Annotated in this window: 52 protein-coding genes and 5 tRNA genes (2 of these 57 only partly in view); 29 read left to right on the top strand and 28 right to left on the bottom strand. The window is 55.2% G+C overall.

Translation table 11 applies throughout. From position 1 onward, the window contains the following. From rplC to ACYQ15_RS20100, 26 genes are all read right to left on the bottom strand, one after another. On the bottom strand, nt 1–45 hold the beginning of the coding sequence (rplC, locus tag ACYQ15_RS20225; protein WP_459939280.1) for a 50S ribosomal protein L3. Its footprint begins 591 nt before the window's first position; the window shows 45 of its 636 coding nt (coding positions 1–45); its start codon is at nt 43–45; the stop codon falls past the left edge of the window. Between the two features lie 12 nt (nt 46–57). Next, nucleotides 58–372, bottom strand: a complete 315-nt coding sequence (gene rpsJ / locus ACYQ15_RS20220; RefSeq protein WP_092118160.1) for a 30S ribosomal protein S10 — start codon at nt 370–372, stop codon at nt 58–60. Between the two features lie 5 nt (nt 373–377). Further along, on the bottom strand, nt 378–1,571 hold the full coding sequence (gene tuf / locus ACYQ15_RS20215; protein WP_459939270.1) for an elongation factor Tu: 1,194 nt from the start codon (nt 1,569–1,571) through the stop codon (nt 378–380). A 9-nt stretch (nt 1,572–1,580) separates the two neighbouring features. Beyond that, the gene (gene fusA, locus ACYQ15_RS20210) at nt 1,581–3,659 is read right to left on the bottom strand and encodes an elongation factor G (RefSeq protein ID WP_459939279.1); all 2,079 of its coding nucleotides are present in this window, start codon (nt 3,657–3,659) and stop codon (nt 1,581–1,583) included. Between the two features lie 13 nt (nt 3,660–3,672). Beyond that, entirely contained in the window at nt 3,673–4,143 is a 471-nt protein-coding gene (gene rpsG / locus ACYQ15_RS20205; protein ID WP_092118153.1) for a 30S ribosomal protein S7, read from the bottom strand. Between the two features lie 15 nt (nt 4,144–4,158). Continuing rightward, a complete protein-coding gene (rpsL, locus tag ACYQ15_RS20200) occupies nt 4,159–4,530 on the bottom strand; it encodes a 30S ribosomal protein S12 (protein ID WP_092118150.1) in 372 nt (123 codons plus the stop codon). Between the two features lie 460 nt (nt 4,531–4,990). Then, the gene (gene rpoC, locus ACYQ15_RS20195) at nt 4,991–9,148 is read right to left on the bottom strand and encodes a DNA-directed RNA polymerase subunit beta' (protein ID WP_459939278.1); all 4,158 of its coding nucleotides are present in this window, start codon (nt 9,146–9,148) and stop codon (nt 4,991–4,993) included. Nucleotides 9,149–9,225: 77 nt separating this feature from the next. Further along, nucleotides 9,226–13,329: a DNA-directed RNA polymerase subunit beta gene (rpoB, locus tag ACYQ15_RS20190; protein WP_459939277.1), complete on the bottom strand. Its 4,104-nt coding sequence runs from the start codon at nt 13,327–13,329 to the stop codon at nt 9,226–9,228. Nucleotides 13,330–14,022: 693 nt separating this feature from the next. Next, complete coding sequence (gene rplL, locus ACYQ15_RS20185; protein WP_092118141.1) at nt 14,023–14,403, bottom strand: 50S ribosomal protein L7/L12; 381 nt, start codon at nt 14,401–14,403, stop codon at nt 14,023–14,025. Nucleotides 14,404–14,442: 39 nt separating this feature from the next. Further along, the gene (gene rplJ, locus ACYQ15_RS20180) at nt 14,443–14,973 is read right to left on the bottom strand and encodes a 50S ribosomal protein L10 (RefSeq protein WP_459939276.1); all 531 of its coding nucleotides are present in this window, start codon (nt 14,971–14,973) and stop codon (nt 14,443–14,445) included. A gap of 178 nt (nt 14,974–15,151) precedes the next feature. Next, on the bottom strand, nt 15,152–15,850 hold the full coding sequence (gene rplA, locus ACYQ15_RS20175; protein WP_459939275.1) for a 50S ribosomal protein L1: 699 nt from the start codon (nt 15,848–15,850) through the stop codon (nt 15,152–15,154). A gap of 17 nt (nt 15,851–15,867) precedes the next feature. Next, nucleotides 15,868–16,293, bottom strand: a complete 426-nt coding sequence (gene rplK, locus ACYQ15_RS20170) for a 50S ribosomal protein L11 (protein ID WP_459939274.1) — start codon at nt 16,291–16,293, stop codon at nt 15,868–15,870. Between the two features lie 32 nt (nt 16,294–16,325). Beyond that, nucleotides 16,326–16,871 carry a transcription termination/antitermination protein NusG gene (nusG, locus tag ACYQ15_RS20165; protein ID WP_459939273.1) on the bottom strand — a complete coding sequence of 182 codons (546 nt, stop codon included), beginning with the start codon at nt 16,869–16,871 and terminating at the stop codon, nt 16,326–16,328. A gap of 46 nt (nt 16,872–16,917) precedes the next feature. Beyond that, on the bottom strand, nt 16,918–17,166 hold the full coding sequence (secE, locus tag ACYQ15_RS20160; RefSeq protein WP_459939272.1) for a preprotein translocase subunit SecE: 249 nt from the start codon (nt 17,164–17,166) through the stop codon (nt 16,918–16,920). 21 nt (nt 17,167–17,187) lie between these two features. After that, nucleotides 17,188–17,264, bottom strand: a tRNA-Trp gene (locus tag ACYQ15_RS20155). 21 nt (nt 17,265–17,285) lie between these two features. After that, nucleotides 17,286–17,435: a 50S ribosomal protein L33 gene (gene rpmG, locus ACYQ15_RS20150; protein ID WP_459939271.1), complete on the bottom strand. Its 150-nt coding sequence runs from the start codon at nt 17,433–17,435 to the stop codon at nt 17,286–17,288. A gap of 19 nt (nt 17,436–17,454) precedes the next feature. Next, entirely contained in the window at nt 17,455–18,648 is a 1,194-nt protein-coding gene (tuf, locus tag ACYQ15_RS20145; protein ID WP_459939270.1) for an elongation factor Tu, read from the bottom strand. Between the two features lie 100 nt (nt 18,649–18,748). Continuing rightward, nucleotides 18,749–18,824, bottom strand: a tRNA-Thr gene (locus tag ACYQ15_RS20140). 33 nt (nt 18,825–18,857) lie between these two features. Beyond that, a tRNA-Gly gene (locus tag ACYQ15_RS20135) sits at nt 18,858–18,934 on the bottom strand. Between the two features lie 76 nt (nt 18,935–19,010). Further along, nucleotides 19,011–19,096, bottom strand: a tRNA-Tyr gene (locus tag ACYQ15_RS20130). A gap of 10 nt (nt 19,097–19,106) precedes the next feature. Continuing rightward, nucleotides 19,107–19,181, bottom strand: a tRNA-Thr gene (locus tag ACYQ15_RS20125). A gap of 669 nt (nt 19,182–19,850) precedes the next feature. After that, nucleotides 19,851–21,083, bottom strand: coding sequence for a menaquinone reductase integral membrane subunit QrcD (qrcD, locus tag ACYQ15_RS20120; RefSeq protein ID WP_459939269.1), 1,233 nt, complete (start codon nt 21,081–21,083; stop codon nt 19,851–19,853). Between the two features lie 2 nt (nt 21,084–21,085). Further along, entirely contained in the window at nt 21,086–21,859 is a 774-nt protein-coding gene (qrcC, locus tag ACYQ15_RS20115; protein WP_459939268.1) for a menaquinone reductase iron-sulfur cluster-binding subunit QrcC, read from the bottom strand. Between the two features lie 18 nt (nt 21,860–21,877). Beyond that, nucleotides 21,878–24,034, bottom strand: a complete 2,157-nt coding sequence (gene qrcB / locus ACYQ15_RS20110; RefSeq protein WP_459939267.1) for a menaquinone reductase molybdopterin-binding-like subunit QrcB — start codon at nt 24,032–24,034, stop codon at nt 21,878–21,880. 15 nt (nt 24,035–24,049) lie between these two features. Beyond that, a complete protein-coding gene (gene qrcA, locus ACYQ15_RS20105; RefSeq protein ID WP_459939626.1) occupies nt 24,050–24,631 on the bottom strand; it encodes a menaquinone reductase multiheme cytochrome c subunit QrcA in 582 nt (193 codons plus the stop codon). 315 nt (nt 24,632–24,946) lie between these two features. After that, nucleotides 24,947–26,395 carry a mannose-1-phosphate guanylyltransferase/mannose-6-phosphate isomerase gene (locus ACYQ15_RS20100; protein WP_459939266.1) on the bottom strand — a complete coding sequence of 483 codons (1,449 nt, stop codon included), beginning with the start codon at nt 26,393–26,395 and terminating at the stop codon, nt 24,947–24,949. Between the two features lie 493 nt (nt 26,396–26,888). Here ACYQ15_RS20100 and ACYQ15_RS20095 point away from each other — a divergent pair, with 493 nt between their 5' ends. From ACYQ15_RS20095 to rsmA, 25 genes are all read left to right on the top strand, one after another. Further along, complete coding sequence (locus ACYQ15_RS20095; protein ID WP_459939265.1) at nt 26,889–27,404, top strand: ferritin; 516 nt, start codon at nt 26,889–26,891, stop codon at nt 27,402–27,404. Between the two features lie 190 nt (nt 27,405–27,594). Next, nucleotides 27,595–29,310 (top strand): 2-oxoacid:acceptor oxidoreductase subunit alpha, encoded by a 1,716-nt coding sequence (locus ACYQ15_RS20090; RefSeq protein ID WP_459939264.1) that lies wholly within the window; start codon nt 27,595–27,597, stop codon nt 29,308–29,310. A gap of 270 nt (nt 29,311–29,580) precedes the next feature. Then, on the top strand, nt 29,581–30,435 hold the full coding sequence (locus ACYQ15_RS20085) for a thiamine pyrophosphate-dependent enzyme (RefSeq protein ID WP_459939263.1): 855 nt from the start codon (nt 29,581–29,583) through the stop codon (nt 30,433–30,435). A 565-nt stretch (nt 30,436–31,000) separates the two neighbouring features. Further along, nucleotides 31,001–31,573: a peroxiredoxin family protein gene (locus ACYQ15_RS20080; protein ID WP_459939262.1), complete on the top strand. Its 573-nt coding sequence runs from the start codon at nt 31,001–31,003 to the stop codon at nt 31,571–31,573. Between the two features lie 9 nt (nt 31,574–31,582). Continuing rightward, nucleotides 31,583–32,221, top strand: coding sequence for a peroxiredoxin (locus tag ACYQ15_RS20075; protein WP_459939261.1), 639 nt, complete (start codon nt 31,583–31,585; stop codon nt 32,219–32,221). A gap of 435 nt (nt 32,222–32,656) precedes the next feature. Continuing rightward, the gene (locus ACYQ15_RS20070; protein ID WP_459939260.1) at nt 32,657–33,301 is read left to right on the top strand and encodes a protein-L-isoaspartate(D-aspartate) O-methyltransferase; all 645 of its coding nucleotides are present in this window, start codon (nt 32,657–32,659) and stop codon (nt 33,299–33,301) included. Between the two features lie 318 nt (nt 33,302–33,619). Beyond that, the gene (locus ACYQ15_RS20065; protein WP_459939259.1) at nt 33,620–34,543 is read left to right on the top strand and encodes a P-loop NTPase; all 924 of its coding nucleotides are present in this window, start codon (nt 33,620–33,622) and stop codon (nt 34,541–34,543) included. Nucleotides 34,544–34,648: 105 nt separating this feature from the next. Beyond that, nucleotides 34,649–35,251, top strand: coding sequence for a transglycosylase SLT domain-containing protein (locus ACYQ15_RS20060; protein WP_459939258.1), 603 nt, complete (start codon nt 34,649–34,651; stop codon nt 35,249–35,251). A 2-nt stretch (nt 35,252–35,253) separates the two neighbouring features. Then, nucleotides 35,254–35,796: a CDP-diacylglycerol--glycerol-3-phosphate 3-phosphatidyltransferase gene (gene pgsA / locus ACYQ15_RS20055; protein WP_459939257.1), complete on the top strand. Its 543-nt coding sequence runs from the start codon at nt 35,254–35,256 to the stop codon at nt 35,794–35,796. A 46-nt stretch (nt 35,797–35,842) separates the two neighbouring features. Beyond that, nucleotides 35,843–36,925, top strand: a complete 1,083-nt coding sequence (locus ACYQ15_RS20050) for a type IV pilus twitching motility protein PilT (protein WP_459939256.1) — start codon at nt 35,843–35,845, stop codon at nt 36,923–36,925. A 2-nt stretch (nt 36,926–36,927) separates the two neighbouring features. Continuing rightward, nucleotides 36,928–38,109, top strand: coding sequence for a type IV pilus twitching motility protein PilT (locus tag ACYQ15_RS20045; protein WP_459939255.1), 1,182 nt, complete (start codon nt 36,928–36,930; stop codon nt 38,107–38,109). A 49-nt stretch (nt 38,110–38,158) separates the two neighbouring features. After that, complete coding sequence (locus ACYQ15_RS20040; RefSeq protein ID WP_459939254.1) at nt 38,159–38,788, top strand: zinc-ribbon domain-containing protein; 630 nt, start codon at nt 38,159–38,161, stop codon at nt 38,786–38,788. Between the two features lie 10 nt (nt 38,789–38,798). Further along, nucleotides 38,799–39,071, top strand: coding sequence for a hypothetical protein (locus ACYQ15_RS20035; RefSeq protein ID WP_459939253.1), 273 nt, complete (start codon nt 38,799–38,801; stop codon nt 39,069–39,071). 545 nt (nt 39,072–39,616) lie between these two features. After that, nucleotides 39,617–39,916 (top strand): FtsB family cell division protein, encoded by a 300-nt coding sequence (locus tag ACYQ15_RS20030; protein WP_459939252.1) that lies wholly within the window; start codon nt 39,617–39,619, stop codon nt 39,914–39,916. Further along, nucleotides 39,913–41,157, top strand: coding sequence for a tetratricopeptide repeat protein (locus ACYQ15_RS20025; protein ID WP_459939251.1), 1,245 nt, complete (start codon nt 39,913–39,915; stop codon nt 41,155–41,157). The genes ACYQ15_RS20030 and ACYQ15_RS20025 overlap by 4 nt, the downstream gene beginning before the upstream one ends. Nucleotides 41,158–41,226: 69 nt before the next feature. Then, nucleotides 41,227–42,003, top strand: a complete 777-nt coding sequence (locus ACYQ15_RS20020; RefSeq protein WP_459939250.1) for a hypothetical protein — start codon at nt 41,227–41,229, stop codon at nt 42,001–42,003. Between the two features lie 30 nt (nt 42,004–42,033). Beyond that, nucleotides 42,034–43,056: a class 1 fructose-bisphosphatase gene (gene fbp / locus ACYQ15_RS20015; protein WP_459939249.1), complete on the top strand. Its 1,023-nt coding sequence runs from the start codon at nt 42,034–42,036 to the stop codon at nt 43,054–43,056. A gap of 14 nt (nt 43,057–43,070) precedes the next feature. Next, nucleotides 43,071–44,171 carry a tRNA (adenosine(37)-N6)-threonylcarbamoyltransferase complex transferase subunit TsaD gene (gene tsaD / locus ACYQ15_RS20010; RefSeq protein WP_459939248.1) on the top strand — a complete coding sequence of 367 codons (1,101 nt, stop codon included), beginning with the start codon at nt 43,071–43,073 and terminating at the stop codon, nt 44,169–44,171. Between the two features lie 99 nt (nt 44,172–44,270). After that, nucleotides 44,271–44,591, top strand: a complete 321-nt coding sequence (gene trxA / locus ACYQ15_RS20005) for a thioredoxin (RefSeq protein WP_459939247.1) — start codon at nt 44,271–44,273, stop codon at nt 44,589–44,591. A 4-nt stretch (nt 44,592–44,595) separates the two neighbouring features. Further along, nucleotides 44,596–45,516 (top strand): thioredoxin-disulfide reductase, encoded by a 921-nt coding sequence (gene trxB, locus ACYQ15_RS20000; RefSeq protein ID WP_459939246.1) that lies wholly within the window; start codon nt 44,596–44,598, stop codon nt 45,514–45,516. Next, nucleotides 45,513–46,247 carry an outer membrane protein assembly factor BamD gene (locus ACYQ15_RS19995; RefSeq protein ID WP_459939245.1) on the top strand — a complete coding sequence of 245 codons (735 nt, stop codon included), beginning with the start codon at nt 45,513–45,515 and terminating at the stop codon, nt 46,245–46,247. The genes trxB and ACYQ15_RS19995 overlap by 4 nt, the downstream gene beginning before the upstream one ends. A 75-nt stretch (nt 46,248–46,322) precedes the next feature. Continuing rightward, nucleotides 46,323–47,243 (top strand): hypothetical protein, encoded by a 921-nt coding sequence (locus ACYQ15_RS19990; RefSeq protein ID WP_459939244.1) that lies wholly within the window; start codon nt 46,323–46,325, stop codon nt 47,241–47,243. Nucleotides 47,244–47,300: 57 nt separating this feature from the next. Then, nucleotides 47,301–49,349: an elongation factor G gene (fusA, locus tag ACYQ15_RS19985; RefSeq protein WP_459939243.1), complete on the top strand. Its 2,049-nt coding sequence runs from the start codon at nt 47,301–47,303 to the stop codon at nt 49,347–49,349. An 8-nt stretch (nt 49,350–49,357) separates the two neighbouring features. Next, nucleotides 49,358–49,993, top strand: a complete 636-nt coding sequence (locus ACYQ15_RS19980) for a DUF2062 domain-containing protein (RefSeq protein ID WP_459939242.1) — start codon at nt 49,358–49,360, stop codon at nt 49,991–49,993. Then, entirely contained in the window at nt 49,990–50,793 is an 804-nt protein-coding gene (gene rsmA, locus ACYQ15_RS19975) for a 16S rRNA (adenine(1518)-N(6)/adenine(1519)-N(6))-dimethyltransferase RsmA (RefSeq protein WP_459939241.1), read from the top strand. The genes ACYQ15_RS19980 and rsmA overlap by 4 nt, the downstream gene beginning before the upstream one ends. Nucleotides 50,794–50,873: 80 nt before the next feature. Here rsmA and ACYQ15_RS19970 read toward each other — a convergent pair whose 3' ends face one another. Then, nucleotides 50,874–53,057: a glutamine synthetase III family protein gene (locus tag ACYQ15_RS19970; RefSeq protein WP_459939240.1), complete on the bottom strand. Its 2,184-nt coding sequence runs from the start codon at nt 53,055–53,057 to the stop codon at nt 50,874–50,876. Nucleotides 53,058–53,397: 340 nt separating this feature from the next. Here ACYQ15_RS19970 and ilvN point away from each other — a divergent pair, with 340 nt between their 5' ends. The 4 genes from ilvN (at nt 53,398) to ACYQ15_RS19950 (ending at nt 57,217) form a co-directional block, all read left to right on the top strand. Next, on the top strand, nt 53,398–53,877 hold the full coding sequence (gene ilvN, locus ACYQ15_RS19965; RefSeq protein WP_459939239.1) for an acetolactate synthase small subunit: 480 nt from the start codon (nt 53,398–53,400) through the stop codon (nt 53,875–53,877). 22 nt (nt 53,878–53,899) lie between these two features. Continuing rightward, the gene (locus ACYQ15_RS19960; RefSeq protein ID WP_459939238.1) at nt 53,900–54,820 is read left to right on the top strand and encodes a phosphate acyltransferase; all 921 of its coding nucleotides are present in this window, start codon (nt 53,900–53,902) and stop codon (nt 54,818–54,820) included. Between the two features lie 48 nt (nt 54,821–54,868). Beyond that, complete coding sequence (buk, locus tag ACYQ15_RS19955) at nt 54,869–55,957, top strand: butyrate kinase (RefSeq protein WP_459939237.1); 1,089 nt, start codon at nt 54,869–54,871, stop codon at nt 55,955–55,957. Nucleotides 55,958–56,248: 291 nt separating this feature from the next. Next, nucleotides 56,249–57,217, top strand: coding sequence for a helix-turn-helix domain-containing protein (locus ACYQ15_RS19950; protein WP_459939236.1), 969 nt, complete (start codon nt 56,249–56,251; stop codon nt 57,215–57,217). A 206-nt stretch (nt 57,218–57,423) separates the two neighbouring features. On the opposite strand, the gene ACYQ15_RS19945 is transcribed toward ACYQ15_RS19950, so the two are convergent. Continuing rightward, nucleotides 57,424–57,671 carry the final stretch of a pseudouridine synthase gene (locus ACYQ15_RS19945; protein WP_459939235.1) on the bottom strand. The gene runs 649 nt beyond the window's last position, so 248 of the gene's 897 nt are visible here — the last part of the coding sequence; its start codon lies beyond the right edge, outside the window — the gene reads right to left on this strand; it ends in the stop codon at nt 57,424–57,426.

The following is a 57,671-nucleotide window of genomic DNA, read 5'->3' as shown; positions in this document are numbered from 1 at the left end:
GGTCATCCCGATTTTACGGCCAAGTATTCCTAGAGTATTCGACATGACCGATCCTCGTTATAACTTGATTTCGACATCAACACCGGCGGGAAGATTCAGCTTCCCCAAGGCGTCGACTGTCTGTTGGGTAGGCTCCAGAATGTCCAGGAGCCGTTTATGGACACGAACCTCAAACTGTTCGCGGGATTTTTTGTCGACGTGCACCGACCTGTTGACGGTAACCTTGTTAATATTGGTCGGAATCGGAATCGGACCGGCCAGTCCGGCGCCGGTGTTTCGTGCCGTATCAACTATCTCTGCTACAGCCTTGTCCAGGATTCGATAATCAAAAGCCTTCAGCTTTATCCTAATACGGTCGCTATTCATGATCATATGCCTTATTCAATAATTTCGGAGATGACGCCGGCGCCCACGGTGCGGCCGCCTTCACGGATGGCGAAACGGACGCCGAGTTCCATGGCAATGGGAGCGATCAATTCAACGTTGAACGTCGCATTGTCCCCGGGCATGACCATTTCAACTCCTTCCGCCAAGGTCACCACGCCGGTGATGTCCGTGGTCCGGAAGTAAAACTGGGGACGATATCCGCTGAAAAAGGGAGTATGGCGCCCGCCTTCTTCCTTGGACAAAACGTACACCTCAGCCACGAAACGACGGTGGGGCGTAATGGATTTGGGAGCGGCAAGCACCTGGCCCCGTTCCACGTCCTCGCGCTTCACGCCGCGCAAAAGAGCGCCGATGTTGTCGCCGGCCTGGCCCTGGTCCAGCAGCTTGCGAAACATTTCAACGCCGGTGCAGACGGTCTTGCGGGTTTCGTTGATGCCGACGATCTCAACTTCCTCGCCGACCTTGATCACGCCGCGCTCCACGCGTCCGGTGACCACGGTACCGCGACCGGAAATGCTGAACACGTCTTCAATGGGCATCAGGAAAGGCTTGTCGATATCGCGAACCGGCTCAGGGACGTAGCTGTCCAGGGCGGCCATCAAATCAAAGATGCACTTGGCTTCGTCGCTGTCCGGACTGTCGGATTCCAGGGCCTTCAGAGCACTGCCCTGAATCACGGGCACATCGTCGCCGGGGAAACCGTACTTGGAGAGAAGCTCACGCACTTCCAGCTCGACCAGTTCCAAAAGTTCCGGATCGTCCACAAGATCAACCTTGTTCATGAACACCACAAGACACGGTACGCCGACCTGGCGGGCCAGGAGAATGTGTTCCCGGGTCTGGGGCATGGGACCATCCGTGGCGGCGACAACAAGAATTGCGCCGTCCATCTGCGCCGCGCCGGTGATCATATTCTTGATGTAGTCGGCGTGACCGGGGCAGTCCACGTGGGCATAGTGCCGGTTGGCGGTCTCGTACTCAACGTGAGCCGTGGCAATGGTGATGCCGCGTTCCTTTTCCTCAGGAGCCTTGTCGATCTGATCGAAAGGAACATAACTCGCTCCACCCTTGATGCTGAGCATCTTGGTGATCGAGGCGGTCAACGTGGTTTTACCGTGGTCAATGTGGCCGATGGTGCCGACATTTACGTGCGGCTTGTTCCGCTCAAACTTTGCCTTGCCCATATGTTCCCCCTACTTCCGCTTGGAAATGATTTCTTCGGCGAGTTGCGCAGGTACTCGCTCATAATGATCAAATTGCATGCTGTAACTGGCTCTCCCCTGACTCATGGAGCGCAATTGCGTCGCATATCCGAACATGGAACTCAATGGAACATGCGCACGGACGATTTGTGTTCCGTGCCTTGACTCCAAATTGGTGATCTTTCCACGTCGTCCATTGAGATCGCCCATGACATCGCCAAGGTAATCCTCAGGTGAGAGGACCTCGACGGACATCACAGGTTCGAGAAGAACGGGCTTCCCCTTGCGGCAGGCTTCCTTGAAGCACATGGAGCCGGCAATGAAGAACGCCTGCTCCGAAGAATCGACTTCATGGAATGATCCAAAGACCAGATTGGCTCGAATGTCCACGACGGGAAATCCGGCCAGGACTCCGGAGCTCATGGCATCCTTGATGCCTTTTTCAACCGCGGGAATATATTCCTTGGGAATCACGCCGCCAACGATGGAGTTGGAAAACTCAAATCCGCCGCCAGGTTCCTGTGGTTCGAGTTCAAGAACCGTATGCGCATATTGACCACGGCCGCCGCTCTGTTTGACGTACCGAGTCTCCTGCTTGACCGGTGCCGTTATCGTTTCGCGGTATGCCACCTGAGGCTGGCCGACATTTGCATTGACGCCGAACTCGCGAGTCAGTCGATCGACAATGATCTCAAGATGCAGTTCGCCCATCCCGGCGATCAGAGTTTGATTCGTCTCTTCATTGCTCTTGACCCGGAAAGAAGGATCTTCCTTGGCCAGTTTGGCAAGCGATTGGCTCAGGGCATCGCGATCGGCCTTGGTCTTCGGTTCGATGGCCACCTCGATGACCGGTTCGGGGAAGTCCATGGATTCGAGCATCACGATGCGATCCGTGGCGCACAAGGTGTCACCCGTGGAGGCATGCTTCAAACCAACAGCGGCGACGATATCGCCGGCATAGGCTTCCTTGATGTCCTCACGCTTGTTGGCGTGCATTTTCAACAGCCGGCCGATCCGTTCCTTCTTGCCGTTGGTCGCGTTGATAACGGTCATTCCGCTTTCGATCCGGCCGGAATAGATGCGCAGGAAAGCCAAATGGCCTACATACGGATCATTAGCCAGCTTGAAGGTCAGGGCACTCAAGGGAAGGTCGTCATCGCACGGGCTCGTGATTTCTTCACCTGTATGCGGATCAACGCCTTTCATGACCGCGACGTCCACCGGGCTGGGAAAGTAGGAGACGATGGAATCCAGAAGGGGCTGTACGCCCTTGTTCTTGAACGCGGAACCGCATTGCACCGGACAAATCTTCATGCTGATCGTCGCCAGACGAACTGCATTGCTGATGGCCTCCGGATCCAGTTCCTCGCCGCCAAGATACTTTTCCAGCAGTTCCTCGTCTTCTTCCGCTACGGCTTCCAGCATTACCTGGCGCCAGGTATCGTACTCGTCTTTATATTCATCAGGGATATCAACATAGGCATATTCCTTCGCCACGATGGTGCCGTCGTCAAAGAACAGCGCCTTGCCCTGAATAAGATCAATGATTCCTGCAAAATTTTCTTCCGAACCAATGGGAATCTGGAGGGGAACCGGTTTGGCTTTCAATCGTTCCTTGATCATTTCCAGGACCCGAAAGAAGTCCGCGCCGGTACGATCCATCTTGTTGATAAAAGCCAGCCGCGGAACTTTATATCGGTCAGCCTGCCGCCAAACTGTCTCGGATTGCGGTTCAACGCCGGCCACGGCACAGAAAACGGCAACAGCGCCATCCAGCACGCGCAAGGAACGTTCAACCTCAACGGTAAAATCGACGTGTCCAGGCGTATCGATAATATTGATGCGATGGTCTTTCCAGGTGCAGGTTGTCGCCGCCGAAGTGATGGTAATCCCGCGTTCCTGCTCTTGGACCATCCAGTCCATCACTGCCTGGCCGTCATGGACTTCGCCGATTTTGTGCGAAACACCGGTGTAGAACAAGATCCGTTCAGTTGTTGTCGTTTTTCCGGCGTCAATATGGGCCATGATGCCAATATTGCGCTGGCGACTAATGGGTACGGTTCTAGACACAATTTATCCTTACTTACCAGCGGTAATGCGCGAAGGCCTTGTTGGCATCGGCCATCTTGTGCGTATCTTCACGCTTTTTTACGGCACCGCCGCGATTGTTATACGCATCCAGCAACTCCGCGCCCAAACGCTGTACCATGCCCTTTTCTCCGCGATTGCGCGAATAGTTGATCAGCCAGCGAATGGCCAGGGACGTCTGCCTGCTGGAAGACACCTCAATGGGCACCTGGTATGTGGCCCCACCGACCCTTCGCGATTTCACCTCGACCTGCGGGCGGACATTGTCCACTGCCTGCTCGAATGATTTCAATGGCGGTTCTTGCGTCTTTTCAGCCAAAAAATTCAAGGCATTAAAAAATATGCCCTCGGCAACGCTTTTCTTTCCACCGTACATCAAACGATTGATGAACCTGGTGACCAACTGACTGCCATATACTGGATCAGGCAGTATCACCCGCTTTGGAATTGGTCCTTTTCTTGGCATGATTCTGATCCTTTATTATTTAGGACGTTTGGCGCCGTATTTGGAACGCCCCTTGCGCCTGTCCTGCACTCCGGAAGTGTCCAGACTGCCACGCACGATATGATAACGAACCCCAGGCAGATCCTTGACACGACCACCGCGGATCATGACAACGGAGTGCTCCTGAAGATTATGTCCTTCACCAGGAATATACGATGTCACCTCAATCCCGTTGGTCAGACGAACCCTGGCAACCTTGCGCAATGCTGAGTTGGGCTTTTTCGGCGTGGTCGTATAGACCCTGACGCAAACGCCCCTCCGCTGCGGACAACTTTGCAGGGCCGGGGTTTTTTTTCGTTTCTCAATTTTTTTTCGCTCATTGCGAATCAACTGACTTATCGTGGGCATTTCTTTCGTCTCCAGATTGAACGTCAAAAGAGGGGATGTTTATTATCTTGCCTGAAGGATGTCAACCCTTTCACTGTACTCTGTCAAAGCGCATGTGGTCTCCAACGCAAAAACAACTGGAGACATGACCATTTTTTATCAATATTACAAAGAGTTACTCAAGCAGCCTCAAAAAAAATCCAAACGTATAAGAATATTTTTTCTGCAGCGTAGATTTCCATGAACCTGGAATGGTTCCTTCGCACCCAGACGAAGCAGCTTTGCCCTGACCGGTCACTTCGGAAAAGGCGCTGATTGCCGCGTCATCATCAAATTTGCAAGGCGTAAACCATGGCAAACTTGAACTCGGATGAGAATGGCACTCGTCACAAAAACGGATGAAGGACAAAGTCCTTCATCCGTTGATCGAACCAGATCAAGTCGGATACGACCTGATCTTTCCCGCTGTCGAAACAGGCAATCAATAATCGCCAACCAGCAAATGATTGTCTTCCAGTTCCTCAAGAAAGGAATCTTCACGTTCGGGCTGGTCCGGAACCTGGATTTCGCAATCCGTATATTTTCGGTATCCGGTTCCGGCAGGAACAAGACGGCCGACGATAACGTTTTCCTTGAGTCCCATCAGGTAGTCTTCCTTGCCCCGCAATGAGGCTTCGGTCAGGACCTTGGTGGTTTCCTGGAAGGATGCGGCGGATATGAAGGAGTCGGTATTCAACGAGGCCTGGGTAATTCCAAGCACCAACGGTTCCGCCACGGCAGGCTGCAGTTCGCTTTCAACGCAGCGAAGGTTTTCCTTCATGAAACGATGCTTGTCCACCTGTTCGCCAAGGAGGAAAGGCGTTTCACCCGGATCAATAACCTGCACTTTCTTCAACATCTGGCGGACGATGACCTCAATATGCTTGTCGTTGATCTGTACGCCCTGGTGACGATAGACCTCCTGAACTTCCTCGACAAGGTACTTGGCAAGCTGTTTCTCGCCCTTGATTTTCAAGATGTCGTGCAGCTCCGGATAGCCTTCGGTTAAAAGTTCCCCAGCCTCGACCAGGTCGCCTTCCTGCACGGTAATGTGCTTGCCTTTGGGCACCAGATATTCCTTGGGCTCTCCAGTGTCCGGCGTGACGATGAGTTTGCGTTTGCCTTTGGCATCCGGGCCAAAAGAAACAATACCGTCAATTTCAGATACGACACCGAGTTCCTTGGGCTTGCGCACTTCGAACAGCTCCGCGACCCGGGGCAGACCGCCGACGATATCGCGGGTCTTGGACGTCTCTCGAGGCTTTCGAGCGATAATGTCGCCGGGTCGAACCTGATCGCCGTCCTGGACCATGAGTACGGCGCCCACGGGCAACTGGAACATGGCCGGAGAAGACGTGCCCGGACGCGTTACCTGGTTGCCCTGGGCGTCGTGGATGGCAATGGCGGGCCGGAAGTTGGTCGTACGGTACTCAATGATGGTCTTGGTGGTTCTGAGCGTGGTCTCGTCCATCTTGTCCTGAAACGTTCTTCCTTCGATGATGTCGGAAAAGCGCACCATGCCCTCGACGTCGACCACAAATGGTTCGTTGAAGGGATCCCATTCCACCAAGAGCTTCCCTTTTTCAACTTCTTGTTGATCCTGGACGAACAGTTTGGCGCCCAAGGGCAGCGTGTATTTCTCACGCTCGCGGCCCTGGTCGTCCACAATGCTCAACTGTCCGCTTTTATTGATGATCAGGGCATGACCCTCGGCGTTTTCCACCGTTTTCACCCGTGAAAGAATGACCCGGCCAACAAAGTGGGAAGTGATCGATGACTGTTCGATCTCCTTGGATGCAGTACCGCCGATGTGGAACGTGCGCATGGTCAACTGCGTTCCCGGTTCGCCAATGGACTGGGCCGCGATGATCCCCACCGCCTCGCCGACGTTGACGACTCTTCCGGTCGCCAGATCCTGGCCGTAGCAGGATGCGCAGACGCCATGCGGACTCTTGCAGGTAACCACGGATCGCACGGTCATGGTGTTCAAGCCGGAGGTTTCCACTTTCTGGGCGTACTGTTCATCAATCAGGGTATTGGCGGGGATCATGACGTCGTCGGTGACCGGATCAAAGACGTCGAACATGGTCAGCCGACCCGCGACGCGCTGGCTCAGCCGTTCCTTGATTTCACCAGCCTTGATCATGTGCCCGATTTCCAGGCCGTCCACGGTGCCGCAGTCTTTTTCATAAATCTGCACATCCTGGACGACGTCCACCAGACGTCTGGTCAGATATCCGGAGTTGGCGGTCTTGAGCGCCGTATCCGCAAGGCCTTTCCGAGCGCCGTGGGTTGAAATGAAGTACTGCAGCACGGTCAGCCCTTCACGAAAGGACGCAGTGATGGGCGTTTCAATGATTTCGCCGGAAGGCTTGGCCATCAAGCCGCGCATCCCCGCCAGCTGGCGCATCTGGTCGGGGTTGCCCCGCGCCCCGGAGGTGGCCATCATGAAGATGGGATTGAAGCTGACGTTTTCCTCGACGCGCCCACTCTTCTCGTCGGTCAAGGTCTCATGCGACATCTTGCGCATCATTTCCTTGGCGACATCATTGGTGGCCTTGGTCCAGACGTCGACGACCTTGTTGTATTTCTCCGTGCGGGTGATGATTCCGTCCCGGTACTGGGATTCGATATGCTTCACCTCATCAAAGGAATTCGTCAGGATGACGTCCTTTTGCTCGGGAATTATCAAATCCATGAGACCAACGGAAAGCCCTGCCCTGGTTGAAAACTCGTACCCCATGTCCTTGAGCTTGTCGCAAAGGATGACCGTGGCCTTGATGCCCGCGCGCCGATAGGCTTCGCCGACCAAGCGGGCAATGCTTTTCTTGTTCAGCAACTGATTGACGAGTTCAAACGGGACGCCTTTCGGCAGCACTTCACCCACCAGAATTCGGCCAGGCGTGGTTTCCACAAGACGGCCGTCCATGCGGACCTTGATCCTGGCATGGAGATCCAGCGTGCCGGAGTCATAGGCCAGGGCGACTTCCGCGGGATTCGAGAAAACCTTGCCCTCGCCGCGGCTGAAGGACCGGTCCACGGTCAGGTAGAACAGACCGAGAACGATGTCCTGACTGGGAACAATGATCGGTACGCCGTTGGCGGGGGAGAGGATGTTGTTGGTGGACATCATCAGCACCCGGCATTCAATCTGGGCTTCGATGGACAGGGGAATGTGGACGGCCATCTGATCGCCGTCAAAGTCCGCGTTGAACGCGGTGCAGACCAGCGGGTGCAACTGGATGGCCTTTCCTTCCACCAGCAGCGGTTCAAAGGCCTGGATGCCGAGCCTGTGCAACGTGGGAGCTCTGTTCAACATGATCGGGTATTCCCGAACCACGTCTTCCAGAATGTCCCAGACCACCACGTCCTCGCGTTCAACCATCTTTTTCGCGCCCTTGATGGACGTGGTCAGACCGCGCTTTTCCAGCTGGGCGTAAATGAACGGCTTGAAAAGTTCCAGGGCCATTTTCTTGGGCAGGCCGCACTGGTGCAATTTCAGCTTCGGCCCGACCACGATCACTGATCGCCCAGAATAATCCACCCGCTTGCCCAACAGGTTCTGACGGAAACGACCCTGCTTACCCTTGATCATGTCGCTCAGGGACTTCAGGGGCCGCCCGTTGGTCCCGGAGATGGGCCGCCCACGCCGTCCATTGTCGAAAAGAGCGTCAACGGACTCCTGGAGCATCCGCTTCTCGTTGCGGATGATGATGTCCGGTGCGCCGAGTTCCATCAGGCGCTTGAGGCGGTTGTTCCGGTTGATGACCCGGCGGTACAGGTCGTTGAGGTCCGAGGTGGCGAAACGTCCGCCGTCCAGCGGCACCAGCGGCCGCAATTCCGGAGGAATAATCGGAATGACCTCCATGATCATCCATTCCGGCTTGTTACCGGATTCCAGAAAGGCCTCGATGATCTTCAACCGCTTGGCAACCTTCTTTTTCTTTGTCTGAGATTTGGTTTTGGCGCCCTCTTCACGCAATTCCGAGCGCAGTGCAGCCAGATCCAATTCCTCGATCAGCTTGCGAATGGATTCCGCCCCCATGCCCACGCTGACCGCATCCTCGCCGAAATGCTCGATGACCTGATAGTACTGCTCTTCAGAGATAACTTGATATTTCAAGAGATTGGTTTGTCCCGGGTCCAGAACGATGAACGAATCAAAATACAGGACTTTCTCCAGATCAGCCATGGTCATGTCCAAAAGGGTTCCAATCTTTGAAGGCAGACTTTTCAGGAACCAGATATGGGCCACGGGGGATGCGAGTTCAATATGCCCCATTCTCTCGCGGCGAACCTTGGATGCGATCACCTCCACGCCGCATTTCTCACACACGATTCCGCGGTGCTTCATCCGTTTGTATTTGCCGCAATTGCACTCATAGTCCTTCACTGGACCGAAAATCTTGGCGCAGAACAGTCCGTCGCGCTCCGGCTTGAAGGTACGGTAGTTGATGGTTTCAGGCTTCTTGACCTCGCCGAAGGACCATTCACGAATGATTTCCGGCGCGGCGATGGATATTTTGATGCCTTTGAGGCTCTTGCTGTTGGGCGTTGTCGAAGAACTTCCCCGCATGGAAAAGAGTTCGTCTAATGTCATAATATCGTCCCCTTGGGTACTCGAATCGCTATATGTGGAAACCGCGGACGTCAGAATTTGCCTAGGCTGATGTGTCGCTACGAGGCTGGTCCGCGGCGTTTCTTTTTCTCTTCCTGGAGCAGCGTGACGTCGAGTCCCAGCGACATCAGCTCTTTAATGAGAACGTTGAAGGATTCAGGCAAACCGGCTTCCAAGAAGTTGTCGCCTTTGACAATCTTCTCGTACATGTTCACGCGACCGGTCACATCGTCGGATTTGACCGTCAAAAACTCCTGCAGCACGTGGGCGGCGCCGTATGCCTCCATGGCCCAGACTTCCATTTCGCCCAGTCGCTGTCCGCCGAATTGGGCCTTGCCCCCCAAAGGCTGCTGGGTAACCAGGGAGTAAGGGCCGGTGGAGCGGGCATGGATCTTCTCGTCCACCAGGTGGTGCAATTTGAGAATGTACATGCTGCCCACGGTAACCCGGTTATGGAATAGTTCCCCGGTGCGGCCGTCGTAGAGGGCGCTCTTGCCGTCTTCAGGCAACCCGGCTTTTTTCAACCACTTCCAGATCTCATCCTCATGCGCGCCGTCAAAGACAGGACTCTTGGTAATGATGCCCCTGCGCAGTTCCCGGACCGCGGAGACAAAGCCCTGATCATCCAGTTCATCCACCAGGGCGGAAATGCTGTCCGAGTCGAAAATATCCTTGATCTCCCGGCGCAAGTCCGCCACGTCGTCGCCACGCTCGATCATCCGGGCCAACTGCTTGCCCAGTTCAAACGCGCCCCATCCCAGATGGGTTTCCATGATCTGCCCGATATTCATCCGCGAAGGCACGCCCAGGGGATTCAAGACAATGTCCACAGGGGTTCCATCGGCAAAAAAAGGCATGTCTTCTTCAGGCAGGATGCAGGAGACGACGCCCTTGTTTCCATGACGTCCGGCCATCTTGTCGCCCACGGACAACTTGCGTTTGACCGCGACATAGACCTTGACCATCTTGATCACGCCAGGCGGCAAATCGTCGCCCTCGGTAATCCTCTCGCTCTTGATCTTGTATGCTTCCTGGACAAAGGCGATCTGGCGATCATAGTCCTCGATCATTTCCTGCAACTGCTCGTTCACTTCCTTGACCACGAACAATCCGGGGAGCTTCTTGACCGCGACCTGGTCCAGCACTTCCCTGCTCATGAACATATTGGCTTCAACGAGAACTTCGCCCTTGCGCTTGCCCATCAATGTCTGGGCAAGTCGTTTGCCATCAACTATCTTCCAGATCTTTTCACGCATGACATCGGTCAGACCGGCGATGATTTGGCGTTCCTTGGCCTCCAGACGGGTCAGCTTATGCTTTTCAATGACCTTGGAACGATCGTCCTTATCGCCCATGCGCCGATTGAACACCCGCACGTCGATGACCGTGCCCTCGATACCTGGCGGCACTTTGAGCGAAGAATTCTTCACATCCCTGGCCTTGTCTCCGAAAATGGCGCGCAACAGCTTCTCTTCCGGGGTGAGCTGGGTCTCGCCCTTGGGCGTGATCTTTCCAACGAGGATATCATCGGGCTGGACAGGAGCACCGATCCGGATGATGCCGCTCTCGTCCAGATTGCGCAGCATTTCTTCCCCGACATTGGGAATGTCCTTGGTGACCTCCTCAGGTCCAAGCTTGGTGTCCCGGGCGACCAGTTCAAACTCCTCGATATGCATCGAGGTGAAAACATCTTCCTTGACCACGCGTTCGGAGATCAGGATCGAGTCTTCAAAGTTGTACCCGCACCAGGGCATGAAGGCCACGAGCAGGTTCTTGCCCAAGGCCAGTTCCCCCTGCTGGATTCCCGGCCCATCGGCCAGGACCTGACCCTTGCGGACCGTCTGGCCCTCAACCACAAGAGGCTTCTGGCCGAAACACGTATTTTGGTTGGATTTGTGAAACTTCAACAGATCATAAACCTTCAATCCGCCGGTTTCAGGAAACAGATCGCCCTCATAGCTGACCACGATTTGCTCCGCGTCAGCATACCGTACCATGCCGTCCCCGGCCGACAAGATGCAGCTGCCGGAATCCTGGGCCACGATGCTTTCCATGCCGGTGCCGACAATGGGCCGCTCACAGCGCAAAAGAGGCACGGCCTGACGTTGCATGTTCGATCCCATGAGAGCGCGGTTGGCGTCATCGTGCTCCAGAAACGGAATCAAGGAAGCAGACACGGAAACGATCTGGCTGGGAGAAATGTCCATCAAGGTCACTTCATCCTTGTTCACCAGCGCGAAATCGCCTTTGAGACGCGCAGTGACGATATCGGTCACGAACCGGCCTTCGCTGTCCAGTTCGGCGTTGGCCTGAGCGATGATCTCCGGCCCCTCCTTGGATGCGTCCATGAACAGGACATCCTGCGTTGCTTGCCCGTTCTTCACGATCCGGTACGGGCTTTCGATAAACCCGAAAGCATTGACCTGGGCAAACGTGGTCATGGAAACGATCAGTCCGATGTTCGGCCCTTCCGGAGTTTCAATGGGACATATTCGGCCGTAATGGCTGGTGTGGACGTCACGAACTTCAAATCCAGCCCGGTCCCTGGTCAAACCGCCTGGTCCGAGAGCGGAGAGGCGTCGTTTGTGGGTCACTTCGGAGAGCGGATTTGTCTGGTCCATGAACTGTGACAGCTGAGACGTTCCGAAAAACTCCTTGATCGCGGCCACCACGGGCTTTGGGTTGATGAGATCATGGGGCATCAACGTGGCCACATCCTGGAGGCTCATTCTTTCCTTGATGGCCCGCTCCATCCTCACAAGCCCGATTCGGTATTGATTCTCGACCAGCTCACCCACCGGTCGAACCCGTCGATTCCCAAGGTGGTCGATGTCGTCGGAAGGCCCATGGGAATCCTTGAGTTCAACAAGATGCTTCAACGCCTTCAGGATATCGTCATTGGTCAAGGTACGTTGATCCAGGGGAACGTCAAGACCGAGCCGGGAATTCAATTTGTAGCGACCAACGGGTGAGAGGTCATAATAGTCCGGGTTGCGGAAAAGATTGTCGAAAAAGGTTGTCGCCACCTCCGGCGTTGGCGGCGAACTGGGCCGCAAACGACGAAAAATTTCGACCTGGGCGGTTTCAACATCCGTGGTCTTGTCCAGTGACAGCGTTTCCAGGATCGTGGCGGAAACTTCCACGCCGGTAACGTACAGTATCGGCAAACGATGAATGGAAGCCTCGCGACATTGTTCAAGAAAAGGCTCCGTGATTTCATCGCCCACGAGAGCCAGAACCTCACCTGTTTCCGGATGGACGATATCCTGCGCCAGGTACTGCCCAAGGATGGATTCCGGGTCGATTTCAATGCGCTGGATCCCGGATTTAAGAATCTTTTTCCAGGTCCGTGGCTTCATCATCGAGCCCGCGGTTGCCAGTACCTCTCCTGTTTCGGTAGTGACATCAGCAAAAAGCTGTTCCTTGCGGACGAGTTTTTCCTGGACTTCCCTGAAAACCCGATCTCCTTCAATTTCATAATGCTCCGTCTGATAGAAATAACTCAGGATATCGGCATTGGTCATGCCCATGGCTTTGAGTAGAATCGTCACCGGCATTTTCCGGCGACGATCGATCCGGACATAGAAAATGTCCTTGTGGTCGAACTCGAAATCCAGCCAGGAGCCGCGCATGGGAATGATCCGGGATGAATACAACACCTTGCGGCTGGTATGCGTTTTCCCGAAATCATGCTCGAAAATGATTCCAGGGGATCGTTGCAGCTGATTGACGATTACACGTTCAGTACCGTTAATGATGAAGGTGCCCTTTTCAGTCATTAACGGTATGGTACCGAAATAGATGTCCTGCTCCTTGATGTCGCGAATGGAGCGGTTCCCTGTTTCTTCATCAACGTCGAAAACCACCAGGCGAACACGGATCCGGACCGGTGCCTCATAATGCAGGCCCTTGGCCAGACACTCCGGGACATCGAACTTGGGTTGGCCTATTTCATAGCTGACAAATTCAAGTGTTGCCGTCTTGTTGAAGTCATGGATGGGGAAAACCGAACGGAACACCCCTTCAAGTCCAACGTCTGCCCTCGCGGCCGGCGATATATCCTTCTGCAAAAAATGGTGATAGGATTGCGTCTGCAGCTCGAGGAGATGGGGAATATTGAGAACACTTTGGATTTTGCCAAACTTTTTCACAAGTTGTGTCATCGTCACCCTCAACGTAGTGCTATTAAAAAGTTATATAAAGAAGCGCGTGGGACGCGCCGGAAAGGTTGTCGGAGAGTATGCGTCAAAAACTGACGCAATGCGGCTTCAGTTCAAAAGAACGTTGTACGAGATATTGATTCATTCGCGAAAATCATTTAAGAAGTAAAAAAATAGAAACGATGATGATTGAACGCCAATGAATAGTTTATGTGCTGTTCAGTCGTTTATCCAGATCGATATTTTATTAGGTTGAAAAGCAAAAAGGCGTGTATCTGTTGGTAGTGATAAGACGTCATGATCACGTATCAAAAGTGTACATGAAATGCCCTTTTACTGGAAAGATTCAACAGTTCAGCACGTTCTGTCCGTCATCCAGGTTCAGGTTCGGGCTCGCCTTATGTGGAGTACCATCTATGTTTGAATGTTCCGGTGTTCCGGGTATTGCTTTATTTCCATCGCCTTTATGCCTGTGAACCCTTTTCAGCGCAAAGTGTGAGGCAAGACAGCCCATGCTTGCGAAGCCGATATCAAAGCAAAACCGTACTTTCTATGAATGCTGAATAATTTAGGAAAGAATTGTTGCGGGTGTACATCATGGATTATCAGTCTGTCGGAAAAACTGCCCTGACTCACCAAACGGAAACAGGAAGTGTGGAATAACCACACTTCCTGAAAAGAAATTCAAGGCAAATATTACTTCAGCTCGACTGTCGCGCCGGCTTCTTCCAGCTGTTTCTTGGCATCTTCCGCGTCGGCCTTGGCGGCTGCTTCCTTGATCACGGAAGGAGCTTCATCAACCTTGGCCTTGGCTTCCTTCAATCCCAGACCTGTCAACGCGCGGACGACCTTGATCACATTGATCTTGTTTCCACCGGCACTGGTCAAGACGACGTCAAATTCCGTCTTTTCTTCGGCAGCAGGTGCATCGGCGGCTGCGGGAGCAGCGGCAACAGCGGCCACGGGAGCTGCAGCTGAAACACCAAACTTCTCTTCGAGTTCCTTGATGAACTCGGAGAGTTCAAGGACAGTCATATTGGCAATAAAATCGACAACCTGCTCTTTGGTGACACTCATGATATACATTCCTCCTGGTATCTACTTTGGCTCTTGAGATTAAACGGACTCGGGTTGTTCCTTTTGTTCCTTGATTGCATTCAAGGCATACAGGAAATTCCGCAAAATATTGGCGAATAAACCAACAAAATTGGTCGGAACGGCATTCATCGTTCCCAGGGTCATGGCCAGCAGTACTTCCTTGCTCGGCAACTTGGCCAAATCTTCTATCTGGGTTTTGGTGAGAAACTTGCCTTCGAGGCTGGCAAAGCGGGTATTGAAATTTTTGGAGCCCTTGTCAAATTCAACAATGATTTTGGCGGCGGCTACAGGATCTCCCGTTGTAAAAGCGATTGCGCAACAATCTTTCAGGGAATCCTTCAGAATTTCATGCTGAGACCCATCCAGGGCAATGCGAGCCAGAGTGTTTTTGACAACATGATAGTCTACTCCGGATTCTCGCAGTTTGACTCTCAGCGGAGTGACTTCCTCCACCTTGAGACCCTTGAAGTCTGTAACGATGGCAATATTCGCATTAGCTGCCTTGCCTCTCAGTTTCTCAATAACTTCGCCTTTTTGCGTTCTGTTCACGTGATCTCACCTCCTTTGCGGCGTAGTACGGCAAAGAAGAGCCAAAGTGGTGTCTCGGCAGGACATTAAGGAATTGCTCCACCTGCTGTCTTTGACTCCCGAATGCCATCAAAAAATTTACAATCTGAAAAAAGGGCTTGATCGAAAGGATGATGCTGTAGAGAAGAATCTGTCGAATCTAGTCTCGCGGCATGGTTTGAATGTCGATCTTGATGCCGGGCCCCATGGTTGTCGAAATCGCCATGGCTCGCAGGTAAGTGCCCTTGGCTGAGGAAGGCTTCAGGCGTACAAGGGTGTCAATGACGGTACGCAGATTATCCACAAGCTTGTCCGCACCAAAGGAAACTTTTCCCAGCGGCGAATGGATGACCCCGGCTTTGTCCACCTTGAACTCGACTCGACCGGCTTTCATCTCTTTGACTGCCTTTCCGATATCGAAGGTTACGGTTCCAGTCTTTGCATTCGGCATCAACCCGCGTGGTCCGAGTATTCGCCCGATTTTACCGATCTGCGCCATCATATCCGGGGTAGCCACAGCCTGATCAAATTCAAGCCAGCCGCCCTTGATTCTTTCAATCAAATCATCGTTGCCGACAATATCAGCGCCGGCTTCCTTGGCTTCGGCTTCCTTGTCGCCTTTGCAAAAAGCGGCAACACGGACAACCTTGCCAAGACCGTGCGGCAGCGTTACCGCGCCCCTGACCATTTGATCGGAGTATTTGGGGTCAACGCCAAGACACACTGCGACATCGACGGTTTCGTCAAATTTAGCATAGGCAAGGCGTAAAGCGAGATCCAAGCCGTCCTTGACCGGGAACTTGTTTTTCAGGTCCAGATCCTGGACAGAATTGCGATATTTTTTTCCGTGTGTGGGCATGATCTTTATCCTATTGCCTAGTTTTCGACTTCAATCCCCATGCTTCGAGCAGTTCCCATGATGCTCAGCATGGCGGCGTCAAGGCTCATCGCGGTCAAATCCGGCATTTTCAATTTGGCGATTTCTTCAACTTGGGACTTGGACACCTTGCCGACCTTGTTTTTGTTCGGTTCGCCTGAACCCTTGTCAAGTTTTGCGGCTTTCAACAGCAAAACCGATGCAGGAGGCGTTTTCGTGACAAATGTAAAGGTCCTGTCGGCATATACCGTGATTATCACAGGCGTGATCATGCCCTTTTGGTCCTGGGTCTTGGCATTGAAGCTCTTGCAGAACTCCATGATGTTCACGCCATGCTGGCCCAGGGCGGGGCCTACGGGAGGAGACGGGTTGGCAGCTCCGGCGGGAACCTGAAGCTTGATTTTTGCTTTGATCTTTTTAGCCATAAATTACCTACCAAATTCCCACATGCGCAGGATTATGTTTTACTTACCTGAACGAATTCCAGTTCCACCGGAGTCTGTCTGCCAAAAATGGAAACGGTGACTTTCAGCTTTCCCTTGTCGTAGTTGACTTCTTCCACAACGGCGTTGAAGTTCGCGAACGGTCCATCAATGACACGCACTTCATCACCCCGCTCGAATGAAAACTTCGGACGCGGCTGTTCTTGGCGGGTTTCCATCATGCTGAGGATCTTCAATGCCTCTCTTTCCGGCATGGGCAATGGTCTGTTCTTTCCGCCCAAAAAACCCGTTACCCGAGGCAACGATTGAACAAGGTGCCAAGATTCATCAGTCAAAACCATCTTGACCATGATGTATCCGGGGTAAAATTTCCGTGTGGAAGTTTTCTTCTCCCCCTTGACGAGTTCTACGACCTTCTCAGTTGGTACGACGATTTCCTCGATCAGTCCAAGAGCTCTGTTGGTGCGGATCATTTCCCGGAGAGTCCGCTCCACACGCTGTTCAAAGCCCGTGTGGGTGTGAACTATATACCATTCCGGCTTCGGTGCATTCAATTCCATAAGATGATTCCGGGCTGACTGATTCAACGCGCTGATTCGTCGAGAACTAGTAAAGAACTACTTCAACAATTTTTGACAATCCAAGATCAACGACACCAAGAAAAAGCGACATCAGCACTACCAACACGACAACAGCCAGACATGTGGAGGTTGTTTCCTTGCGGGTCGGCCATGTGACCTTCTTCAGCTCCAGCTTGGATTTCTCGAAGAAATCTTTCAATTGGAGCGCTTTTTCCTTGATCTCAAAGCGTCCAGAAGGAGCTTTCTTGTCATCACTTGATTGTAATTTCGCCATATTTAAACCCATAAAAAAAATTGGCAGGCCAGGAGGGATTCGAACCCCCATCCCCCGGATTTGGAGTCCGGTGCTCTAACCGTTAGAGCTACTGGCCTGCGGATCAGAGAAGGCAATGATTACTTGGTTTCCCGGTGCACCCGGTGCCCGCCACAAAAAGGACAAAACTTCTTCATTTCAATCCGTCCCGTGGTGTTTTTCTTGTTCTTCTCTGTTGCATAATTGCGTCGCTTGCAGTCAAGGCAAGCCAGCAAAATATTGATGCGCATGGTAAGTCCTTCGGCTGAACTATTCGATGATTTCGGAGATGACGCCGGCGCCCACGGTGCGGCCGCCTTCACGGATGGCGAAACGGACGCCGAGTTCCATGGCAATGGGAGCGATCAATTCAACGTTGAACGTCGCATTGTCCCCGGGCATGACCATTTCAACTCCTTCCGCCAAGGTCACCACGCCGGTGATGTCCGTGGTCCGGAAGTAAAACTGGGGACGATATCCGCTGAAAAAGGGAGTATGGCGCCCGCCTTCTTCCTTGGACAAAACGTACACCTCAGCCACGAAACGACGGTGGGGCGTAATGGATTTGGGAGCGGCAAGCACCTGGCCCCGTTCCACGTCCTCGCGCTTCACGCCGCGCAAAAGAGCGCCGATGTTGTCGCCGGCCTGGCCCTGGTCCAGCAGCTTGCGAAACATTTCAACGCCGGTGCAGACGGTCTTGCGGGTTTCGTTGATGCCGACGATCTCAACTTCCTCGCCGACCTTGATCACGCCGCGCTCCACGCGTCCGGTGACCACGGTACCGCGACCGGAAATGCTGAACACGTCTTCAATGGGCATCAGGAAAGGCTTGTCGATATCGCGAACCGGCTCAGGGACGTAGCTGTCCAGGGCGGCCATCAAATCAAAGATGCACTTGGCTTCGTCGCTGTCCGGACTGTCGGATTCCAGGGCCTTCAGAGCACTGCCCTGAATCACGGGCACATCGTCGCCGGGGAAACCGTACTTGGAGAGAAGCTCACGCACTTCCAGCTCGACCAGTTCCAAAAGTTCCGGATCGTCCACAAGATCAACCTTGTTCATGAACACCACAAGACACGGTACGCCGACCTGGCGGGCCAGGAGAATGTGTTCCCGGGTCTGGGGCATGGGACCATCCGTGGCGGCGACAACAAGAATTGCGCCGTCCATCTGCGCCGCGCCGGTGATCATATTCTTGATGTAGTCGGCGTGACCGGGGCAGTCCACGTGGGCATAGTGCCGGTTGGCGGTCTCGTACTCAACGTGAGCCGTGGCAATGGTGATGCCGCGTTCCTTTTCCTCAGGAGCCTTGTCGATCTGATCGAAAGGAACATAACTCGCTCCACCCTTGATGCTGAGCATCTTGGTGATCGACGCCGTCAAGGTGGTTTTACCGTGGTCGATGTGACCGATGGTGCCAACATTTACGTGCGGTTTGTTCCGCTCAAACTTTGCCTTGCCCATACGATCCCCCTACAAGATTTTTAAATGAAATTTATGCCTATGGTGGCGAAAATGCGACACGAGTCTAGTATTTGAATTGATTTTTTGAGACAAAGAAACATGGAGCCCACAACCGGACTTGAACCGGTGACCTCTTCCTTACCAAGGAAGTGCTCTACCGACTGAGCTATGTGGGCCAACCTTGCTGCTTGGAGCGAGAGGGGGCCATTTGGAGCGGGAAACGGGACTTGAACCCGCAACCCTCAGCTTGGAAGGCTGATGCTCTAGCCAATTGAGCTATTCCCGCACAGGCGCTGACTATGAGGTGTAGTCCAGCAACAGGCCCTGATCGTCCTGTCTCCTACAGCTTTGTCAAAAAAAAATGGTGGAGGGGGGAGGATTTGAACCTCCGAAAGCTTACGCTGACAGATTTACAGTCTGTTCCCTTTGGCCACTCGGGAACCCCTCCACTCTGTTCGTGGAGCTGGCGATGGGATTTGAACCCGCAACCTGCTGATTACAAGTCAGCTGCTCTACCGTTGAGCTACGCCAGCCACAAAGAGGAGACTTCTACATGCCCTTGCTCCAAAAGGCAAGGGGTCTGATGGATTTTTTTTTATTCTCATCTCTTCCTGAAAAATTCACGGCAACTATTCAGCTTCGTTCCGGCTTGTCTCGATTTTTCAGCATCGCAACTCCTTTGCCGGATTCGTAATATCGAATCATTGCTCGAATAAATGTAACTACTCAGCAAACTAATGCTGTTGCCGGGTAACTACTCAGCAGACACTGATGAATGACAGGAACTGGTCCGGTTTGCCTTGATTTTGCGGTATCGCATGTCTGACTGAACCAGGATTCGTTCATCGAACCATTGCCGGACGCTTGGAGCACCAAGTGTTGTTTTTTCACGCAATGGTTCGATGTTACGAAGCCGGCGAAGGAGTTTGCGAGGCCGCAAAATCAAGGCAAGCCGGACCTCAAGCTGAGTACTTACTTGTCGGGTTTGGCTCGGAATCGGGGTCGGTATCGGTATCGGGATCGAAGCGAATTCATGTGAAAGGGTATTTCATGGTTTTCGAAACCGATTCTGAGTCCGACCCCGATTCCGATTTCCGAATAAAGTATATGTGCTGAATAGTAACATATATTCTTGGAAACTCGAAAAAAAAACGCTCCATCCCAGAGGATGGAGCGTTTTGAGGCCGAAAATTCGGACTGGATTACGGATTCAATTTCCGCTCCTGGGGGAACACGGGCAGGTAGCGGTAGGACAGGCTGAGGATCAGCGCGCCGTAGGCAATGATTGCCAGGGAGGGCGCCCACTCGGCCCAGGTTGGTACGTACACGTACCAGCGATCAAAGGGCATGACCGGGTGAGCCAGCGTCTGTGCCGTCTGAACGTAGCGATTGATGATGACGCCGATACAGGCGAGAATGGCGGCACTGTACAGAATCCAGGGAGTGTTGCGGGTTTTGGAGTACAACAGCAGAAATGCAGGGAAAACGCCGCAAATTATCAGTTCCGAGAACAAGAGCCACTTGCCGTAGGCCAGCCCGTAAAACATTTCGTCAAACGACAATCCGGACCGTGGCAGAATACCGGCATACCAACCCCAAGTATCCAGCAGCTTGAAGAACATGTAAATGGCCAGCATGGTCCCGGCGATTTTGCCCATCAAGGCCTTGACGCTGAAATCCACCAGCCTGCGCCCGGTCATTTTCTCCATCAGCGTGGCGACGAGCATGGTAAAACCAGGTCCGGAGGCAACAGCGGACAGGATGAAGAGAAAGAAGGTCCAAGGCCAGATAAAGAAGCCTTCACGAAATGCGTACGGCCGGGAAAAGAGCACGCCGTACATGCCGCCCAGGGAGCCCTGGTGAAAGAAGGACAGGAATGCACCGACACCGGCGAACAACGGCATGATGACATGGAAGTTGTGCGCCACGTGATGCAGGAACTTGATCTTGTTCAACTTACGGTTTTCCAGGATCAAGGGAATGAATTCAATGGTCAGCACCAGCATGTACACGGTGATGCAAAAGATTACTTCCGTGAGCATGGAGTGAACGTTGGGGTGCCAGAATCCAAACCAGGCCCGTAAGGGCTGACCGACTTCCAATGTCAGGATCAACAATGCACCTGAATAGCAAATAAATCCAATGATGACAGCCAGGTTGATGATGTTCTTCAACCCTTCAACACGAACAAGATAGTACAGCAGTCCGCTGAAAAACGCGCCTGCACCGAGGGCGATGACTCCCAGATCGAAGATGATGTACAGGCCAAAGGCGAAATAGTTGTCCATGCCCGTGACGATCAATCCGCGGGACCATACCACGTAGGCCGCGTAGACGCCCCAGGCCAGAACTGCGACAACCACCGCCATCCATGCTATGAACAACTTCAAAGAACAGCGCTGGACCCCTTCGGGCCATAATTCCTTATCGCTCATGGCTAGACTCCTCCGACCGTTTCATGTTCCAAGTAATTGTCACCCAGCCTGCGCACCCATTCCCGCTTGCTGTAATAGTAGACTTGGGGATCGGTGTTCAATCGTTCGAGTAGCCGAAATGCATTGGCGCTTTTGGAAAGCTGGTGCACTTTGTGCTCAGGATTCTTGAGATCTCCAAAGATGATGGCGCCAGTGGGACACATCTCGACGCAGGCCGGAATGTAGTCGCCTTCAGCCAGGGCGTTCGGGTCGCGGCCTTCGATGCGAGCCTTGTCCCGGGCGTACATGAATCGGTGGTGACAGAAGAGGCATTTCTCGACAACACCTCGGGGTCGGGTCGACACGTCCGGAGTCAGGGTTTTTTCCATGCCCTCAGGCCAGACCGGATCATGCCAGTTGAAATACCGGGCATGATAGGGACAGGCGGCCATGCAGTACCGGCAACCGATGCACCGGGCATTGACCTGACTGACGATGCCGCCTTCCTGATTCTTGTCCGTGGCGATGACCGGGCAGACCGGAACGCAGTTCGGTTTGCCGCATTGCAGGCAGGGCCTGGGCAAGTAAGCCACGTCATGATCCGGATACGGCCTCTTGTTGGAGAGTTCGTAGACCAGGAGCCACGTCAAGCTGTAGCGCTTGTCGGACGCATCCACCGGCGGGGCGATGTTGTTTTCCGCCTGACATGCAACCATGCAGGCTCCGCAACCGGTACAACTGTCGAGGTCAATGACCATTCCCCACTTGTGTTTGAATTCCTTGAGATACAAAACCATATGCTCAACCTTCCTTTGCTAGGCTTTGGCAATGCGGACCCGGGAGTCGGCCCAGACAGGCAGATCGGTCCCCGGCTCGTACCGCACGGTCAATACGTTGTAGACATTTTCCCCCTTGCCCCGGCTGAACTGATCCCATGCAGTATGGCCGAAGCCCAGGGGAGCGGCCACCATGTTCGGACCGACACCTTCGAAGATGCGCACTCTGGCCGTGATCTCTCCGGTTGGTCCGGTCAATTTGACCAAATCATGGGCAGCGAATCCATAGTTTTTCGCTGTCACAGAATTCATCCACACGTAAAACGTATTGCCCTGGATTTCCTGCTCGCCCAAAAGGGGCAAGAGGAAGGGGGGAATGGCGATGTGCCTGGAGCCGTAAGTCCTGCTGTCCATGGCCACAAGACGCACGGGAAACGTCCAGTCATCCGTCTCCGGAGGGGCTGCCTGGGTCAGGATTCGTGTTCCCAGAAGCACTTCGGAATCATAAGGGACTTGCGTGGAAGCCCAAACGGACCCTCTGGAGATACTGCGCCAGAGGTTGCCGGAAGCGGCCGAAGCGCTGGCGCCGGCGCGAACTTCCCAGGGCTGGACCTTGTCCGTAAAGAACCCTTCCAGCTCCGTCAGGTTCGCGACTTTTGCCTCCAACACCTTGTCAAAGGAGGCGAAACCAAGATCAAGACCCATCTTTTCGGCAACACTGAGCAGCACGTCTCCGGTAGGTTTCGTGTCGAAAACAGGCTGAATCACGGGTCTGGTCAGGCTGTAGCTTGCAAAGCCGGCTCCGTGAGGCGTCTGGACATCATCGAAACGCTCCAGGAAATAGGAAGTCGGCAACAACAGATCAGCCTGTGCCGCTGTTTCATCATAGAAAGTGCTGAAGCTGACCAGGTAGGAATCCTGCATTGCTTTGGCCAGGGAATCAGCCTGGGGGAGGGTGAAAACCGGATTGGCTTCGTACACAAGATATACGGCGGGCTTTTCCGATTTACCGTCGGCAACTCCCTGGAGATAGGTCACCAGATCCCTGGAACGAATCTGGAACCGCTCCTCGGCATCGGCAACGGCCTGGGGCAATTCCGGCAGAACGAAGACGCCGCCGGGAGAATCAAGGTTGTTGAGCAGAAAGTTCAGGCTCAATGCAGCAGCAAAGCTGAACACTCCCCCGCCCTGGGAAATGGAAGAGCCGGGAATGATCAACGGTCTGTCGGCGCGACGCAGCTTTTCAGCCAGGGAGGCTACGATTTCCGGAGCGACTCCCGTCATGCGCTGCACGTACTCCGGAGTGTATCTGCCCATGACATGGTTGCGATAGGCGCTGTAATCATGGGCCTGGCCGGCCATCTGGCCGCTCTGCAGGAGGTGGTAGGCCACTCCCAGAGCAAGAATGCCTTCCTGTTCCGGAGCGACGGAAATCCACTGGTCAGCCCCGGCCCCTGTATTGTTCTGCATGGGACCAACATAGACGTACTCCACGCTCGGATTTTCCCCGATGCGCCGGGATGCGCCAAATGCTTTTTTGTTCCGGACGATGGTGCCCCAGCTGTCCAGCAAGTCGGCGCCGAAGGCCACGACAAGGTCCGCGTTCTCGATATCGTAGCCGATGCTGCCCTGCTTCATGACTCGAGAAGCAGCGAGTGTCTCACCAGGCATCAGGAACAATGATTGTGAACCCAGCTTGCCCAGAAAGGCGGAAAAGAGTTCATTGATGGTTCCATTCTCATCGCCGCTGATGCAGGCCACGCTGTTTCTTCTGCCTTTTTGGGCAGACAATTTTTCCTGGAGAAGAGCCTCAGCCTGCTCCCAGGAGATCGGTTGGTGCGTCCCGTCTTCCTGCTTCTGCATCGGGCTCTTGATCCGGGCAGGACTGTACAGCAGCTGCACGGCTGCTGCTCCCAACGGACAGATGCCTCCCTGGCTCAGTGGATGGTCTGTACGGCCTTCAGCAGCAACCGGACGCCCACCGGCAGTGCGAATGTTCAACCCGCAACCGGCGGGACAGAGCTTGCACGTGGTTGCGGCATAAGCGCGCGGACCATATTCCAGTCGTGGAATCCACGGCCAGTTCTGGGTCCAGATGGCCGTGTCGTCAATGGATTTCCAAATCACCGGGGTGAACAGGGTTCCTGCAACACCCCCGGCAGCAAACGTGAGAAAACTTCTCCGATTAAGTGCCATTATTTCACCCCTCTCCTATTTATGACAGATCTGGCAGGCATTGGCAGCACCAAAAAAACGTTCCGGTTCCTCGGCGGCCACTGTGGCGTGACACCGTTCGCATGTCTTCATCTTCATGGTGTCCTTGCTGTACTTGGTCAACCGGTTTTCGAAGTAGGGAGGCAAGGTATTCGAGCTCCCTACGTCAGGGTGACACGTGGTACAGTCGTATTCCCTGTGCGCGGCATGCGAAAAAAAGACATTGTCCGGTTGGTACTGATACACCAGCCAGGGCACCTCGATGCCTTTTTCATAAAACTCTTCCACGAACCTGATTTCGTCCGGATGATCCCCCAAGGCGAAGGAGTGGCAGTCGGCGCATTGTGCATTGGACGGGATACCGCTGAATGAGCCATCACTGCGATAGAAATGGCAATCTTCGCAAGACATTCCATACAATTCCACATGGTTCTGGTGCGTGAAAACCAACGGTTGGGTTTTCTTGCTGAACAGCAACTGCGGCATGATCAACCACCCAAAAATCAAAGCCGCCACGAAACCCACCACAAACGGCAGAGCGACTCCGCCCGTACTCGATCCCCCTTTCTTTTCTTCCATCATGTTGCCTCACATGCTGTAATGTTGATGACGAAAAGAACCTCACGTTCCTGCATGAACCCCAAATTTTGGGCACACTATGCAAGAGAGCAAAGTCCTGTCAAGCACAAATGAAATAATTCACGAACAAAAACTGCTTGATTTCTTCTGGAAATCAAGCCATTTGCATGCACGCGCACATCTGTCCTTCATTCTGGTCAGCATTCGTAAAGTGCCGACCTTGAACCAGGGACAGGCGTGAAACAGGAAAACCTCAAATCGCTTCAGGCAGCGACCGCAGCGAACAGCACGAACGTTTCCACAAAAAGAACTCCACTACTGTGCTTCCGATGTGTTTCCGGAAGGGCTGCGCCCATAGACATCATCAAACCGGACAATATCATCCTCCTCCAGATACGGGCCGCTTTGGATTTCAATGATTTCCACCGGAACTCGTCCCGGATTGGACAACCGATGCTTGGCGGTTTTGGGGATGTCCACGGACTGGTTCTCCACGACAACCATCTCCTGCTCTCCAACCTGAACCAGCGCCGTGCCCTTGATCACGACCCAGTGCTCGCTGCGGTGATGATGCATCTGCAGGCTCAGCCGGGCGCCGGGATGAACCATGATCCTTTTGATCTTGTAAAATGGTTCCTCTTCCAGGACGGTATAGCTGCCCCAGGGTCTACGTACCGTGACGTGCGCCTCGACAAGGGGCGACTTCTCGGCCTTCAACCGGCCAACCACATCCTTGACCCGTTGGACCTGGTCCAACGGGCAGACCAGTGTCGCGTCCCTGGTCTGGACCACGGCCATTTTCTCCAGACCTACCGCGGCAAGCTTGCCACCCGATGAAAAAAGCAGACTCTCCCGGCAATCCAGGGCCAAAACATCTCCCGTGATCACACACTGGTCATCGCTTTTGTCTCCCATACGAAACATGGCTTCCCAACTGCCCAGGTCATCCCAGTTGAAGCCGGCCTCGACCACGGTCAAACGTCCGGCTTGCTCCATGATCCCATAGTCGATGGATATCTCCGGGATGCCTGCATACCCCTCGACCAGGGGATTTGCTTCCCGCCCCTGCCACCAGGCCCACAAATCCGGCTGCAATTCCTCAACCGCTTTCAAAAAAGCCGGACCAGGGACGACGAACATGCCGCTGTTCCAGTAATGGGTCCCACCGGATACAAATTCCTGCGCCGTGGCCAATGGCGGTTTCTCCACGAAGCCGGCCACCCTGAAGGCCTTTGCATGCAATTCCTCGGCTTTGGCAATGTATCCATACCCTGTTTCCGGCTTTTTCGGAGGAATGCCGAAGGTGACGAACCATTCCTGCTCGGCCAGCTTCACGGCCTGTTCCCAATCTGACTCGAACTGTTCCTGTCCGCCGATCATGTGGTCGGAAGGAAAAATACCCACCAGCGACTTTTCCTCGTGCAAGCTGATCCGGTCCAAACCGAGCATGATCGCCGGGAGGGTGTTCCTGGCCATGGGCTCCTTGAGCACATGCTGCTTCAGGTCAGGGTGGAGTTCAGCGAGTTGAGAGCAAACCTCGAAAAAGTGCTCTTCATTGGTCACGGTGACAATTCGTTCCGGTGGCAGTTTTCCCAGCAGGCGCTGCGCCGTTTGCTGCAAAAGGGTTTTCTCTCCATTCAGGGCCAAGAGCTGCTTGGGCAGCAACGATCGGGACATGGGCCACAGCCGGGTGCCCGATCCTCCTGCCAGGATGATCGCCCACGCCCGGGACCAGATATCCGTGTTCAAGCCGTTCTGCGTCATGAGCTTTCTCCATTTGCTGTAGTGGATTCTCCGCGCACATGCATCTCGGAGCAGCCAATACCCTGCCCCTCCCATTGCCGCAACCCATTCCGGCATTATTCTTAAAAACCGGACTTCGTCCAGCTGACTCTCGCTACAAACCGTGTTTCACCGGGGAGGTACCCAGCAACACGAATGGCCGGTTCGGCTGGCATTGCAGCCTGAATTGAGATGAACACGCAACACTACGCCGGAATTCGAGGAATACGAGAACCTTCTGCGTATCGACTTTACCTCTTCTCCGGGATGCTGTAATTTTTTAATGACGCGGAAATGGTCTTCAGCCTATTCCCCTCAAAACACTACCGCGGATGCTCATTCGTATCACGTCGAACATCCGGGTGGGACGTGTCCGAGGGGTCGGGTCGTGAATTGCCATACAGCCTGCGCCGCGGCCGATTTTTCATCCCTTTCAACGGATCATTCCAGGATCCACAACAAATGCGGAGGCCCGATGCTGACCAGAAAAATCGAGGATGCCCTGAACGATCAAGTCAATGCCGAACTCTATTCTTCCTATCTTTACCTGGCCATGTCCGCTCATTTCAGCGAACAGAACCTGGAAGGCTTTGCCCATTGGATGAACATGCAGGCCCAGGAAGAGCTCGCGCACGCCATGAAGTTCTATGCATTCATCAATGAGCGCGGAGGCAGGATCACCCTCAAGGCCATTGAAGCGCCTCCTGTCTCCTGGGAATCGCCGCAGTCCGTTTTCGAGGCGGTCTTGGAGCATGAACAGAAGGTCACCAGCCTGATCAACAACCTTGTGGATTTGGCCATTTCCGAGAAAGATCACGCCACGAACATCTTTCTGCAGTGGTTTGTCACGGAGCAGGTGGAAGAGGAAGCCAGCGTGAACTCGGTGCTTCAAAAACTGAAGCTGATGGGCGAAAACAGCGGAGGCCTGTTCATGATCGACCAGGAACTCTCCACGCGGGCCGCGGCTTGTCCCTGTACGCCGCAGGCATAGCTTTCACGCTCTCATCAACCCCGCGCCTTATTTTGCCCCGCAACCGGGAAGCTTTAGCCAAGAGCACCCGAAGTACTTTTCAAGCCGGTACTCAAGGAACCACCATGACCGTCTTCTTTACCGGAGTCTAATCCGCTCCGGCGGAGAAGACGGTCTGCCCACGCATCCCAAGCAAAACCTGGAGCTGAACATGCGCCCATCCAAAAACATCCTGATCGGCGGGGAAGCCGGACAGGGACTGGTCACGGTCGGCACGCTGCTGGCCAAGGCCCTGGCCAGAACAGGCTATGAAATATTTGTGACCCAGAGCTACCAGTCCCGGATTCGCGGCGGGCACAACACATTGTCTCTTCGCACGGGGACCGGCTCGCTGAAGGCTCCCGCGAACGAGGTGGACATCCTTGTGGCCCTGAATGAGGAAACCGTGAATTTGCACGCCGCAGAACTGGCTGAAAAGTCCTTGATCATGGTGGACGCGGAACATTCCGAAGGCAAATTCGACTCAAAAGTTCCGGATCAATCCCGAATTCTTCGGGTTCCCTTTGCCGATCTGGCCCCAAAGAAAATATTCACGAACGTTGTTGCTCTGGGTGTCCTGGCCACTGTCCTGGGATTGCCCAAAGATGTGCTCGCCAACCTTCTTCAGGAAACCTTCGCCCATAAGCAACAAGAAGTGGCGGATACAAACGATGAAGTCCTCACCGCAGCCACGGATTGGGCCGTTGAACAGGACATCACGTTCTTGCGGCTGCCGGAAGCCGGGAAACAAACCAAGCGCATGGTTCTGGACGGCAACCATGCCGTGGCGCTTGGCGCCTTGGCGGCCGGCATTCGATTTTGCGCATTCTACCCCATGACGCCCGCCACGGGCGTGGCCATGAACCTGATCGCGGCCGCCAAGGACTTCGGGTTGGTCGTGGAACAGGCCGAGGACGAAATAGCCGCCATTAACATGGCCATCGGGGCCTCCTATGCCGGTGCGCCGAGCCTTGTCCCCACTTCGGGAGGGGGATTCGCCTTGATGACCGAAGGCATCAGCCTGGCCGGAATGACGGAAACCCCCGTGGTCATAGTCCTCGGGCAGCGACCCGGCCCGGCAACGGGTCTGCCGACGCGAACCGAACAGGCCGACCTGAACCTGGCCTTGTACGCCGGACACGGCGAATTTCCCCGCGCCATCCTGACGCCCGGCAATGTCGAGGAATGCTTCCGGCTGACCCATGCCGCCGTGGACATGGCCGAAGAATTTCAAAGCCCGGTGATCGTCATGACCGATCAATACCTGGCGGATACCATGCAGGCAATTCCGCCCTTCGACCTGGAAATGCTCAATGAACCGACGCGGCCTGGTCGGCCCGATGAAAAACAGGAATCCTACAAACGTTACGCCTTCACCGAAAACGGCCTTTCCCCCCGCCTGCTTCCTGGAACCGGGGAACACCTTGTGGTTCTGGACAGTGATGAACATACGGAGGACGGCCACATCACCGAGGACCTGAACATTCGCGTCCGCATGGTGGACAAACGGCTTTCCAAAGGGCGAAAAATCCGGGAAGCCACGTTGGCTCCAACCTATATTGGCGATGAGCAGAGCGATATCCTGCTGATCTGCTGGGGGTCCACCCTGGGTCCGGCGGAAGAGGCCGCCGAAGTCTTGCGCAATGGTGGAAAAAATGTCGGCGTCCTGCACTTTCGTCAGGTCTGGCCGCTGCGCCCTGACCAGTTTCTGGACAGGATGGAAAAAGCCAAGGAAACCATCTGCATCGAGGGCAATGCCACGGGCCAGTTCGCCCTTCTGCTCCAGCGCGAAACCCAATACAGCCTTTCACGGACCATCCTGCGTTATGACGGTCTGCCTTTCACCGCCGCTGACATCATCAAGGAACTGGAAAACGTGGAAGGGTAGCCATGGTTGGAAAATTGGTAACTATTCAGCAGTTGAAGCAGGGATGGTCCGGGTTGCTTTGATTTTGCGGTCTCGCCTGTTTGACTGAGCCAGGATTCGTTCACCGAACCATTGCCGGACTCCTGGAGCACGAGTGTTGTTTATTCAAGCAATGCTTCGGTGTTACGAAGCCAGCGAAGGAGTTGGTGAGGCCGCAAAATCAAAGCAACCCGGACCTCAGCTGAGTAGTTACGAAAATTGTTCTTCGGACCGTTTCAAGGAGAAAAGTGAATGTCCACAATACAAGATTACGGCGATTTCGAGACGGCATGGTGTCCAGGTTGCGGCAATCATTCCATTCTCAAGTCACTCAAGTCGGCATTGGCCGAGAGTGACCTGGCTCCGCACCAGGTGCTCATGGTTTCCGGTATCGGGCAGGCGGCCAAGACGCCTCACTACCTGCGCTGCAACGTCTTCAACGGCCTCCACGGAAGAGCCCTGCCCGCTGCCATCGGGGCAAAACTGACCAATCCGAAACTCCATGTCTTTGTGGAAAGCGGCGACGGATGCTCCTATGGCGAGGGCGGCAATCATTTTTTGGCCGCGTTGCGCCGGAATCCGGATATCACCATGCTCGTGCACGACAACCAGATCTACGGCCTGACAAAAGGTCAGGCCAGCCCCACCACCATGCAAGGCCAGAAAACAAAGGCCCAGCCAGGGGGCGTGCCTTCGGACTCCTTCAACCCGGTGGCCGTTGCCGTGGCCATGCACGGCGGGTTCGTGGCCCGAGGATATGCCGGCATGACGGATCATTTGACGGATCTTATCCAGCAGGCTCATGCCTTTCCGGGCTTTGCCCTGGTGGACATCCTCCAGCCCTGCGTCACCTACAACAAGGTGAACACCTTCTCCTGGTACAAGGAGCGGGTCTATGAAATCCCCGCGGACCACGATCCGACGGACTGGGCACAAGCCATGAACCTGGCCCAGGAGTTCGGCGACCGGATTCCCATCGGGGTCCTCTATCGCAATGATAACCGCCCCACGTTCGAATCCCGATTTCCCATCCTGCAGGAAGGTCCTTTATACGGTCGCATTCCTGACAAGGCCAAATTGGAAAAGAGGATGGACGGCTACTGCTGAAGCACCAGGGTCCAGTTTTTCCAGATTGACTTGAACCCATCACGGCTTTGCATGAAAAATTGTAATTACTCAGCAGTGCCGGAGAAAAGACCTGGATACCGGCCTTCGCCGGTATGACAACAAGAAACGGTTTGCTCCGATCGTCATTCCGGCGAAAGCCGGAATCCAGTTCTGAAGTATGGTCATGCGCCGTATGTGCTGAATAGTTACGAAAAATTTTCAGGACAACAAGCGCGAAGAACGCCTCTTTACCTTGAAACCTCCACGCCATTCGCGGCCTCAATACGTCTCTTGACAAGCAGGCGACGCGTTATACTTTGGATCGGCGTCGGCCTGCTTTATGTACAAGAGGATAACTAACTTATGCCATAGTTTGCGCAATTCCGTCTTTCTTGCACTGCGACTGCGAACTGGGTAGATTTTATAGTGTGTGATGAACCTTTCTTTCAAAGTTTGGTTTATTCAGGAATTCGCACCTTGTTCGGCCCTCCGTGTCGCCACTCCGGAGCTCAAGGCGCATGCTAAGGCCCTCACCCTTGCACCCCGTCAAAAAATGGAGATGACCATGCATCGATTGATCATTCTTGTTGTCACCCTCTTGTTGTTTGGTCTCAATCAGCCCGCCAACTCCCAGGATGGTCCCTTCGGCATCGGCGATGTCCTTCCAGATCTGACGCTGCCCGTCCAGGATGTGCAGGAGCACCGTGAATATTTGGGCTTGCAGGACGGCGCGGAGACTTTTTCCCTCGCCGACATTGACGGCCGGGCCGTGCTGATCCAGATCTTCAGCATGTATTGCCCCATCTGTCAGAAAGAAGCGCCCGCGGTGAATGCAATGTATGCCGAAATTGCGGAAAGAGGCCTGGCGGACGACCTCAAGATTCTGGGCATCGGCGCCGGCAACTCCCGGATGGAGGTTCAATTCTTCAGTGAGAGATATGACATTCCCTTTCCAATGATAACGGATCCCGACTATGTCCTGCACAAGGCTTTCGCCGGTGTTGGCACCCCCTACTACGTCCTGGTACAGCAAGAAGGAGAAGCGCCGAATTCCAGGCACGTGGTTCGACTTTCTCATCTGGGAAGTTTTGGCGATCCGGAAAGCTTTCTTGAACAAGTGTTATCAGCCATGCGCTAAGGATCACCCATGCCTTACTTTATCTTTACAATACTGCGTTTCACGACCTTGAGCATCTTTTTGGTGTTCGCCCTTGTTTGTGTTCCGGTGAACGCAAAGGCCGACAATCCAGGCGGGATCATGGACCAGGTCTACCAGGTAAGCGATCTCCAACCCCTTGACAGCGAACTCAAAGTGCAGGTCGGTGATAAAGCCCCTGATTTCACCTTGCCTGCCGTTCACGGCGAAACCATCACCCTGAGCGACTTTCGTGACCGCAAAAACGTGATGCTCTCCTTCGTCCCAGCGGCCTGGACTCCGATTTGCTCGGACCAGTGGCCCGGATACAACATCCTGGAGGATGTGTTCACCGAGCATGAAACCGTCATTCTCGGCATCAGCGTGGACAACATCCCGACATTGCACTCCTGGGTGCAGGCCATGGGAGGGTTGTGGTTTCCGGTGCTCTCCGACTTCTGGCCCCATGGTGAGGCAGCCCAGTCCTACGGGGTGCTCCGCTCCGACGGCACCACTGAACGGGGGTTGATTTTCATTGACAAGGCCGGAGTGATACGTTTTCTGCATGTCCAGGACATCAATATCCGTCCGCCCCTGGAAGTCGTGATCCAGGGCCTTCAATCCCTCACGGCAGAAAAGGCTGCTCCCTGAACCGGCCTTCTTCGGCAATACCTCTCACAAACGAACCTTCCGCGCAAAGCTTGCCTTTGGGCAAGCTTTGCGCTTTGTAACGACTCAACACACGTTCCGTTAACGATCTCCCTCCGCTTATCGGCATCGGGGTCGGTATCGGTTTCGAAAAAGGGATTGCCGCTGACTATACGGCTTCGTTTTTTGAAACCGATACCGATACCGATGCCGATGCCGATGCCAAACGGCAACAGAGTTTGCTGTAGTTGCAACCGAGGTTGGGCCTCCTCAGGTTTTTTCCTGTTCCCATCGCGATTCTGTTCCCGAAATGCTTCAACTGGAGCACTTTAAACGGGTTTTCATTGACTTGCCACTGAAAATTTGTTTTCAAAAAGTGTTTTTTCAACAATTACCCCTCATGAGTAGGAAGCATCAGCTTTTTTCCGGAGTACGCGGTTGAGCATTGATCCGAAACGCAAGCGGGAGCGAATGGTCCGCGAACAGATCGAATCCCGGGGCATTACGGACGCCGCCGTCCTCGCGGCCATGCGTAAGGTTCCGCGTCATCTCTTCGTGGAGGAGGCGCTGAGGGCCCAATCCCATGAGGACCATCCTCTCCCGATTGGTTACGGTCAGACGATTTCCCAGCCGTTTACCGTCGCGCTGATGACCGCCATGCTGGATGTCCAGCCGGGGATGCGGGTTCTGGAAATCGGTACCGGCTCGGGCTACCAGGCGGCAATTCTTGCTGAAATGGGGGCAGAGGTTTATACCGTTGAGCGGGTCAAGCCGCTGCACAACGCGGCATTCACCCGGCTGAACAGGCTGCGGTACTTTAACGTCCATCTGAAGCTCGACGATGGAACCCTGGGCTGGCCGAATGAAGGTCCTTTTGATCGAATCATCGTCACCGCCGGAGGACCGGACGTCCCCCCCCCTTTGCTGGATCAGCTCTGTGAACCCGGCATCATGATCATTCCCGTAGGCGTCAGGCAACGCTGTCAGGAACTGATTCGGTTTGCCAGGCGTGATGGAAAGATCATGAAATCAAATCTGGGAGCAGTCATGTTCGTCAACCTAGTCGGCGCCCATGGCTGGTGAGGACAGGCTGAGGGCGAATCTGGGCTGGTTGCTCATCCATGCATGGTAAACCACTCAGCTTGGACCGGAAAATTGGCAGCTTTGAAGAATCGGGGCAAGTATGACCTGGATTCCCGCCTTCGCGGGAATGACCTTGTTTTTCATGACGTCTCCAAGTCAGTCATCCCCGCGAAGGCGGATATCTCTCCTTTTTACTCAGGAAAGCGCAATAGTTGCCCTGCATGGAGCTCTCATTGAGGACCAATTTAATTCTTGTCAGACGATGCCTGAACTGACAGACTGCTTCCCGAAAACTTTTTTCAATATTACACCAACACCATGACGAAATCATCACATCAAAAAAACGAATCCTCCTGTTCTTCCTGCCCATCACAACAAAAAAGCGGCCGCTCCGCCGCGGCAGCCGTTCAGGACCAGTTGATCAAATCCACCCTGGACAACATCCGTTTCAAGCTTTTCGTGATGAGCGGCAAAGGAGGAGTCGGCAAAAGCTCCATTGCCGTGAACCTTGCCGCGGCACTGTCCCTGAAAGGATATCGCGTGGGCTTGCTGGACGTGGACATTCACGGCCCCAGCGTTCCGCACCTGCTGGGACTGACCGGCACCCTGGAAAGCAAGCGCGGCGCGTTGGTTTCTCCCATGCAATATGGTGAACGCCTTTTTGTGGTGTCCATGGAATCGATCCTGAAGGACCCGGACCAGGCCGTCCTTTGGCGAGGGCCAATGAAAACCGCGGCCATCCGGCAGTTTATCGCCGATGTAGACTGGGGACATCTCGACTTTCTGGTTGTGGACTCCCCACCCGGCACGGGGGACGAGCCGATGACCGTCCTGAAAACCATTCCAGAGGCACTGAGCATTGTTGTCACGACTCCCCAGGAGATATCCCTGGCAGACGTGCGCAAGGCCATCAATTTTTTGCAGTACGCCCATGCCAATATACTCGGGATTGTCGAAAACATGAGCGGGTTGATCTGTCCGCACTGCACAAGCAGGATTGAATTGTTCAAGACTGGCGGCGGCAAGGCCTTGGCGGAAAAATACGGCCTGGAATTTCTCGGGGCGATTCCCTTGGATCCGGCGGCCGTGGTGGCCGGAGATCTGGGCAAGCCGGTGGTCATGCTGGATGAGGACACCCCGGCCAAACAGGCGCTGCTTGATCTGGCGGATTCCGTCATCCGGACGTCGGAGAACAGCTTGGAGGCCATTGCCGGCAAGCTGAAAAAGGATGATCATGAGTAGCTGTCCAGCGTATTCTGATCGCAAACAAATGGGAGGCAAGGCTGCAAGCCAAGCCGGGAACCTCAGCTGAATAATGACGCTCAAGATCGACCTGCAGGAAGGCGCATGAGAAAAAAGAACCGAAATCAAATCCTTCTCATTCTGGGAGCACTCGGCGGATCAATCCTGCTGTTGCTCTTTTGGGCCGGTTTATGCCTGGCTGGAACCATTTTTTTCTACAAGGACGAGCAAGGGATCATGCACTTTACGGATACTCCCACGTCCGCGAAGTTCCGTCCTTTTTTCTCATTCCGCTCCGGCATGAGCAGCGCGGACCTGGCTTCCATTACCAGATACGTGGAGCAGTACGGCGCGCAGTACGGTATTGACCCGCACCTGATCCTGGCCGTGATCGAGGTGGAGTCCGGCTTTAATCATCAGGCCATATCCCGGGCCGGCGCCCAGGGACTGATGCAGATCATGCCCGCGACGCAGCAGGATCTGGGCCTGATATCGCCGTTTGACCCCAAGGAGAACATCGAGGCGGGCATCCGCTATCTGAAGATGCTCATGGAACGCTTTCCCGACATCTCTCTCGCCCTGGCGGCCTACAACGCCGGACCGGCCAACGTTGAGCGCTACAACGGCATTCCGCCCTTCAGGGAAACCCAAGACTACGTGCGCAAGGTGCTTTCCAACTACGATCGCCGCAGGTCCGCCCGAAACTAGACATGCTCAATCCAGCCAACAAAGTCACCCTGGCCCGCATTTTGGCCGTTCCCGTGCTGGTGCTCCTGTTGCATTTTCCGAGCAAGCCGCTCAATGCCGTTGCCATGATCGTGTTCATCCTCGTTGCATTGACCGACCTGGCCGACGGGATCATTGCCCGCCGGTGGAACATTGTTTCCAACCTGGGAAAATTCCTTGACCCCCTGGCGGACAAGCTGCTGATCAGTTCCGTGCTGATCATGCTCGTCAGCCTGGGCTGGGTTCAGGCCTGGATGGCCATAGTCATCATTGCCCGTGAGCTTACGGTCACCGGACTGCGCGCCATTGCCGCGGATCAGGGGCATGTCATTGCCGCGGACAGTTTCGGCAAATTCAAGGCGGTCATCCAGGTGGTTGCCCTGTGTCCGCTGATCCTGCACTATTCATGGTGGGGAATCGATCCCCAACCCATCGGCCTGTTGCTGCTCCATCTCGCCCTGATCCTGACCGTGATCTCCGGCACCAAGTACATTTACCACTTCTTCCGCCAGATCAACCGTGAATAATTCCCTCATCTCCTCCAACCTGCATCGGTCCTGACGGGGACGACCCATGGCTCAAATTGATGCTTTTTTCCGGATGATGCACGATCTCGGTGCATCGGACCTGCACCTGTCCTCGGGCTCCCAGCCGATCATCCGGCTGCACGGCGAGCTGCAGCGGATCAAATACAAGATGCTGGAACACGAGGAACTCAAGAAATTACTCTATGAAATAACTCCGGAGCAGAAAATCAAGGATTTTGAAGAAAGCGGGGATGTGGACTTTTCTTATGAAATTCCCAATCTGGCCCGGTATAGAGTCAATTTTTTCCAACAACGCCGGGGCTGTGCCGCCGTGTTCCGCGAAATTCCCCAGAAGATCCTGACCATTGACGACTTGAAACTGCCGTCCCTTTTCAAGAATTTGGCCATGCTGCCCAAGGGTCTGGTCCTGGTGACAGGGCCGACGGGAAGCGGCAAGTCCACGACCCTGGCAGCCATTGTGGACTACGCCAACAGACACCGCAAGGATCATATCCTGACCATCGAGGATCCCATCGAGTTCGTGCATGAACCGATCAGCTGCCTGATCAACCACCGCGAAGTGGGCAAGGATACCAGGAGTTTCAAGTCGGCCCTGCGCGGCGCGTTGCGTGAAGACCCGGACATCATCATGGTCGGTGAAATGCGGGACCTGGAAACCATCGAGCTGGCCATCGAGGCTGCGGAGACAGGTCACCTGGTTTTCTCAACCCTGCACACCATCTCCGCCTCCAAAACCATCGACCGGATCATCGAGGTCTTTCCCGGGGACGTCCAGGGCCAGATCCGTTCCGGGCTTTCCGAATCCCTGCGGGCAGTCATTTCCCAGAACCTGTTCAAGCGCATTGACCGTCCGGGACGGGCCGCGGCCCTGGAAATTCTCGTGGGCGTTCCGGCGGTGCGCAACCTGATCCGGGAAAACAAGACCTTCCAGATCAACTCGGTCATTGAAACCGGCCGCAAGCATGGCATGCAATCCCTGGACGACGCCATTCTCAAGCTGCTCAAGGACGGGATCATTTCCCCCTCGGACGCCTACAACAAGTCCGTGGTCAAATCCAAGTTCCGCGACTTCCTGAGCGAACCGCCGCTGGATTTCACCGAGGCCTGATCATGCATAAAAACCAGCTGGACGCCACCATTGCCGAACTTCTCGGCAAGGCCCCGGACACTTCGGACATCCTGTTCACCGCGGGCAAACGCCTCCAGGCCGAGGTCCACGGCAAATTGACCGACGTGCTCACGTCGCTGTTTCAGGGGCCGCTCGTTCCGTTTCAGATCGAATCCGTGGCCTTTTGCATGATGCTGAACAAGCATGCCGGCAGCCTGCGCCTGTTTCAGGACCTGATCGAGAAAGGCTCATGTGATCTCTCCTACGATCTTCCCGGATATTCCCGATTCCGGGTCAATATTTTTTTTCAGCAGGGCTCGCCGGCCATCGTCATGCGCAAAATGCCCAGCAAGATCCCCACGCTCAGGGATCTCAACCTGCCTCCCCTTTTCGACCAGATGGCCAACGAGCAATACGGACTGATCCTGCTCACCGGCGGCACGGGAACCGGCAAGTCAACCACCCTCGCCGCATTGATCGACGCCATCAACGAGCGCCACGCCAAGCATATTCTGACCCTTGAAGATCCCGTGGAATTCATGCATCGCCACAAAAGCGGAACCGTCAACCAGCGCGAACTCGGCACGGACTTCGACCAGTTTTCCTCAGGTTTGCGCGCGGCCTTGCGCCAGGCGCCCAAGGTGATTCTGGTGGGTGAAATCCGGGACAAGGAAACCATTGAAATCGCCCTCCAGGCTTCAGAGACCGGGCACCTGGTGCTCGGCACCCTGCACACCAGCGACACCGGACAGACCATCAACCGCATCATCGGCATGTTCGAGTTGGCGGAAGAACGCCTGATTCGTCAACGCCTGGCTCAGGCTCTGCGTTACGTCGTCTCGCAGCGGCTGATGCCGCGCATCGGCGGCGGTCGGGTTGCGGCATTGGAGGTTATGGCCAATACCTTGCGCATCAAGGAATTGATCTCCAATGGAGAATCCGGTGAAAAGACCTTCTACAATGTCCTGGAAACCGGAGAAACCTACGGCATGTTTACCTTTGATCAGCATCTTGCCAAGCTGTACACCGCGGAGCAGATCACCGAGGAAACAGCCATGGATACGGCTTCGGACCGTTCCCGTCTCGGTCAGACCATCAACCGGATCAAGACCATTCGCGGAGAAAAAGTGACAAACATCGAAGGCCTGGAATTGGACTTGAACTATGACCAATCCAAATCATGAACAGCCTCTGGAACGCCGCAGGCTCTGGAATTGAGGAAGGAAAATCGTAATGCGTTTGACCTGTCCCCACTGTGCCAAGCAGTTGTCCGTTGCCGATGAAAAGATACCGGCGGGGCAACGCTTCCGCCTGAACTGTCCGCAGTGCAAGCAGTCCTTCGCCGTTGACCCCACCGCTCCCCAAAACCCGGACAATCCTGCGGATCATCTTCCTTCCCCGCCTCTCGAAAGGTCGGAGGAAACCACTTTCTATCCACCGGGTGCGAAAATTGCCTTCCTGTGTTTGCATCATCCGGCATGGCAGCGCGCCCTGAGTGATGTTCTCGACCAACGCGGTCATTATCTTGTTTCGGTTACGGACCCGGACGAGGCGTTGCGAAAACTTGAAACCGCGGCATATGAACTTATTCTTGTGGAGCAGTCTTCCCCAAACCTGAAAGTGCTGCAAAAAATCCACGAATGGCCCGGTCTGCGTCGCCGAGCAGTCAACGTCGTCCTGATCGGTACTGAAGCACCGAGTCTGCACCCCGACGCCTCATTGCGCAACGGCGTCAACTGGTATCTGCACCTGGAGGACCACTCCAACGCCGCCCATCTTGTGCAGACCGTCATTACCGGGTACGAGGAAACCTATAAAATGTGGCGGCTGGCCTCGAATAATCTCGGCAAGTCCCACAGCTGAGCACAACAGCATGGAATCACAAAAAAAAGCACGCTTGATGAATTGCCTGCAAACCATCCTGGAGATGGAATCCGAGTTGAGATCGTTGCGGGAAGCCGGTTCCCTTGTGGGGGAACTTAATTCCTTGCGTTCCCTGATGAATGATCTCAAACTGGAACAGGTTCAACTCGATGAAGCGGATATCCAGCGCATCGAGCTGGCCACCATGGTCTTTTTGCAGGAGCTTGAGATGCATTTCCACAATGTTCAGGCAAAACATCCCCATGGTGGCATACTGCAATAGTTTTTTGGTAAAATTACTGTAACGGCTCAATAAGGCAGGGCACCAACCACCGCGGATCCGTGCTGCCTGGATACCGGCCTGCGCCGGTATGACGGAATGGAGTGCCTCGATAGCGAGTTCTCTCGGTCGTCACCCCGGCGAAGGTCGGGGTCCAGGTGTTTTGTGTGGGTCAGTGGCCCGGAGTTATTGAGCAGTTACAAATTACTCAGCTCACCCGAGAAAAGTCGGACTGAATACCGGCCTTTGCCGGTATGACTTGATTTGGAAAGGACGTGGTATGTTACGTCATTCCGGCGAAAGCCGGAATCCAACTCTGGCGAGTGACCATAGAGTATGTGCTGATACTTACTTTTTTTATTGACACTTTTTATGACAAACTTGGATTGTTTCGGCTTGTCTCGATTTTTCGGCATCGCCTGTCTGATTGAGCCAGGATTCGTTCATCGAACCATTGCCAAAGGCCTGAAGCGCCAATGGATGTTTTTTACAATTGATTCCTCCTTCGCAAGAAACCGCTTCGTGAACCCACCAGGAACATCCGCAAAATGAGCTGGATTCGGATACTCTTCACACTCCTTCTTCTTCTGAATATTGTCCTAGCATGGAAGCTTTTCGGCCACGAAGACGGCTGGAAATCGTATCTGGAATTACAGCAGCGCAGGGACTCCATCGCTCAACAGATTTCCACGATCGAAGAGATCAACCTGGACCTGAGTCGGGAAATCCGCAGATTGACCACGGACCATGAGTACGTGGCCAGCGTGATTCGATTGGAAATGCATTATCTGCAACCCAATGAAGTGCTGTACATCCCTCAAAAAGATATGTTCCGGAGATTGCCATGACTGAAAAGATCGCCTGGTTCGAGGAAGTGCTGAATCTGGAACCCAACTCCAAGCTGTTTTTTCCGCTCGCCCGGGCGTACGTTCACGAGAATCGCCATCCTGATGCCGTGCAGGTCCTGCGCAAGGGATTGACTTTTCATCCGGAACACCTGGAAGCCAGATTGCTGTTGATCGAATGCCTGGCCCGGCAGGACTTGGACGAGGGTGCGGATCCGCAGCGGACGTCTCCGGAAGTGGCCTCGTTGACCGAAACCTTGTCCACCTACCCTTCCTTCTGGCAACAATGGGCCGCCCACAGTCGATCCGCGGGTCGAAACGATCTCGCACTGACCCTGGAAATGCTGGCCCTGCAACTGGGAGGCGACGGATTCAGCTGGGTAGCGGTTCTTGAAAGCGGCCTGCGGGCCATCACTCCTTCCGGCGGCAGTGAACCGCCGCTTGACGCCCCCCCTCAGGCATCCGGCACCCCTGAGCCGATTATCGAAGAATCTTCGCATGCCCTCGACACGGCTCTGTCTGATCCACCGACGGAGGAGGAGCTTCGGGAAGATCCCGCACCCACCGAATCTTCGGCGGAATTCGACGAGCCTGATTTGTCCGCGTCAGCGCAACCTTCTGGTCTCTCGGTCCCTGCCGAAGCGTCTTCGGATTCCGGTTCAACTGATCCGGAAGAAGACAGCACTCTTGAAAAGACTCTCGAGGATATTGCAGCCGAGGACGCCGAAGAGGACTCCCTTGTCAGCAGTGAAACACCCCTTGATTCCGGTCTTGTCGCCAAAGACGACTTCACGGAGATCGAAGATCTGGATTCAGAAAATCCGCCCGACGTCCCTCCCGCGGGCGTTCCCCTGACCGAAGGAGAGCGCCGGTACTATGAAACCAAAACCTATGCCGACCTGCTGGCTGAACAAGGCGAAAACGCCGAAGCGCTGGAACTGTACACCAAGCTGCTCCAGTCCACGCCCGATGACGACCAGCGGGAGGATCTGCAGCACCGCATTCAGGAGTTGACCAGTCGCATCGGCAATCCTCCGAAAGACCAAGAGACTTTTGAGGCTCTTGAGGCTCATGAGGCACCTGCCGAACAAGACCTGTTGCCTTCCCTGGGCAACGAAGAGCAATCCGACCCGGGATCTGTGGACGACCACGCTGAGGACAGCAAGGCCGCGACCACGGCACGAACCCTGACCCGACTTGCGGAACGCCTGGAATCCCGGGCCGGTCGGCAATCTACCGGTTGACCGGTCTTCCATGCCAATGCCGCTTCACATTTTTCACCCCTTCATTCCTTTGGAGTTTTTCTCGTGTTCATGACCATGCAAACGTTATCCCGCTTCTGCCTGCTTGCCGTCATTGCCCTCCTTCTCCCCGCCTTGGCCGGATGTTCGACAACACGAAAGGCCTGGGACAAGACCACGGAAATCTATGATACGTATCTGGACCCCAAGCCGGAAATCAACCTTGATCGGCGTCCAGGATTGTCACGCAAGGAACAAGTGCTGGCCGTTCAATTCAGTCTCATCGACCAGCACCTGGAAAGCGCCCTGCGCACCCTTGCCCCCCAGGACAGGTTTCCGTCGCAAGCCTGGTTTTTGAACTTCCAGTCGCAATTCCCATGGATGACAGCCATCATGGCCGTGGATACACAGGGTCAAATGTTGGCCCAGTACCCTGAACATCCTCTCAAGGCCATCCAGACGGCGCCCCTGCTGGACCATGAATGGTCCATGTTTCACCGTGGTCTGCAGGGCTTTGCCCAACAGACCCCGCTGGGTCCCGAACTGATCATGGCCGGCCCGTTCTTCCGTGACGGCGTCTGGCAGGGCTTGCTGGTCGCCCATTTTGATCCGCGCCGCCTGGTGGAGTTCGCCACCTCCCCGGACCGGCTTGTGATGCTCGCCTCCGGAGAACTGCTGTGGAGCGGGGTCGCCCCGGAAACGACCCAGGAATTGCAAGCTGCTCCCTGGGACCAGATTCTGCGCGGCAATGTCCATGGGCAGTTGTCGACCCAGGCGTACACCTTCTCCTGGATGTCCCGCCCCATTGGGGATCTTCGACTAATTTACGCCGTGGCCCTGCCGAATTAATTTCCTCATTCATCAAGGGAGAATTCCGTCATGCCTCAAATTACAGTCATTGAACACCTGCTGTACCATCAAAAGGAATCACCCATGGCCACCGGGCGCTTCACGCGCCTGCTTTCCGAAATGATTCTTTCCGGCAAGATCATCAACCAGGAGGTGAACAAGGCCGGATTGGTGGAAATCCTCGGGCTGACGGGGGAAACCAATATTCAAGGCGAAAAGGTGCGCAAGCTTGACGAATTCGCCAACCAGGTCCTGGTCCACCGCCTTCAGCAGGCTGGTGTGCTCTGCGCCCTGGCTTCCGAAGAAAACGCCGACCTGATCCTGGTCCCGGAGGATTGTCCAAGAGGTGACTACATCATCATTTTCGATCCCTTGGACGGCTCCTCCAATATTGACGCCAATGTCAGCATTGGAACGATCTTTTCCATTTTCCGACGCATCAGCAGCGGTGACGAACCAGTGACCATGGCCGACGTGCTGCAAAAGGGCTCCCGGCAAGTGGCCGCCGGCTACATTATTTACGGCTCCTCCACCATGCTCGTCTACACCACGGGCAACGGAGTCCACGGCTTTACACTGGACCCCAGCGTGGGTGAATTTCTGCTTTCGCATCCTGACATCAAGACTCCTGAACGAGGCAAGATCTATTCCGCCAATGAGGGATACCGGCATTATTGGGATCAAGCCACACGCGACGCGGTGGACTATTTCAAGAATCCGGAAAACGACTCGAACCGGGTTTACCGTTCCCGATATATCGGTTCCCTGGTGGCTGACTTTCACCGCAACCTTCTCTACGGAGGCATATTCCTCTATCCGGCCGACACCAAGGATCCCAACAGTCCTCATGGCAAGCTGCGTCTGATGTGCGAAGCCAATCCGTTGGCCATGATCGTTGAACAGGCCGGCGGCATGGCAACGGACGGCATCAACCGGATTCTGGATCTGCAACCCCAAGAACTGCATGAACGCGTGCCTCTGGTCATCGGTTCCAAACTGGATGTTCTCCAGGTTGAAAAATTCATGCGCGCCGGCGCTGCTTCCGGTGCCTAACGTGGCTGTCTTCCGTGCTCTGTCTCGGCATTGAAACTTCCTGCGACGAATCCGCACTGGCCCTGGTAGAGGATGGCCGGTTGCTTGACGAGTGCCTGCATTCCCAGGATGCGGTACATGCCCTTTTCGGTGGCGTGGTCCCGGAACTGGCCTCCCGGCGACACCTCACCTCACTGCCTTTTCTTCTGGCCCGCTTACTGGAACGCACCGGCAGGAACATTCACGAGGTCCAGGTCGTGGCCGCGGCCCGGGGCCCGGGGCTGATGGGAAGCTTGCTGGTTGGCATGGGCCTGGCCAAAGGTCTGGCTTTATCCTTGAAGGTTCCACTGGTGGGCGTGAACCACCTCCACGCCCATCTTCTGGCCGCCGGGCTGGAACAGGACATTGCCTTCCCGGCCCTGGGTCTCTTGGTTTCCGGAGGACATACTCATTTGTACCGGGTTGTTTCACCCAGCGAGTTTGAACTCCTGGGACGCAGCCTGGATGACGCCGCCGGAGAGGCCCTGGACAAGACGGCATCCATGCTCAATATGCCCTATCCCGGCGGCCGCTTCATTGATGCCCTGGCAGCCATGGCCGAACCGGATCCCCGGATGTTTCCCAAACCTTATCTGGACAACAAGAATCTCGATTTCAGCTTCAGCGGCCTGAAAACCGCGGTTTCTCTCCATCTTGCGGCGCATCCCCACCTTCGCCTGCCGCGTCTCCCGGACAATGACGCGCTCATGAGCTGGGCTCAGCGGAATCCGGAAATCTGTACGGTGTGCGCATCACTCAACTGGAGCATTGCCGAGACCTTGCGCATCAAGATTGAACGGGAACTGGACCATGGATATCCCTACCGCTCCGTGATTGCCGCCGGTGGAGTCGCCGCAAATTCCATGCTGCGCACGATCTTGCAAAAGACTGCCGGGCAGCGCAGCCTGCCGCTGATCCTGCCAAGTGCAGCCCTGTGTACGGACAATGCAGCCATGATCGGCTACATGGGCTGGCTTTTGGCCACGGCGGGATGGTCTCACGATCTGAACGTTGAAGCCATTCCGCGCGGAAAACCGATTCCCTGGGACTACCATGCCCAACGGGCCTGCCTTGACAGTTCATGCACGCGCAACTAGTCTCAAGACTTGCATTCGTGCGTATGTACCGCTTTCAATGGTCTTCCATCCATCCCAATCGGCACATCCAAAGAACCTGCTAGCGAAAAGGAGTGACTCATGGCACATGAACTGAATGATACCAACTTTGAAGCCGAGGTCTTGCAGTGCGACCTTCCGGTGCTCGTTGATTTTTGGGCGCCCTGGTGCGGTCCGTGCCGAGCCATCGCCCCGGTCATTGAAGAACTGACGCAAGAACTGGCCGGCCAGGTCAAAGTTGGAAAAATGAATGTGGATGAAAGCTCCAAGACCCCGTCACGTTTTGGAATCCGTGCCATCCCGACCCTGATCCTGTTCAAAAACGGCGAGGTCCTGGAGCAGTTGACCGGTGCCGTGTCTAAAAGCAGCATCAAGGAAATGATTGCCAAGAAAGTCAAGTAGGCTCATGAAATCCTACGACGCAATCATTATCGGGGGCGGTCCGGCAGGAATGACGGCCGCCCTCTATCTCTTCCGTGCGGGTGCGTCTGTCGCCCTGGTTGAACGGCTGGCTACGGGAGGCCAAATCCTGACCACGGAATGGATCGAGAACTACCCCGGCCATCCCAGCGGCATCAAGGGATACGAACTGGCCGATCTGATGACTGAACACCTCAAGGGGTTCACCTATGATGCCTACCGTCAGGAAGTGCGCTCCATCTCTCACCAGATGCCCGGTCTGAATACCGTGCAACTGGAGGAAGAGACCATTCAGGGAAAATCTCTCGTCATCTGTTCCGGCGTAGCCTGGAAGCATTTGGGATTGCAGAGGGAAGACGAGTTTACAGGACGCGGTGTTTCTTACTGCGCACTGTGCGACGCCAACTTTTTTAAAGGCCAGGCCGTGGCGGCCGTTGGCGGCGGCAATACCGCCCTTGAGGAATCCTTGTATTTATCCAAGATCGTCGACAAGGTATATCTCATTCACCGCCGCGATGCGTTTCGGGCGGACAAGATATTCCAGGAACGGATCAAGAAGGTTCCGAATATCGAGTGCGTCATGAGCTCCGTCGCCACCGAGCTGCTTGGCGATAAGGAGCTGACCGGGCTGGTTGTGAAGCATCTGCCCGACGGCACCGAACGCCGGCTCGATGTTTCCGGCGTTTTCGTCTTTGTCGGCTCCAAGGCCCTGACCGATTTCGTTCCTGAAAATCTTGAACGATCTCCTGACGGGTTCATCATTACGGATCAGGAAATGCAGACCAACCTGCCCGGAATTTTTGCCGCTGGAGACGTCCGGCACAAATTGTGCCGCCAGGTTGCAACCGCTGTCGGAGACGGCGCCACTGCCGCCAATTCCGCATCCCTTTTTCTGGACTCTCTGTGAAAACAACACCCATTCGCGCTCTGCTGCCTTGCCTGCTCCTGACCTTCTTCATTTCAGGCTGCGGCATCATCGACTATTACTTCTTGACTCCGCCCGAAGACACGGCCCAGGAACTTGCCCAGGCCGGATTCGAAGCCATGGAGGCCAAGGAATATCGTCAAGCAATCACCTTTTTCACAAAGCTCAAGGACAGATATCCCTTCAGTCCGTTCACTTCCGCGGCCGAATTGGCCCTGGCTGACGCATACTTCCTTTCAGAACAATACGAGGCCGCTGTCCAGACCTATCTGGAGTTCGAATCCCTGCACCCGGGTCATGAATCGATACCCTACGTCCTGTTCCAGGTCGGCATGTCCTATCTGAAACAGTTTCGCTCCATCGATCGGCCCACGGATAATCTGCATCTTGCCATTCAGTATTTCACCCGTGTCCAGCAAATGTTTCCGGATACCGTTTACGCACGCGACGCAAGTGAATTCATCACCCAGGCCCGGACCCGCATCGCCGAGCATGAGCTTTTCGTTGCCGACTTCTACTGGCGCAGAGGTCAGTATGGTCCGGCATGGCGTCGATACCAGCAGGTTTCGAATGAATTTGCCGATATTGATGAAATTGCCGAGTATGCCGCCAGACAGGGCGACTTTGCCTACTATCGCTTCCAGAAACAGCAATCGCGAGAGGATCGGGAAGAACGAGAGGGCACCTGGAAAAGGTTCCTTGATTGGCTCTGATTCCTCAATCCTGATTTTGCCGGTCCGTGGACGTCTGAAAGCTCTTCCCACGACGTGCGGCGCCTGAATTTTTCAATGCCCATACCTGTTCCTTTAGCCTGGCCTGATTTCCTTGACGCCTGGCGGATCCCGGACCAGGCGTTCAGCGATGCCTATGCGTCATTGAGCGACTACGACCGGTCATGGATTAAGAAAAACATCGCCCAGCTTTACGCACTCCATCCGCCCAACCGGTTTCGGTCCACAGATCACCGAATCGATTGGACCGCCGGATTCCAGACAAGGCACATGCTCCAGCCAAGGCCCTGGGCTGTAGTCATGCTCCCGGAAAGCAACGTCAGTCCGGCACGAACCCTGGCAGCTCTATTGCCTGCCATGACTGCCGGAATTCCCAGGATTCTTGTGGTCCTACGTCAACAGGCCGACTGGGATGCCCTTTTGCTGACGAGCCTGGAACTGTGCGGAGCCGAGGTGGTCTGCCGCATGGACGACCCCACGATCCGCGCCACCCTGCTCCGGATGATCGAACTGCATCCGAACGGAACCATTCTGGCCATGGATGACGGTGACAAGCCGCTCCTGGACGCGGAACCAGCGTTATCCGAAATTTTGGTATGGAGACTTCAGGCCGCACTGCCGATCCGGATCTGGCATGAAACTCCAGACGAGTGGGAATGGGATGTCCTGCTCAGGAATCACCCGGCAACTCCCATGGAAGTCTGGGGGCCGCTCCAGGACCGGGCGCCGAGTCAAATTCAGACCAATCCCGGCACATGGGAGCAATTTTGTCGAAGTACCCCTTTGGCGCTCGGTGTTGGAAGCCACCTGCTCGCAGACCCGACCTTGCCGTCCACCGGCCTTATTTTCACTCCGGGCCAAGAGGGCTGCTGGTTCTGGCCAAGCCTGCCTCCGGATGTTTTTTTTCTGCACGGCATGGTTCTGGCCGACTCAGATGCCTCTCAGCATTTCCAACCGGGTGACGCTTCGTTTTCATAACGGGAGAGATCACTCCCGACTTGATCGTTGTAACTTCCAATCAGCATGTTCTGAGCCATGAGCAAATCCAAATCATCCGCAGGCGGCCTTGCCCAGGTTCGCAATATCGGCATCATTGCCCATATCGATGCCGGCAAGACCACGGTCACGGAGCGAATTCTTTTCTTCACCGGGGCCATTCACCGCATGGGGGAAGTTCATGAGGGCAATGCCACCATGGACTATCTTCCCGAGGAACAGGAGCGAGGAATCACCATTACCTCGGCCTGCACCACCACGCAGTGGAACCACCACACGTTGAATGTCATCGATACTCCCGGACATGTGGATTTCACCATTGAGGTTGAACGCAGCCTGCGCGTCCTGGATGGAGCGGTGGGGGTATTCTGTGCCGTTGGCGGCGTGGAGCCTCAATCGGAGACGGTTTGGCGTCAATCGGCCAAGTTCGGCGTTCCCAAAATCGCCTTCATCAACAAAATGGATCGCCTGGGAGCAGAGTTCGAATCGGTGCTTGAGGATATGCGAACCAAGCTGCGCATCACCCCTTTGCTCCTGCAGATTCCCGATGGTCAGGGCCAGGACTTCAAGGGCGTCATCGATCTGCTCCGGATGCGATTCCTTGCCTATGACGGCCATGAACAAGAGGCCCAGTGGCAGGAGATGGAACTGACTCCGACCCAGGAGGAGTCGGCTCGTCCCTGGCGCGATCAATCCCTGGAGATTCTGGCCGAACACGACGACACCATTCTTGAGGCGTATCTCTCCGGCTCGCCCATGGATCTTTCGGCTCTCAACGAGACCATTCGTCGTCTAACCCTGAGCGGTGCGATCGTTCCGGTCCTGTGCGGTTCGGCCTTGAAAAATATCGGAATCCAGCCGCTGCTGGACGCGGTCTGCGCCTATCTGCCCTCTCCCGAGGACACGCCTCCGACAAAGGGCCAGCATCCGGAGAGTCGCAAGGAAGTCCCCCTGCCTAATACTTCTTCCGGCCCCTTCGCGGCGCTGGTCTTCAAGATCACCGTGGAAGCCGGAAGACGTCTGGCATATATCCGGATCTATTCAGGTACGTTGCGTGAAGGGGATCAGATACGCAACGTTTCCCAGAACATTGATGAGCGCGTCGCGCATATTTACCAGATGCACGCGGACAAGAAGTTACGTCTGGAGCAGGCTCAAGCCGGCCAGATTGTCGCTCTGGCAGGATGCAAAACCACCCGGACCGGAGACACCCTGGCCGACCAGAATCACCCGGTGCTTCTGGAACAGATCGCCCAGTACCAGCCGGTGATTTCACTGGCACTGGAGCCGAAAACCCAGGCCGACGCCAAAAAGCTTTCTGAAGTCCTCCAGTTGTTTCTGCTCCAGGATCCGACGCTGTTTCTGGATCAGGACCCGGAGACAGACCAGTTGATTCTTTCCGGCATGGGTGAACTGCACCTGGACGTGGTCCTGGAACGAATGGCTCGCGAGTACGGAGTGTCTCCACGCTCCGGCAATCCGCAGGTGGTCTATCAGGAAACCATCACCAAGCCGGCGCGGGGACAGGCTGAGTTTGACCGGGAATTGGGAAAAATTCGGCACTATGGCGCGGTGCATGTCCATGTTGCGCCCCGCAAGCGCGACGAAGGCCTGGTCGTTCGCTGGACCATGTCCGTTGAAGGCTGGCCGGATGCCTGGATTGAGGCCGTGAACCAGGGTATTGAGGATGGGCTGCGCAGCGGCGTGGTAAAAGGCTATCCGGTCCAGGACGTGCTGGTGGAAATTGTCCACCTGGAAAGGCGCGACGGCGAGTCCTCCGCCGTCGGCTATCAGATGGCCGCGGCTCTTGCCCTGAAAACGGCTTTGAGCGATGCCGGCCCCCTGTTGCTGGAACCGATCATGAACATTGAAATGACCGTTCCGGATGAGCATGTGGGCGAGGTCATCGGCCTGTTCAATTCCCGGGGCGGCCGGGTCGGCAACATGTTCGACCGGGCCGGCGCCAAGGTCGTTATTGGCATCGCCCCCATGCGCCAGCTCTTCGGCTTCTCCACGGCTCTGCGTTCCGCGTCCCAGGGCCGGGCCGGCTTTACCATGCAGTTCGCACGCTTCGACATTCTGGCATAACTCCAAACATGAAGACAAGACCTTCGCGGCTGTGGTGGGAAAACCTGTTCCGCAGCCTACGCCATCTGTACAAAAAAATTCTGCGCATCAAGTCCACTCCCCATGATCTCGCATTGGGCATGGCCTTTGGAATTTTTATCGGTTTGTTGCCGATCATACCATTGCAGACCATTTCCGTCCTGATTTTGGCCGTGGCGTTCCGGTGCAGCAAGCTTACCGCCCTCATCGGAACTTCGATCACCAATCCGCTGACCATTCCATTTTTCTACCTGCTCATGCTCAGGATCGGCCGGTTCTTCATGCCTGAAGGACGGGGTCGACTCAATCCGGAGCACTGGACCATCGTTGAATTGCTGCAGACGGGATGGTATTTTTACGCCAGCATGTTGCTGGGCGGATTCCTGATCGCCATCCCCAGCGCCCTGTTGGCCTATTTCCTGACCTTGTTCCTGACCAAGGCGCACCAAACGCGACGAGCCCGCAGAATGTCCGCAACGGCAAGTGCACGATTCATGGCCCTGGATTTGCTCCGACCAAATCCGCCACGGTCCACCGAATTACCTGATATGCATGCCGACACGGAGAATGCCGTCCCGGCTCCGGAACCTGATCGACCCAGCAAGTCCCAGGAAAAAGAAGCATGACTCGGTTGGCTCATCCCCCCAAGCGCAGCCTCGGCCAAAACTTTTTACAGGACCAGGGTACAGCCTCGAAAATTGTCGCCTCGCTGGATGCGTCAGGCAATGCTCGGGTTTTGGAAATTGGTCCCGGACAGGGTGCTTTGACTCACTGGCTCAGGCAATCCGGATGCTCCCTGCACGCCCTGGAAAAGGACGCAAACCTGGCCGCCATGCTCAAAGCACAGTGGCCGGACCTCGCCGTGATCGTCATGGATGCACTGCGCTTCCCATGGGAACGGCTTCGCGGCCCCTGGAGCATCATCGGCAACCTCCCCTACAATGTTGCCTCGCCGATCATCTGGGACATGGTCGCCCGGGTTTCCGATCTTGAGCGCGGCATCTTCATGGTCCAAAAAGAGGTCGCGGACCGTCTCGCCGCGATGCCGGGAAATCGCAGCTACGGAGCCCTCAGCGTCTGGGTGCAAAGCCATGTGCAGGTTCGCAGGTTGTTCGTCGTCGGCCCGCAGGTTTTCTATCCCAGGCCAAAGGTCGACTCCGCGGTGGTGCGCTTTCTGCCCTTGCCCGATCCAGACCGGTTCGCTTCCGGTCCGGCACTGCGCAGCCTCTTGAACACCTGCTTTCAGCAGCGCCGCAAACAGCTCAAGACAATCCTGCGCTCCCAATGGAAGGATTCCCTGACAACTTGGCTCTTCGACCAGGGCTTGCGTCCGGAAAGCCGCCCCGAGGAACTGTCCCCGAAACAATTTCAGCATCTCGCGCAGCTGCTGTATCCCTGTGAAGCCGTGGTTTGCGGTGGGCCATGATGGCTGATACGAGAATGCGCAAGAATGCAAAAGGCCGCCCAAACCGAGGCGGCCTTTTGCATTGGAGGAGGGGGCGAAACTTATTTGATGAACAACATTTCCTGATAGCTTGGCAGGGCCCACAGATCGTCGGCCACGACGATCTCAAGGCTGTCCGCCCAATCCCTGACAACGTTGATGGCCGGTAAAACCGTTTCGCAAAAATACTTCGCTTCCTTGAGGGTGTCCCCATGCGGAACCTTTTCCAGGACTGCCTCCAGGTCGCCCACGGACTTCTGCATCGCACGCAATTTTGCCGTCACATCTTCAAGGGTGATCATCTTCACATCATGCCCGATGGCCTTCAGGTTGGCGCAGGTCGCGGCCAGTTCACCCTGATAGCGCATGGCGGCAGGGAAGATGATGGTCTTGGCCATCCGGATGACCAGGTTGGCCTCGGTATTGATGCTCTTGCTGTACTGCTCCAGGTAGATTTCCTGGCGGGAATGCAGTTCCGCCTCGGACAGCACGCCGTATTTGGCGAACAACTCAATGACCGGTTTGGATGTAATTTCCGGAAGAGCGTCCGGCGTCGTCTTCAGATTGGGCAGGCCGCGTTGTTCAGCTTCCTTGTGCCATTCCTCGGAATAGCCGTCCCCGTTGAAGATAATTGCTTCATGTTCGGTAATGATTTTCTTCAACAGGCTCTGGACAGCCGTATTCAACTTTTCCGGATCGCCCTTGGTGGCTTTTTCCAGTTCCGTGGCGATGTAGTCGAGGGACTCGGACATCATTGTGTTCAATGCGACCTGCGGCCCCGCAATGGACTGCGAGGAGCCCACCGCCCGGAATTCAAACCTGTTGCCGGTAAAGGCAAACGGACTGGTCCGGTTGCGATCACCCGGATCCATGGGCAGCGGCGGCAGTGTGTCCACGCCCACGGTCAGGACGTCTTTTTTCTTTGAACCTTTGAGGTTGCCGCTTTTGATCTGCTCGAAGACCTCGGTCAACTGGGCCCCGAGGTAGACCGACATGATCGCCGGAGGCGCTTCATTGGCGCCAAGACGATGATCATTGCAAGACGAGGCCACCGTGGCCCGCAACAATGGGCCGAATCGATGCATCGCCCGGATGGCCGCCGCGCAGAAAATCAGAAACTGGGCATTCTCATGCGGGGTTTCACCTGGATCGAACAGGCTGCCCAGTTCGGCATTGCCCAGCGAATAGTTCAGGTGTTTGCCGGAGCCGTTGATCCCGGCAAATGGCTTTTCATGCAGCAGGCACTCCATGCCGTACCGCTTGGCCACATTGCGCAAAACCGTCATCACCAGTTGGTTGTGATCCGTGGCCAGATTGCCGGGTTCGAAGATGGGCGCGATTTCGTACTGCCCCGGCGCCACCTCGTTGTGGCGCGTTTTCACGGGCACTCCGAGCTTGTACAGTTCGCGATCCACTTCCATCATGAAGGACAGGACCCGGCGCGGGATTGCTCCGAAATACTGATCCTCAAACTCCTGTCCCTTGGCCGGTTTGGCGCCGAACAATGTTCGACCGGCAATGAGCAGATCCGGACGGCTGAAGACGAAGTTCCGGTCGATGAGGAAATATTCCTGTTCCGGTCCGGCATAGGAGATGACGGGCAGCTTGGTCTCCACGCCGAAAAGCTGAAGCACGCGTTTGGCCTGTTTGTTCAATGCCTGCAGGGAACGCAGAAGAGGCGTCTTTTTGTCCAGGGCCTCTCCGGTCCAGGAGACGAACGCCGTGGGAATGCACAAAAATGTTCCATTGGGATTTTCCAGGATGTATGCCGGGCTGGTCACGTCCCAGGCTGTGTAGCCGCGAGCCTCGAAGGTGGTCCGCAGCCCGCCGGAGGGGAAGCTGGAGGCGTCGGGCTCACCCTGGATCAGCATCTGGCCGCTGAACTGGGCCAACGCGCCTCCGTTCCCATCTGGAACAAGAAAGGCATCATGCTTTTCCGCAGTCAAGCCGGTCAGGGGATAAAACACATGGGTAAAATGGGTTGCCCCGCGTTCAATGGCCCAGTCTTTCATGGCGTTGGCCACGATGTCCGCCAGGGCCGCGTCCAGCTTTTCACCGTATTCAATGGTTTTCTTCAGGGACTTGTAGGCATCGCCGGGCAGACGTTCCTTCATCACCTTGTGATTGAAGACATTGCATCCGAACAGATCCGTGGGCTTGGTTTCCGCGAAGTTCAACGGCGCCTCTGTCGGCGAGTAGTTTGTAACCGCTGAAATGGCATTCAAGCGAGACTGGATTCCACTCATTAAATCTTCTCCTTTGCTTATGATTCCTTGTGTTGACAAATATCGTGGCCTCGAGAAATACTGGGCGTAAAACAGGCATAACGGTAATGGAGCGTGATCCGGGTTGAAGTGCATCAAGTTGCATCACCTTCACCCCCTCGAAATCACAATCTGGACTGCAATTGTTGTTCCAAAATAGAAACAGCCAGTATTCAGCAATGTTACAGACTCCGACATCATCCCCTCCTGCTTATTGTTACAATTTTGTGCATATTTTTTCCTCGAATTCCACTTTTTTGCCCTTGAATATTACATTTATGTATACTGAAGATCTGTTGCCGAATGAGGAGCATGGCCGATCATGACCCAGACAATTTCCGCCCTGACCAGGAACAGTCCTGGAGTTCTGGCCGACATGGCCCAGGCGATCCGCAAGTACAACGTCAATATTCGCAGCATCTCCGCGGGTGAGACGGAAGACCCGACAATTTCGCGCCTGACCATCGGCCTGGATGGATCGGAGGACGACATTCAGCGCATCACTGAGGAAATGGCCGGCATGGACGTGATCATCAGCATGGACGATCTGCGGCGCAAGGAATTCGTCGACCGGGAGCTGATTCTGATCAAGGTGGCCATGGAGCAAGCCTGCACCACGCAGATCATGCAGATCTTCGAGGTTTTCCGAGCCAACGTGGTGGGCATGGGACAACGATCGATCACGGTGGAAATGAGTGGAGACCGCGAGCGGGTCGATGGGCTGATCAAGATGCTCGCCCCCTACGGCATCAAAAGCCTCTGTCGCTCGGGGATGATTGCCCTCAAGCGCGGCGACGATTGACCGCTGGGCAACGCCGATGCCGATGCCGATAGTCTCACTTGACGAACTGGTTCGCCGGTCCATACCGGACGACAATCCTCCCCGACTGGCCATTGCCCGTTCCGGTGACGCCTATGCGCTGGAAGCGGCTCTGAATGCCTATGCCGCGGGGCTGATCGAACCTGTGCTCATCGGCGACATGGAGGCCACCAGCCGCATCGCCCGGGATCTGCGAACAGACATGGCGGGTTTGCGCCAGGTGCACCTTGCTGACGACGTCGCCGCTGTGCGTGAAGCCGTGCGCATGTTCCGGGAGCATGAGGCGGATTTGATCATGAAAGGCGGCGTCGGCACGAGCACATTGCTCAAGGCAGTGCTGGACAAGACCCAGGGCGTTCCGCCCCAGGGCATCATCAGCCATGTCACGGTATTCAAGAATCCTCATGCCGAGAAACTGTTGCTGCTTAGCGACGCAGCGGTGAACATCCGCCCCAATCTGCAACGCAAGGTGGAAATCGTGCGCAACGCCCTGGACGTTGCGCGCAAACTGGGAATTGCCCGCCCCAGAGTCGCCCTGCTGGCCGCCACCGAGAAGGTGAATTTTCCGGCAATGCCCGCCACTCTGGACGCGGATCTGATCGCCCGAATGGGTGCTGAAGGCGCTTTTGGCGATGCACGCGTCGCAGGCCCCATGGCCCTGGACATCGCCTTGTCCGACCGGTCTGCGGCCAGCAAGGATTTTGTCGATGAAGTCGCCGGGCATGCCGACATTTTGATTACCCCGGACATTGAAAGCGGCAACGTGCTTTACAAGTGCCTGAACACCCTGCTCGGCCTGGATGTGGCCGGCGTGGTCGTCGGCAGTTCCGTTCCCATCGTCGTTCCTTCCCGGGCCGACAGCCCCCGCTCCAAATTCCTTTCCATCGCCCTGGCGGTATTCCTGGCAAGAGGGAGATCCTCCTGATCCGAGACGACACTTGTCCCAACCCAATCGATGGAGCACGAGAGTTCCATGCAACATTTCATACTGACCATCAATCCCGGTTCCACATCAACGAAGGTCGTCCTTTTCCAGGACACCACGCCGATCCTCACCCGTGAAGAACAGCACGCCAAACAGCAACTGGCCGCTTTTTCCGAAGTCTGGGATCAGTTCGCCATGCGCCGGGATACCGTCCTCGAAGCCCTTGCCGAATCGAATTTGAAAGATCTGCGTCTTGACGCCGTGGTCGGACGCGGCGGCTTGCTGGCTCCGCTGCCCGGCGGCGTCTACGATATCAACGATCGGATGATCGATGATCTTCGGCATCAGCGCTATGGCGAGCATCCGTGCAACCTGGGCGCGCCGCTGGCCCTGGAATTGGCTGCACGCTTCGGCGGCAGGGCCCTTGTGGTGGATCCGGTGGTCACGGACGAATTGAGCGCGGAAGCGAGACTCACCGGATTGCCGCAAATAAAACGCCGAAGCGCCTTTCATGCCCTGTCTCAGCGCGGCGCGGCCCGGGAAGCCGCCCGTCGCCGGGGCCTGAGGTATGCGGACGGCAAGTTCATCGTGGCCCATCTTGGCGGAGGCATCAGTATCGGGGCCCACCTGCGCGGTCGCGTCGTGGAGGTAACCAACGCCCTGGACGGCGAAGGCCCCATGACTCCCGAACGTACCGGCGCCCTGCCGGTCATGGAAGTCCTTCGCCTGCTTGAGAACGGCGATTTCGATGTTCCCGGCCTGCGCCGGGCAATCCTGCGCGAGGGCGGTATTTTGGCTCACCTGGGCACAAACGATTTTCGCGTCGTGGAAGCACGAATCCGCCAAGGCGACCGACATGCCCAGGAGGTTTTCCAGGCATTTGCCTACAACATTTCCAGGCATGCAGTCTCCCTGCTGCCCGCCCTGATCACATCCACCGACCCTTTGCCGGTGGACGCCCTGGTCATCACCGGAGGCCTGGCCAACAGCACCTTCCTTGTTGCCGAACTGGCCGCCCGCCTCTCGCCCATCATGCCCATCGAGACCGTTCTCGGAATGACCGAAGCCCAGGTCATGGCTTCAAACGCTGCAGACGCACTTCAGGGAATAATTCAGGTCCATGTCTATCAAGGCTGACCGCCGACTGTCGTAACAGCACCTTTCGTAACAGCCCAAATGTGTGGGCAGTCGAGCATGAATGGAATTTCAGGATTCCAGCTTTTTCCGGAATGACTTTTTTGTCATACAGTCTCCGGGCTGTCGGTGAAAATAGTTTGGTTGCGGTTGGAAAATTGCAAATCGTGACGCTCAACAGGTTTATTCCTTTCGCAAAAGGATGTAGTAGCTGTTCCGAAGGCGACTTGTAGGCAATGATGCATTGTTGATTATCAAGTACTGGACGAGCGAAACAGCTATTGGAGATTGAGCATGGACTTGAAGGAAATTGGAAAAATGCTCCAGAACGAAAGGTTGCGTCAGGGCCTTGAACTATCCGCCGTTACCGCGGCGACCAGGATCAACTCCTCTGCCCTGAGAGCGATTGAAGAGGCAGACGAAGCAGCTTTGCCGCATCCGGTGTATCTGAAGAGCTTTGTCAGAAACTATGCCAATTTCCTTGGATTGGATACGGTTCCCCTGGAAGACGTCCTCAAGAAGTTCAATGCGGAAACCGACCTGACGAAATGGTCTCCTGTGGAGCAGATTCCCGTGACCCGGAGCTTTTCCGTTCTGGGAAAATCCATTTCTGTTGCCATGCTCCTTGCATTCATCGGCGGAGGCGTGTGGTTATTCCAGAAAAATTTCTTCGATCTGGCCGGGCTCATCGCCCAGGAGAACGCTCCTGCCGCGCAAAATTCTTCGCCAGGGGATACCTTGCCCGAGGAATCAACAGCAGAATTGCACGCTCCAGCGGATCAGCCGGAGCAAATCCTGGACATAGCTTTCGACAACTTGGAAACGGCTCCGGAGTCCGGTTCCGGAACGCACTTTCAACTTGAAGACGAACAAATCGTTGAAGTTGCCTCATTGCAGGAACAATCCAAAGAAAAAACAGCTGTGTTGCAGGATCTGGACTTGCGCAAGGCCGCGCTGGGCAACATTCAGCTTTCAGTTGTGGAAGGAGGGTATTTGGCAAGCTTTGACGTGAGCAACCTCACCGACGACATTCTGTCCGGTCAAATCTCCATCAATTTCATCAGCAAGCACGACGAAGCGTTCCAGGCTCTTGAAGATCACGAGAAACCGCGGTTCAGGATCCGCAACTTCCGGAATATCAACACTCGACTGCACCTGCCATCCGAATTGGACAAGAACGATCTGGCCGCGACGCAGTTCGTGGTTACCGACTCCCACGGTGAAAACATCATCGTCAAATCCCTCCCCATGAAAAGCGGGTAACGTCAGCTGAACCTAACCACTCAGCAAAGTAATGCTGTTCCGAGTTTGGCATCGCGGTCGGGGTCGGTATCGGCACCGGTATCGGCATTGCAGGAGGAGCCATGGGCAGGTCCTATCAACATTTTTCGAAACCGATTCCGACCCCGACACCGATCCCGATGTCGGAGGCAGATCGCACACCATGTACTGAGTAGTTACAGCTGAACCTATCTTTTTGAAGCAGCTTCCGTCCATTCCGGGTTCATGAACCGTGCCTCCCACCTGGGCGCTGCAGCAGCGGTAAAAGCCGGCAACTCGATCCTGCAGTGATGCAGATAGATCCACCCCAGATCCGGCCCCGGTCCGTACAGGGGATCAAGAACCACCGGATACCCCGCGCAGGACAGATGCGCCCTGATCTGGTGCCGCCGCCCTTTCAGTATTTTCACGAGAACCAGACTCTCATCCCGCTCAT

Source organism: Desulfonatronum parangueonense (genome assembly GCF_054656975.1).
Note: the sequence above shows the minus strand (reverse complement) of the source record. Positions and strands in the feature narration are given on the sequence as shown.

Excerpts from the sequence above, each read along its gene's own strand:
- rplL (WP_092118141.1), bottom strand. The coding sequence starts at position 14,403 with ATGAGTGTCACCAAAGAGCAGGTTGTCGATTTTATTGCCAATATGACT.
- ACYQ15_RS19980 (WP_459939242.1), top strand. The coding sequence starts at position 49,358 with ATGAAGACAAGACCTTCGCGGCTGTGGTGGGAAAACCTGTTCCGCAGC.
- ilvN (WP_459939239.1), top strand. The coding sequence starts at position 53,398 with ATGACCCAGACAATTTCCGCCCTGACCAGGAACAGTCCTGGAGTTCTG.
- qrcC (WP_459939268.1), bottom strand. The coding sequence starts at position 21,859 with ATGGTTTTGTATCTCAAGGAATTCAAACACAAGTGGGGAATGGTCATT.
- ACYQ15_RS20035 (WP_459939253.1), top strand. The coding sequence starts at position 38,799 with ATGGAATCACAAAAAAAAGCACGCTTGATGAATTGCCTGCAAACCATC.
- ACYQ15_RS20030 (WP_459939252.1), top strand. The coding sequence starts at position 39,617 with ATGAGCTGGATTCGGATACTCTTCACACTCCTTCTTCTTCTGAATATT.
- rpoC (WP_459939278.1), bottom strand. The coding sequence starts at position 9,148 with ATGACATTAGACGAACTCTTTTCCATGCGGGGAAGTTCTTCGACAACG.
- ACYQ15_RS20095 (WP_459939265.1), top strand. The coding sequence starts at position 26,889 with ATGCTGACCAGAAAAATCGAGGATGCCCTGAACGATCAAGTCAATGCC.
- tuf (WP_459939270.1), bottom strand. The coding sequence starts at position 18,648 with ATGGGCAAGGCAAAGTTTGAGCGGAACAAACCGCACGTAAATGTTGGC.
- ACYQ15_RS20100 (WP_459939266.1), bottom strand. The coding sequence starts at position 26,395 with ATGACGCAGAACGGCTTGAACACGGATATCTGGTCCCGGGCGTGGGCG.
- ACYQ15_RS20050 (WP_459939256.1), top strand. The coding sequence starts at position 35,843 with ATGGCTCAAATTGATGCTTTTTTCCGGATGATGCACGATCTCGGTGCA.
- rpoB (WP_459939277.1), bottom strand. The coding sequence starts at position 13,329 with ATGACACAACTTGTGAAAAAGTTTGGCAAAATCCAAAGTGTTCTCAAT.
- rplA (WP_459939275.1), bottom strand. The coding sequence starts at position 15,850 with ATGCCCACACACGGAAAAAAATATCGCAATTCTGTCCAGGATCTGGAC.
- ACYQ15_RS20065 (WP_459939259.1), top strand. The coding sequence starts at position 33,620 with ATGACGAAATCATCACATCAAAAAAACGAATCCTCCTGTTCTTCCTGC.
- trxB (WP_459939246.1), top strand. The coding sequence starts at position 44,596 with ATGAAATCCTACGACGCAATCATTATCGGGGGCGGTCCGGCAGGAATG.
- rsmA (WP_459939241.1), top strand. The coding sequence starts at position 49,990 with ATGACTCGGTTGGCTCATCCCCCCAAGCGCAGCCTCGGCCAAAACTTT.
- buk (WP_459939237.1), top strand. The coding sequence starts at position 54,869 with ATGCAACATTTCATACTGACCATCAATCCCGGTTCCACATCAACGAAG.
- rplK (WP_459939274.1), bottom strand. The coding sequence starts at position 16,293 with ATGGCTAAAAAGATCAAAGCAAAAATCAAGCTTCAGGTTCCCGCCGGA.
- nusG (WP_459939273.1), bottom strand. The coding sequence starts at position 16,871 with ATGGAATTGAATGCACCGAAGCCGGAATGGTATATAGTTCACACCCAC.
- ACYQ15_RS20060 (WP_459939258.1), top strand. The coding sequence starts at position 34,649 with ATGAGAAAAAAGAACCGAAATCAAATCCTTCTCATTCTGGGAGCACTC.
- ACYQ15_RS20025 (WP_459939251.1), top strand. The coding sequence starts at position 39,913 with ATGACTGAAAAGATCGCCTGGTTCGAGGAAGTGCTGAATCTGGAACCC.
- qrcA (WP_459939626.1), bottom strand. The coding sequence starts at position 24,631 with ATGGAAGAAAAGAAAGGGGGATCGAGTACGGGCGGAGTCGCTCTGCCG.
- qrcD (WP_459939269.1), bottom strand. The coding sequence starts at position 21,083 with ATGAGCGATAAGGAATTATGGCCCGAAGGGGTCCAGCGCTGTTCTTTG.
- ACYQ15_RS20020 (WP_459939250.1), top strand. The coding sequence starts at position 41,227 with ATGACCATGCAAACGTTATCCCGCTTCTGCCTGCTTGCCGTCATTGCC.
- rpsJ (WP_092118160.1), bottom strand. The coding sequence starts at position 372 with ATGATCATGAATAGCGACCGTATTAGGATAAAGCTGAAGGCTTTTGAT.
- fbp (WP_459939249.1), top strand. The coding sequence starts at position 42,034 with ATGCCTCAAATTACAGTCATTGAACACCTGCTGTACCATCAAAAGGAA.
- rpsG (WP_092118153.1), bottom strand. The coding sequence starts at position 4,143 with ATGCCAAGAAAAGGACCAATTCCAAAGCGGGTGATACTGCCTGATCCA.
- ACYQ15_RS20040 (WP_459939254.1), top strand. The coding sequence starts at position 38,159 with ATGCGTTTGACCTGTCCCCACTGTGCCAAGCAGTTGTCCGTTGCCGAT.
- ACYQ15_RS19990 (WP_459939244.1), top strand. The coding sequence starts at position 46,323 with ATGCCCATACCTGTTCCTTTAGCCTGGCCTGATTTCCTTGACGCCTGG.
- rpmG (WP_459939271.1), bottom strand. The coding sequence starts at position 17,435 with ATGCGCATCAATATTTTGCTGGCTTGCCTTGACTGCAAGCGACGCAAT.
- fusA (WP_459939243.1), top strand. The coding sequence starts at position 47,301 with ATGAGCAAATCCAAATCATCCGCAGGCGGCCTTGCCCAGGTTCGCAAT.
- ACYQ15_RS19950 (WP_459939236.1), top strand. The coding sequence starts at position 56,249 with ATGGACTTGAAGGAAATTGGAAAAATGCTCCAGAACGAAAGGTTGCGT.
- tuf (WP_459939270.1), bottom strand. The coding sequence starts at position 1,571 with ATGGGCAAGGCAAAGTTTGAGCGGAACAAGCCGCACGTAAATGTCGGC.
- ACYQ15_RS20085 (WP_459939263.1), top strand. The coding sequence starts at position 29,581 with ATGTCCACAATACAAGATTACGGCGATTTCGAGACGGCATGGTGTCCA.
- pgsA (WP_459939257.1), top strand. The coding sequence starts at position 35,254 with ATGCTCAATCCAGCCAACAAAGTCACCCTGGCCCGCATTTTGGCCGTT.
- ACYQ15_RS19960 (WP_459939238.1), top strand. The coding sequence starts at position 53,900 with ATGCCGATAGTCTCACTTGACGAACTGGTTCGCCGGTCCATACCGGAC.
- rpsL (WP_092118150.1), bottom strand. The coding sequence starts at position 4,530 with ATGCCCACGATAAGTCAGTTGATTCGCAATGAGCGAAAAAAAATTGAG.
- ACYQ15_RS20045 (WP_459939255.1), top strand. The coding sequence starts at position 36,928 with ATGCATAAAAACCAGCTGGACGCCACCATTGCCGAACTTCTCGGCAAG.
- ACYQ15_RS20090 (WP_459939264.1), top strand. The coding sequence starts at position 27,595 with ATGCGCCCATCCAAAAACATCCTGATCGGCGGGGAAGCCGGACAGGGA.
- ACYQ15_RS20080 (WP_459939262.1), top strand. The coding sequence starts at position 31,001 with ATGCATCGATTGATCATTCTTGTTGTCACCCTCTTGTTGTTTGGTCTC.
- ACYQ15_RS19970 (WP_459939240.1), bottom strand. The coding sequence starts at position 53,057 with ATGAGTGGAATCCAGTCTCGCTTGAATGCCATTTCAGCGGTTACAAAC.
- secE (WP_459939272.1), bottom strand. The coding sequence starts at position 17,166 with ATGGCGAAATTACAATCAAGTGATGACAAGAAAGCTCCTTCTGGACGC.
- ACYQ15_RS20075 (WP_459939261.1), top strand. The coding sequence starts at position 31,583 with ATGCCTTACTTTATCTTTACAATACTGCGTTTCACGACCTTGAGCATC.
- trxA (WP_459939247.1), top strand. The coding sequence starts at position 44,271 with ATGGCACATGAACTGAATGATACCAACTTTGAAGCCGAGGTCTTGCAG.
- qrcB (WP_459939267.1), bottom strand. The coding sequence starts at position 24,034 with ATGGCACTTAATCGGAGAAGTTTTCTCACGTTTGCTGCCGGGGGTGTT.